Origin of the sequence: Otariodibacter oris, from assembly GCF_009684715.1 — a bacterium.
GTDB classification, from domain to species: domain Bacteria; phylum Pseudomonadota; class Gammaproteobacteria; order Enterobacterales; family Pasteurellaceae; genus Otariodibacter; species Otariodibacter oris.
This window is the reverse complement of sequence record NZ_CP016604.1, coordinates 461,371-519,041: the sequence shown is the minus strand read 5'-3', so window position 1 is coordinate 519,041 and position 57,671 is coordinate 461,371. Positions and strand designations below refer to the sequence as shown.

51 protein-coding genes, 2 tRNA genes and 1 other annotated feature (2 of these 54 only partly in view) are annotated in these 57,671 nt (G+C 36.4%); of the genes, 21 read left to right on the top strand and 32 right to left on the bottom strand.

Annotated elements, in window-relative coordinates; translation table 11 throughout:
- The 3 genes in view from rsxG to lpxM are tightly spaced (at most 3 nt apart) and all read left to right on the top strand, a layout consistent with a single transcriptional unit that may run on beyond the window.
- On the top strand, positions 1-608 hold the 3' portion of the coding sequence (gene rsxG, locus A6A10_RS02445; protein WP_121123492.1) for an electron transport complex subunit RsxG. It extends 25 nt beyond the left edge of the window; only the last 608 of its 633 coding nucleotides appear in the window; its start codon lies beyond the left edge, outside the window; it ends in the stop codon at positions 606-608.
- A 3-nt stretch (positions 609-611) separates the two neighbouring features.
- On the top strand, positions 612-1,319 hold the full coding sequence (locus A6A10_RS02440; RefSeq protein ID WP_121123490.1) for an electron transport complex subunit E: 708 nt from the start codon (positions 612-614) through the stop codon (positions 1,317-1,319).
- On the top strand, positions 1,316-2,272 hold the full coding sequence (gene lpxM, locus A6A10_RS02435; RefSeq protein ID WP_121123488.1) for a lauroyl-Kdo(2)-lipid IV(A) myristoyltransferase: 957 nt from the start codon (positions 1,316-1,318) through the stop codon (positions 2,270-2,272). Before A6A10_RS02440 ends, lpxM begins: the two co-directional genes overlap by 4 nt.
- A 41-nt stretch (positions 2,273-2,313) precedes the next feature.
- Here lpxM and A6A10_RS02430 read toward each other — a convergent pair whose 3' ends face one another.
- Positions 2,314-3,222 (bottom strand): LysO family transporter, encoded by a 909-nt coding sequence (locus A6A10_RS02430; protein WP_121123486.1) that lies wholly within the window; start codon positions 3,220-3,222, stop codon positions 2,314-2,316.
- Between the two features lie 116 nt (positions 3,223-3,338).
- Between A6A10_RS02430 and dinB the strand changes: the two genes are divergently transcribed.
- Complete coding sequence (gene dinB, locus A6A10_RS02425; protein ID WP_121123484.1) at positions 3,339-4,409, top strand: DNA polymerase IV; 1,071 nt, start codon at positions 3,339-3,341, stop codon at positions 4,407-4,409.
- Between the two features lie 92 nt (positions 4,410-4,501).
- The gene (gene htpX / locus A6A10_RS02420) at positions 4,502-5,356 is read left to right on the top strand and encodes a protease HtpX (protein ID WP_195759406.1); all 855 of its coding nucleotides are present in this window, start codon (positions 4,502-4,504) and stop codon (positions 5,354-5,356) included.
- Positions 5,357-5,409: 53 nt separating this feature from the next.
- Here htpX and A6A10_RS02415 read toward each other — a convergent pair whose 3' ends face one another.
- The 5 genes from A6A10_RS02415 to A6A10_RS02395 all read right to left on the bottom strand — a co-directional run bounded on the left by A6A10_RS02415 (position 5,410) and on the right by A6A10_RS02395 (position 11,067).
- Positions 5,410-6,393, bottom strand: coding sequence for a glutathione S-transferase family protein (locus tag A6A10_RS02415; RefSeq protein WP_121123480.1), 984 nt, complete (start codon positions 6,391-6,393; stop codon positions 5,410-5,412).
- Positions 6,394-6,511: 118 nt separating this feature from the next.
- Positions 6,512-7,495: a glutathione S-transferase family protein gene (locus A6A10_RS02410; protein ID WP_121123478.1), complete on the bottom strand. Its 984-nt coding sequence runs from the start codon at positions 7,493-7,495 to the stop codon at positions 6,512-6,514.
- 136 nt (positions 7,496-7,631) lie between these two features.
- A complete protein-coding gene (locus tag A6A10_RS02405) occupies positions 7,632-8,696 on the bottom strand; it encodes an AI-2E family transporter (protein ID WP_121123476.1) in 1,065 nt (354 codons plus the stop codon).
- 176 nt (positions 8,697-8,872) lie between these two features.
- On the bottom strand, positions 8,873-10,090 hold the full coding sequence (gene fabB / locus A6A10_RS02400) for a beta-ketoacyl-ACP synthase I (protein WP_121123474.1): 1,218 nt from the start codon (positions 10,088-10,090) through the stop codon (positions 8,873-8,875).
- Between the two features lie 296 nt (positions 10,091-10,386).
- Entirely contained in the window at positions 10,387-11,067 is a 681-nt protein-coding gene (locus A6A10_RS02395; RefSeq protein ID WP_121123472.1) for a metal-dependent hydrolase, read from the bottom strand.
- 652 nt (positions 11,068-11,719) lie between these two features.
- Between A6A10_RS02395 and A6A10_RS02390 the strand changes: the two genes are divergently transcribed.
- Positions 11,720-13,177: an aldehyde dehydrogenase family protein gene (locus tag A6A10_RS02390; protein WP_121123470.1), complete on the top strand. Its 1,458-nt coding sequence runs from the start codon at positions 11,720-11,722 to the stop codon at positions 13,175-13,177.
- A 125-nt stretch (positions 13,178-13,302) separates the two neighbouring features.
- On the opposite strand, the gene A6A10_RS02385 is transcribed toward A6A10_RS02390, so the two are convergent.
- From A6A10_RS02385 to hflK, 3 genes are all read right to left on the bottom strand, one after another.
- On the bottom strand, positions 13,303-14,601 hold the full coding sequence (locus A6A10_RS02385; RefSeq protein WP_121123468.1) for an adenylosuccinate synthase: 1,299 nt from the start codon (positions 14,599-14,601) through the stop codon (positions 13,303-13,305).
- A gap of 132 nt (positions 14,602-14,733) precedes the next feature.
- On the bottom strand, positions 14,734-15,621 hold the full coding sequence (hflC, locus tag A6A10_RS02380) for a protease modulator HflC (protein WP_121123466.1): 888 nt from the start codon (positions 15,619-15,621) through the stop codon (positions 14,734-14,736).
- Between the two features lie 2 nt (positions 15,622-15,623).
- On the bottom strand, positions 15,624-16,880 hold the full coding sequence (gene hflK, locus A6A10_RS02375; protein ID WP_121123464.1) for an FtsH protease activity modulator HflK: 1,257 nt from the start codon (positions 16,878-16,880) through the stop codon (positions 15,624-15,626).
- A 236-nt stretch (positions 16,881-17,116) separates the two neighbouring features.
- Here hflK and A6A10_RS02370 point away from each other — a divergent pair, with 236 nt between their 5' ends.
- Complete coding sequence (locus A6A10_RS02370) at positions 17,117-18,421, top strand: nucleobase:cation symporter-2 family protein (protein ID WP_121123462.1); 1,305 nt, start codon at positions 17,117-17,119, stop codon at positions 18,419-18,421.
- A gap of 114 nt (positions 18,422-18,535) precedes the next feature.
- Positions 18,536-18,850 (top strand): thioredoxin, encoded by a 315-nt coding sequence (gene trxA, locus A6A10_RS02365; RefSeq protein WP_121123460.1) that lies wholly within the window; start codon positions 18,536-18,538, stop codon positions 18,848-18,850.
- Between the two features lie 67 nt (positions 18,851-18,917).
- On the opposite strand, the gene dusA is transcribed toward trxA, so the two are convergent.
- The 4 genes from dusA to zipA form a co-directional block, all read right to left on the bottom strand.
- Positions 18,918-19,892: a tRNA dihydrouridine(20/20a) synthase DusA gene (gene dusA / locus A6A10_RS02360; RefSeq protein ID WP_121123458.1), complete on the bottom strand. Its 975-nt coding sequence runs from the start codon at positions 19,890-19,892 to the stop codon at positions 18,918-18,920.
- Positions 19,893-19,986: 94 nt separating this feature from the next.
- Positions 19,987-20,493 (bottom strand): DUF2301 domain-containing membrane protein, encoded by a 507-nt coding sequence (locus A6A10_RS02355; protein WP_121123456.1) that lies wholly within the window; start codon positions 20,491-20,493, stop codon positions 19,987-19,989.
- 2 nt (positions 20,494-20,495) lie between these two features.
- The gene (gene ligA, locus A6A10_RS02350; protein WP_121123454.1) at positions 20,496-22,520 is read right to left on the bottom strand and encodes an NAD-dependent DNA ligase LigA; all 2,025 of its coding nucleotides are present in this window, start codon (positions 22,518-22,520) and stop codon (positions 20,496-20,498) included.
- A gap of 64 nt (positions 22,521-22,584) precedes the next feature.
- Positions 22,585-23,517: a cell division protein ZipA gene (zipA, locus tag A6A10_RS02345; protein ID WP_121123452.1), complete on the bottom strand. Its 933-nt coding sequence runs from the start codon at positions 23,515-23,517 to the stop codon at positions 22,585-22,587.
- Between the two features lie 119 nt (positions 23,518-23,636).
- Between zipA and cysZ the strand changes: the two genes are divergently transcribed.
- Complete coding sequence (cysZ, locus tag A6A10_RS02340) at positions 23,637-24,482, top strand: sulfate transporter CysZ (protein ID WP_121123450.1); 846 nt, start codon at positions 23,637-23,639, stop codon at positions 24,480-24,482.
- Between the two features lie 89 nt (positions 24,483-24,571).
- Here the strand turns inward: cysZ and A6A10_RS02335 are convergent, their stop codons facing one another.
- From A6A10_RS02335 to A6A10_RS02295, 9 genes are all read right to left on the bottom strand, one after another.
- Positions 24,572-26,731, bottom strand: a complete 2,160-nt coding sequence (locus A6A10_RS02335; protein ID WP_121123448.1) for a TonB-dependent hemoglobin/transferrin/lactoferrin family receptor — start codon at positions 26,729-26,731, stop codon at positions 24,572-24,574.
- Between the two features lie 245 nt (positions 26,732-26,976).
- Positions 26,977-28,431, bottom strand: coding sequence for a decarboxylating NADP(+)-dependent phosphogluconate dehydrogenase (gene gnd, locus A6A10_RS02330; protein ID WP_121123445.1), 1,455 nt, complete (start codon positions 28,429-28,431; stop codon positions 26,977-26,979).
- Between the two features lie 29 nt (positions 28,432-28,460).
- Positions 28,461-28,874 carry a hypothetical protein gene (locus A6A10_RS02325; protein ID WP_121123443.1) on the bottom strand — a complete coding sequence of 138 codons (414 nt, stop codon included), beginning with the start codon at positions 28,872-28,874 and terminating at the stop codon, positions 28,461-28,463.
- Positions 28,875-28,912: 38 nt separating this feature from the next.
- Positions 28,913-29,614, bottom strand: a complete 702-nt coding sequence (pgl, locus tag A6A10_RS02320; protein WP_121123441.1) for a 6-phosphogluconolactonase — start codon at positions 29,612-29,614, stop codon at positions 28,913-28,915.
- 60 nt (positions 29,615-29,674) lie between these two features.
- A complete protein-coding gene (gene zwf, locus A6A10_RS02315) occupies positions 29,675-31,159 on the bottom strand; it encodes a glucose-6-phosphate dehydrogenase (protein ID WP_121123439.1) in 1,485 nt (494 codons plus the stop codon).
- 72 nt (positions 31,160-31,231) lie between these two features.
- The gene (gene cysQ / locus A6A10_RS02310; protein WP_121123437.1) at positions 31,232-32,053 is read right to left on the bottom strand and encodes a 3'(2'),5'-bisphosphate nucleotidase CysQ; all 822 of its coding nucleotides are present in this window, start codon (positions 32,051-32,053) and stop codon (positions 31,232-31,234) included.
- Positions 32,054-32,130: 77 nt separating this feature from the next.
- Positions 32,131-32,508, bottom strand: a complete 378-nt coding sequence (locus tag A6A10_RS02305) for a hypothetical protein (RefSeq protein WP_121123435.1) — start codon at positions 32,506-32,508, stop codon at positions 32,131-32,133.
- The gene (gene nudE / locus A6A10_RS02300; RefSeq protein WP_121123433.1) at positions 32,492-33,043 is read right to left on the bottom strand and encodes an ADP compounds hydrolase NudE; all 552 of its coding nucleotides are present in this window, start codon (positions 33,041-33,043) and stop codon (positions 32,492-32,494) included. Before nudE ends, A6A10_RS02305 begins: the two co-directional genes overlap by 17 nt.
- Positions 33,044-33,083: 40 nt before the next feature.
- Positions 33,084-33,578 (bottom strand): YqaA family protein, encoded by a 495-nt coding sequence (locus A6A10_RS02295; RefSeq protein WP_121123431.1) that lies wholly within the window; start codon positions 33,576-33,578, stop codon positions 33,084-33,086.
- Between the two features lie 180 nt (positions 33,579-33,758).
- On the opposite strand from A6A10_RS02295, the gene focA reads away from it, so the two are divergent.
- The 4 genes from focA to pflA all read left to right on the top strand — a co-directional run bounded on the left by focA (position 33,759) and on the right by pflA (position 39,880).
- A complete protein-coding gene (focA, locus tag A6A10_RS02290) occupies positions 33,759-34,583 on the top strand; it encodes a formate transporter FocA (RefSeq protein ID WP_121123429.1) in 825 nt (274 codons plus the stop codon).
- Positions 34,584-34,677: 94 nt separating this feature from the next.
- On the top strand, positions 34,678-36,990 hold the full coding sequence (pflB, locus tag A6A10_RS02285; RefSeq protein WP_121123427.1) for a formate C-acetyltransferase: 2,313 nt from the start codon (positions 34,678-34,680) through the stop codon (positions 36,988-36,990).
- 980 nt (positions 36,991-37,970) lie between these two features.
- Complete coding sequence (locus tag A6A10_RS02280) at positions 37,971-39,083, top strand: adenosylhomocysteinase (protein WP_121123423.1); 1,113 nt, start codon at positions 37,971-37,973, stop codon at positions 39,081-39,083.
- A gap of 59 nt (positions 39,084-39,142) precedes the next feature.
- Complete coding sequence (gene pflA / locus A6A10_RS02275) at positions 39,143-39,880, top strand: pyruvate formate lyase 1-activating protein (protein WP_121123420.1); 738 nt, start codon at positions 39,143-39,145, stop codon at positions 39,878-39,880.
- Positions 39,881-39,957: 77 nt separating this feature from the next.
- Here the strand turns inward: pflA and dolP are convergent, their stop codons facing one another.
- The 4 genes from dolP to A6A10_RS02255 are packed head-to-tail and all read right to left on the bottom strand — an operon-like array spanning position 39,958 to position 43,253.
- The gene (dolP, locus tag A6A10_RS02270; RefSeq protein ID WP_121123418.1) at positions 39,958-40,548 is read right to left on the bottom strand and encodes a division/outer membrane stress-associated lipid-binding lipoprotein; all 591 of its coding nucleotides are present in this window, start codon (positions 40,546-40,548) and stop codon (positions 39,958-39,960) included.
- A 9-nt stretch (positions 40,549-40,557) separates the two neighbouring features.
- Positions 40,558-41,151 carry a D-sedoheptulose-7-phosphate isomerase gene (locus A6A10_RS02265; RefSeq protein ID WP_121123416.1) on the bottom strand — a complete coding sequence of 198 codons (594 nt, stop codon included), beginning with the start codon at positions 41,149-41,151 and terminating at the stop codon, positions 40,558-40,560.
- Position 41,152: 1 nt separating this feature from the next.
- Positions 41,153-41,524 (bottom strand): YraN family protein, encoded by a 372-nt coding sequence (locus A6A10_RS02260; protein WP_121123414.1) that lies wholly within the window; start codon positions 41,522-41,524, stop codon positions 41,153-41,155.
- Positions 41,499-43,253 (bottom strand): penicillin-binding protein activator, encoded by a 1,755-nt coding sequence (locus A6A10_RS02255; protein WP_121123412.1) that lies wholly within the window; start codon positions 43,251-43,253, stop codon positions 41,499-41,501. The genes A6A10_RS02260 and A6A10_RS02255 overlap by 26 nt, the downstream gene beginning before the upstream one ends.
- A gap of 91 nt (positions 43,254-43,344) precedes the next feature.
- On the opposite strand from A6A10_RS02255, the gene rsmI reads away from it, so the two are divergent.
- The 3 genes from rsmI to A6A10_RS02240 all read left to right on the top strand — a co-directional run bounded on the left by rsmI (position 43,345) and on the right by A6A10_RS02240 (position 46,702).
- Positions 43,345-44,211 carry a 16S rRNA (cytidine(1402)-2'-O)-methyltransferase gene (gene rsmI, locus A6A10_RS02250; RefSeq protein WP_121123410.1) on the top strand — a complete coding sequence of 289 codons (867 nt, stop codon included), beginning with the start codon at positions 43,345-43,347 and terminating at the stop codon, positions 44,209-44,211.
- A 28-nt stretch (positions 44,212-44,239) separates the two neighbouring features.
- Positions 44,240-46,045: a monovalent cation:proton antiporter-2 (CPA2) family protein gene (locus tag A6A10_RS02245; RefSeq protein WP_121123408.1), complete on the top strand. Its 1,806-nt coding sequence runs from the start codon at positions 44,240-44,242 to the stop codon at positions 46,043-46,045.
- 174 nt (positions 46,046-46,219) lie between these two features.
- Positions 46,220-46,702 carry a Dps family protein gene (locus A6A10_RS02240; RefSeq protein WP_121123406.1) on the top strand — a complete coding sequence of 161 codons (483 nt, stop codon included), beginning with the start codon at positions 46,220-46,222 and terminating at the stop codon, positions 46,700-46,702.
- 21 nt (positions 46,703-46,723) lie between these two features.
- Here the strand turns inward: A6A10_RS02240 and A6A10_RS02235 are convergent, their stop codons facing one another.
- From A6A10_RS02235 to mpl, 6 genes are all read right to left on the bottom strand, one after another.
- The gene (locus A6A10_RS02235; RefSeq protein ID WP_154399690.1) at positions 46,724-46,873 is read right to left on the bottom strand and encodes a hypothetical protein; all 150 of its coding nucleotides are present in this window, start codon (positions 46,871-46,873) and stop codon (positions 46,724-46,726) included.
- 38 nt (positions 46,874-46,911) lie between these two features.
- Positions 46,912-46,998: transfer RNA gene (locus tag A6A10_RS02230), tRNA-Leu, on the bottom strand.
- Positions 46,999-47,010: 12 nt separating this feature from the next.
- Positions 47,011-47,086: transfer RNA gene (locus tag A6A10_RS02225), tRNA-Gly, on the bottom strand.
- Between the two features lie 161 nt (positions 47,087-47,247).
- The gene (gene mfd, locus A6A10_RS02220) at positions 47,248-50,703 is read right to left on the bottom strand and encodes a transcription-repair coupling factor (protein ID WP_121123404.1); all 3,456 of its coding nucleotides are present in this window, start codon (positions 50,701-50,703) and stop codon (positions 47,248-47,250) included.
- A gap of 107 nt (positions 50,704-50,810) precedes the next feature.
- Entirely contained in the window at positions 50,811-51,329 is a 519-nt protein-coding gene (locus A6A10_RS02215; RefSeq protein WP_121123402.1) for a rhodanese family protein, read from the bottom strand.
- A 27-nt stretch (positions 51,330-51,356) separates the two neighbouring features.
- Positions 51,357-52,721 carry a UDP-N-acetylmuramate:L-alanyl-gamma-D-glutamyl-meso-diaminopimelate ligase gene (gene mpl / locus A6A10_RS02210; RefSeq protein ID WP_121123400.1) on the bottom strand — a complete coding sequence of 455 codons (1,365 nt, stop codon included), beginning with the start codon at positions 52,719-52,721 and terminating at the stop codon, positions 51,357-51,359.
- 121 nt (positions 52,722-52,842) lie between these two features.
- On the opposite strand from mpl, the gene fbp reads away from it, so the two are divergent.
- The 5 genes from fbp to hisB form a co-directional block, all read left to right on the top strand.
- Entirely contained in the window at positions 52,843-53,850 is a 1,008-nt protein-coding gene (gene fbp, locus A6A10_RS02205) for a class 1 fructose-bisphosphatase (RefSeq protein ID WP_121123398.1), read from the top strand.
- Positions 53,851-53,964: 114 nt separating this feature from the next.
- Positions 53,965-54,093: a sequence feature (His leader region), on the top strand.
- A 30-nt stretch (positions 54,094-54,123) separates the two neighbouring features.
- Complete coding sequence (gene hisG, locus A6A10_RS02200; protein ID WP_418789099.1) at positions 54,124-55,020, top strand: ATP phosphoribosyltransferase; 897 nt, start codon at positions 54,124-54,126, stop codon at positions 55,018-55,020.
- A gap of 83 nt (positions 55,021-55,103) precedes the next feature.
- Complete coding sequence (gene hisD, locus A6A10_RS02195; protein ID WP_121123394.1) at positions 55,104-56,393, top strand: histidinol dehydrogenase; 1,290 nt, start codon at positions 55,104-55,106, stop codon at positions 56,391-56,393.
- 9 nt (positions 56,394-56,402) lie between these two features.
- Positions 56,403-57,470 carry a histidinol-phosphate transaminase gene (hisC, locus tag A6A10_RS02190; RefSeq protein ID WP_121123392.1) on the top strand — a complete coding sequence of 356 codons (1,068 nt, stop codon included), beginning with the start codon at positions 56,403-56,405 and terminating at the stop codon, positions 57,468-57,470.
- 12 nt (positions 57,471-57,482) lie between these two features.
- A protein-coding gene (hisB, locus tag A6A10_RS02185; protein WP_121123390.1) for a bifunctional histidinol-phosphatase/imidazoleglycerol-phosphate dehydratase HisB crosses the window boundary here: on the top strand, positions 57,483-57,671 show its 5' end (the start). It continues 897 nt past the right edge of the window; only the first 189 of its 1,086 coding nucleotides appear in the window; it begins with the start codon at positions 57,483-57,485; its stop codon lies beyond the right edge, outside the window.

The window sequence follows — 57,671 nt, the reverse complement described above, 5'->3', positions numbered from 1 at the left end:
GCTATGCTTTGATTTTAGGTGCAATCGCTTTAATTTGTACTGCAATTTTAGTGGGCGTGTATTTATTAACAAGAGGAACGATCAATGATGTGGTAGAAAAACAACAACGATCCTTATTGTTAGAAGTGGTTCCTCAAGCACATTTTGATAATGATTTTTTAGCAACGTGCAAAATTATTGATCTACCAGAAGCGCCTTTTTTAAATAAAATTTATATTGCAAAAAAAGCCGATAATCTTACCGCTTACGCAATTCAAGCGACCGCGCCTGATGGTTATTCAGGCAATATTGTATTGCTTATTGGTATTACGCCAGTAGGTACAATATTGGGGGTTCGAACTCTTGAGCATCAAGAAACGCCAGGCCTGGGCGATAAAATTGAAATACGTATTTCAGACTGGGTAACCCAATTTACTGGTATACTATTCAACGAAGAAACTGAATCAAGTTGGAAAGTGAAGAAAGACGGTGGGCAATTTGACCAATTTACAGGCGCAACCATTACACCACGAGCCGTTGTCAATAATGTTCGTCAAAGTGCAAAGTGGACAGTCACCGAACTTAAACAACATCCTGAAATAATCAACAGTTTTGTTAATTGTGGGTAAGAAATGACAAAAGAAAATCAAATTCCAATTAAACAAATTGAAATAGAACCAGTAAAAATAGTGGAACCTTCTATTTGGAAAACACTATTTACACAAGGAGTCTGGTCAAACAATGGTGCATTAGTCCAATTGTTAGGATTGTGTCCATTACTTGCTGTATCGAATAATGTCACTAATGCATTAGGCTTAGGTATAGCAACCTTGTTTGTCCTGATCACAACAAATACAGTGGTATCTTCATTTCGTAAAGTTATCCCTCACGATATTCGGATTCCAATTTATGTGATGATTATTGCTACCGCTGTAACGGCGATCCAATTATTGATGAATGCTTTTGCTTATTCTGTTTATCAGTCTTTAGGTATTTTCATCCCCTTAATTGTGACAAACTGTATCGTGATTGGAAGATCCGAAGCCTTTGCTTCCAGAAATAGCGTATTACATTCGGCGTTTGATGGATTTGCTACCGGTTTGGGTATGCTATTCAGCCTAGTCATACTTGGAGCATTGCGTGAAATCCTTGGTAATGGTACATTATTTGATGGATTAGATTTATTATTTGGAGAATGGGCAAAATCTTGGCGAATTGACCTATTACATTTAGATTCCGGACTACTCTTTGCTATTTTACCTCCTGGCGCTTTTATTGGACTAGGATTTGTTTTAGCAATAAAAAATGGCATTGACTATCGAAAGAAGAAAAAATTATGACTGACGACAGATTTACCCAACAAGTGAATTACCGACATCACTTTTCTAAAGAATTTTTATACCCTAAATATTGGGGTGTATGGATTGGTGTTTTAATATTAGCTATTCTTGCTTATGTTCCCTTTCGTTTACGAGATAAACTTGGTGTAGGAATTGGCAAACTTGTTACCAAGTATATGAAAGCAAAAAATAAAAAACAGTATCGCCGTTCAGATATCAATTTACGCTATTGCTTTCCAGACTGGTCTCAAGAAAAACGTGAAGAAGTGATTGAAAATATGTTCATCACCGTTTCTCAAACAATGTTGGGGATTGGCGAGATTGCGTTACGTTCTGTAAAGCATATTCAGAAACGCAGTGAATTTTCAGATCTCAATTTATTGAGAGAAGCAAGAGAAAAGGGTAAAAATATAATATTACTCGTGCCTCATACTTGGTCTATTGATGCTTCTGGTATTGTATTACATACCTATAATATTCCGATGGTTTCTATGTATAACCCTCATGCTAATCGCTTAGTTGATTGGTTGTGGAATACAACGAGAGAACGATTTGGTGGGAAAATGCATACCCGTCAAAATGGAATTAAGCCATTTTTAATTGATGTGCGTAAAGGGAATATGGGTTATTTCTTGCCTGATGAAGATTATGGTGAGGAATTAAGTATCTATTCTCCTTTTTTTGCGACAGAAAAAGCAACATTACCGGGATTAGATAAAATGGCAAAGATCACAAATTCAGTCGTGATCCCGATGTTCCCAATTTATAATGCTGAAAAAGGTGTATATCAAATTGAGATGCTACCACAAATTGAATTTGATGGTACGTTAGAGCAGTCTGCTCGAGAAATGAATCGTGTCATTGAGTATTTTGTAGAGAAAAATCCTGAACAATATGTTTGGATCCTTCGGTTATTAAAAACTCAACGAGATGGAAAAGACATCTATCAATAGTAAAAAAACCTGAATGACGAAAGTGATTCAGGTTTTTCTTTTTAAGCCAACCCAATAAAAAAAGCTAGCAATAATGGAGCGACTAAATTAACAATAAATCCAAAGCTAATCGCCAAAGGAACAACTTGCATTCCGCCTGATTTCTGAATAACTGGCAACATACAATCTAATGATGTTGCGCCGCCTAAACCAACCGCCGTAGATGGAAATAATCGCATAAAGAAAGGGATGCTAAATAAGCAAAAAATTTCCCGAGATAAATCATTAAAAAAAGCAATACTGCCGTAAAAAGGTCCCCAAGCATCATTAAGCAATACGCTAGAGAGTGAATACCAACCAAAGCCTGAAGCTAATGCAAGAGCGTGAGCCATAGGTAGATTCAATATATAAGCCGCAATAACCCCGCCAAATAATCCACTCAGCATAAAAATGACTGAAGTAAATAACCCTCTCTTATTGAAAAAGACTTCTCGTAGAGGAATGCCACTATTTCTCAATTGCACCCCAACACAAAAAATCATCACAACCAGTGCATAGGTACTCATATTAGATGGGAATGTAATAAAAGTTTTGGATAAAAAGCCAATCACTCCGCCAATTAATACCATCCCTAATAATAAAAGAGATTCCCCTATTTGTTGCCATCGAGAAGAGATGACTTGTGCAGAAAAAGAGGCTCTTTTCATTGGATAGAATTTATCAAAAATGATTAAGCTACCAATGTTACATAAATGAAAGATAACACTTAACCCTAAAGCAATGACACCAATTTTAGGTAATATTTCGCCCAAATCGTCTAATTGTCCTAACACGACTCCCATTGCCAGTAGAATAAGGTAAAGGCTATACATCATCAGCTTATTTACTATATTCATTATCCTACTTGATCTAACTTTAAATAGGTACCCAATAAAAAGCGGTACAAACGCAATTAATAATCCATAAATCATATTTATTCCTCACTCCTATTTAAGAATTCTAACGGGAAATAAAAACAATTAAACTGGTTTTATATACAGCATTTTGTTATATTAACAAGCGGTCAGATTCTTACATAATTTTGCAGATGAGTTTATTACGAAAAATTATTCATGTTGATATGGATTGTTTCTATGCAGCAATTGAAATTCGTGAAAATCCTCAATTACAGGGAAAAGCCGTTGCAGTAGGTGGAAGTGCCGAGCGACGAGGTGTCCTCACTACCTGCAATTATGAAGCCAGAAAATTTGGGTTACATAGTGCAATGTCCAGTGCGCAGGCAATGAAGCGTTGCCCTAATTTGATTTTACTTCCTGTTAATATGCCCCTATATCGACAAGTTTCACAACAAATTCATCAAATATTTAGACGTTATACAGATATTATTGAGCCTATTTCATTAGATGAAGCCTATCTTGATGTTACTCACTGCAAACAACATTCTGGATCTGCCACTTGGATTGCACAAGCGATTAGGCAAGCCATTTATGAAGAATTAAAACTGACTGCATCGGCAGGCATCGCTCCACTCAAATTCCTTGCTAAAATCGCCTCAGATCAGAATAAACCCAATGGGCAATTTATTATTGCTCCAGAACAAGTCGATCAATTTATTTTGAATTTACCATTGAAAAAGATTCCCGGTGTTGGGCGAGTTACCAATGAAAAATTAAACCATTTAGGACTAAAAACCTGTGCCGATATTCAAAAAAGTGATCTGCCATTCCTTGTTTTTCATTTTGGTAAATTTGGACAACGATTGTGGGATTTAAGTCATGGGATCGACCCAAGACCCGTTGAACCTAATCGTATTAGAAAATCATTAGCCGTTGAAAATACCTTGTTAAAAGATATTGATTCATTAGCCGAAGCAGAAAAAATCATTAGCGATTTATTTCATAAACTGGTTTATCGCATTCAACGTAATTATGAAGATAAGCCATTACACGAATTTAAGAAATTAGGTATTAAATTAAAATTTGATGATTTCACACAAACGACATTAGAACAATCGACTGATGGGCTCTCATTTGAATGGTTTATTCAATTATTGCATAAAATATGGCAAAGAAGAGAAGGAAGAAAAGTACGACTTATTGGATTAAGTATTCATCTTCCTGAGAAAAATCGTATTCAGCAGTTAAACTTATGGGAATAATTACAGTCCTACCCTTGAATTTTGATAAAGTACCACTATTTCAGTATCTTACTTTATTCTTTTAATGAAATTTATTATCTGGAGAACTACCTATTATGATGCGAATCGTACTTTTTCTTGCCACTAACTTTGCAGTGATGATTGTACTTGGCATAATTTTAAGCGTTACAGGTATTGCGGGGAACAGTACTGGTGGCATTCTAATTATGGCATTGCTGTTTGGTTTTGCAGGATCGTTAATTTCTTTATTTCTATCAAAAACAATGGCATTGCGTTCTGTTGGTGCTGAAGTTATCACTAACCCAACAAATAATGCGGAAAGATGGCTAGTCAATACAGTACAACATCAAGCCCAACAAGCAGGGATACCTATGCCTGATGTTGCGATCTATCATTCTCACGATGTGAATGCATTCGCAACAGGAGCAACCAAAAATAACTCTCTTGTTGCGGTAAGCACTGGATTACTTAATACAATGACCCAAGATGAAGCCGAAGCCGTAATTGCTCACGAAGTTTCACATATTGCCAATGGCGATATGGTAACTATGACCTTATTACAAGGCGTACTAAATACTTTTGTGATTTTCTTATCTCGAATGATTGCAAGTGCGGTTTCTAACTCTCGTAATGATGATGGTTCAGAAAGCCACAGTTCTGGAATTTATTTTCTGGTATCAATGGTGCTAGAAATCGTATTTGGCGTTTTAGCCAGTATCATTGCAATGTGGTTCTCTCGCTATCGTGAATTCAGAGCGGATGCAGGATCGGCAAGCTTAGTAGGCAAAGAAAAAATGATAGCTGCATTACAACGTTTACAATCTATCCACGAACCACAAGAAATGACCGGATCTTTAAATGCCTTTATGATTAATGGTAAACGCAGTGAACTCTTTATGAGCCATCCACCATTAGAAAAACGCATTGAAGCATTGCGTAATAACTAATAAAAATAAAGCCCATAGATTATTAACTCTATGGGCTTTTTAGTTATCTTATATTATGCAGAAAGTTTTTCTCGACCATGTGGTGTCGTAAAATCAATATCTGGTCCAATTGGCACAACACCAGTTGGATTTACTGCCTTATGACTTCGATAATAGTGTTCTTTTATATGTTTCATATTAACAGTTTCCGCAATACCTGGAACTTGGTATAAATCTCTCAGGTATCCCCAAAGATTTGGATAATCAATAATGCGTCTAACGTTACATTTAAAATGCCCAAAATAAACGGGATCAAAACGAACTAAGGTGGTAAATAAACGCCAATCGGCTTCGGTAATTTGATTGCCGGTTAAATAACGACGAGTCGATAAACGTTCTTCTAATTTATCTAATGCCTCAAAAACGCCAGTTACCGCTTCTTCATAGCCTTCTTGTATCGTAGCAAAACCCGAACGATATACCCCATTGTTAATATTTGGGTAAATATAGGCATTAAGTTCATCAATTTCTGCAACTAATTCAGTGGGTAAGAAATTAACAGGATTTGCACCAATACCATCAAATGCAGAATTGAACATTCGGATAATTTCTGAAGATTCGTTGCTCACGATCGTATGGGTCTTCTTATCCCATAAAACTGGCACGCTTGCTCTGCCTGTATAATTTGCGTTTGCGGCAATATAGACTTGATGGATATATTTCACATTCAAAATAGGATCAGGAATCACCCCCTCATCATCTTCAAAAGTCCAACCATATTCGCCCATAAAAGGATTCACGACAGAAACTGAAATCATATCTTCTAACCCTTTGAGCTTACGATATATCAACGTTCTATGCGCCCATGGACAAGCTAAAGATACATATAAATGATAACGATTAGGTTCAGCTTTAAATCCACCTATACCGATTGGTCCTGCTTCACCATCAGCAGTGATCCAATTTCTAAATTGGGTTGTTGCTCTCTCATATCGTCCATTTACAATTGCTGGATTCACCGTTGTATCGTGCCATTTCCCATCAATTACAATTCCCATACTCGCTCCTTATTAAATTCATTCTTATATTACTCAACTAACTAACATAAAAATAAGCCCACAGCAAGTTACATCTGTGGGCTTTTTGGTACTAATTAGTATATTAACGTACTAATTATTATGCAGATAATTTTTCACGACCATGTGATGTAGTAAAGTCAATATCTGGACCAACTGGTACAACACCAGTAGGGTTGATCGTATCGTGACTTTGATAATAGTGTTTCTTAATATGATCCATATTTACAGTATCAGCAACACCTGGTACTTGATATAAGTCACGTAAATATCCCCAAAGATTTGGATAATCAACAATACGTTTAATGTTACATTTGAAATGTCCTACATATACAGGATCGAAACGTACTAAGGTTGTAAATAAACGCCAGTCTGCTTCAGTAATTTGGCTACCTGTTAAGTAACGGCGAGTAGATAAACGCTCTTCAATTTTATCTAATGCATTGAATAACTGAACTACAGCTTCTTCGTATGCTTCTTGTGTTGTAGCAAAACCTGAACGATATACCCCATTGTTAATATTTGGATAGATAAATTCATTTAATTCATCAACTTCTTTCACTAATTCTGCAGGTAAGAAATTAACAGGATTTGCACCGATACCATCAAATGCAGAATTGAACATACGAATAATTTCAGATGATTCATTACTCACGATTGTGTTTGTTTTCTTATCCCATAAAACAGGAACTGTAACACGTCCACTATAATCTGATTTTGCGGCCGTATAGATTTCGTGTAAATATTTTGCATTAAAAATTGGATCAGCAACAACACCTTCACCATCATCAAAAGTCCAACCATGGCTAGCCATATAAGGATTAACCACAGAAACAGAAATCATATCTTCGAGGCCTTTTAATTTACGATAAATTAATGTGCGATGGGCCCAAGGACAAGCTAAAGAAACATATAAATGATAACGGTTAGGTTCTGCTTTAAAACCACCTACACCACTTGGACCAGCACTACCATCAGCAGTTACCCAATTTCTGAATCTTGAAATATCTCTTTGAAAGCGTCCACCTGTTGCAGATGTGTCATACCACTTATCTTCCCATTTACCATCAACTAATAATCCCATTCTATTCTCCCTAGCTTTTACTTAAAAAATTGAGTTTATAATGTTAACTCTTTATACTTAAATAATAAATATCAATTTTATAAAAAGATTATTCTCTTTAGAGAAACAATATAACTATTTACCACATATACCTGTGCTAAGATTTATCATGCAATGTCAGCCTTTCTTCTGAAACATCTCCTAGTAATAATGCATAACGTACTGTGGTTGTGCTTGATTCTAAAGCAATTTTTAATGCCATTGTGAGAGGAACAGACAATAACATTCCGACTGTCCCCAAAATCCATCCCCAAAATAATAATGATAAAAATACAACTAACGTTGACAGCCCAAGTTTTCGTCCCATCATTTTAGGCTCTAATACATTTCCTATAACCATATTAATAAGGATAATCCCAATTGCCACGCCAAATCCAATAGAAAATCCATTCAATAAAAGAGCTTGTACAATAATGGGTACACCCGCAAGAATTGAGCCTATATTAGGAATATAATTTAAAAGAAAACTCAGTGTTGCCCATAGCACTGCGTATTGGACATCAAGAAGTACCAACATAACCCAAATACAAGCTGCGGTTAATAAGCTTACTATTGTTTTTACACCAAGATAGCTAATCACACCTTCTAATACTCTATTGATATTATTTTCTTTTAACTCAGTATCTTCATTACCACTTAATGCAACGGCTAATCGGTGCTTAGCGGTCGGTGCTTCAAATAACATAAAGACAACAACAAGTAATAAAACAAAAATATCAGTAACCACTCCAGAAAAACTCAGTAATAAACGACTGACAAAATTCATAATTCTGCTTGGATCAAGTTCATTCATAATGGAATCTTCTGATATATCAATAGGTATATTCCATTGCTTTGCAAAATCCAACAATAATGAAATACGCTCAGACAATAAAATCTTATAAGAAGGAATAGAGGCGGTAAATTCCTTGATCGTACTGTTAATGAGCCCTGACAAGAATGTAAAACCTATGGCAAACAAGACAAAAAGTAATGCAATCGCAAGCCAAAGAGGGATTTTTCTATCTGTCATTGATTTCACAATCGGAGAACAAATAATGGCAATAAATAAGGAAAGTAAAAAAGGAATAACAATTTCAGTAGCCATTTTTATTCCCGCAAGAATAATCACAATGGCAGCTATTGTTAATAAAATACGAAAAGTAGAACTTGATGTTTGCATAGTATCTCACAAAAAAGCAACTGATTATTCCCTTAATTTTACAAAAAATAAGGAACAACTCACCGCTTATAAAATATACTTAATTTAAAATTACCAAATAGATCACTAAAATAATTTTATACATAAAATAAAACGTGGAAAAATCCACGTTTTATTCTCTATAAGCCCAAAAGTAATTATCCCGTATATTTTTGGAAGACTAAAGATGCATTTGTTCCACCAAATCCAAAACTATTAGACATCACTGTTTTTAATGGTTTATCTTGACGCTCAGTCACAATATTCATCCCTTGTGCTTTTTCATCTAGGGTCTCAATATTAATACTTGGTGCAATAAAGCCATTATCTAACATTAGTAATGAATAAATTGCTTCTTGAGCCCCAGCAGCCCCCAAAGAGTGGCCTGTCATAGATTTTGTTGATGAAATTGCCGGTGTTTCATCAGGGAATACTTCACGAATTGCCTCTAACTCTTTTACATCACCAACTGGAGTGGATGTACCATGTACGTTAATATATTCAATCTCACCATCAACACTTGCAAGAGCTTGTCTCATACAACGCACCGCACCTTCACCACTCGGTGCAACCATATCATACCCATCTGATGTAGCACCATAGCCAACAATTTCTGCATAAATTTTTGCACCACGTGCTAATGCATGTCCTAATTCTTCAACAACAACTACTGCACCACCACCCGCAATTACGAAACCATCACGGTTTGCATCATAAGCACGTGAAGCTTTTTCTGGCGTATCATTATATTTTGTTGAAACAGCCCCCATACCATCAAATTCTGTTGCACATTCCCAAGAAAGTTCTTCTGCTCCACCAGCAAAAACAATATCTTGTTTGCCTAATTGAATAAGTTCCATCGCATGACCAATACAATGCGCAGATGTTGCACAAGCAGAACTAATACTATAATTCACACCACGAATTTTATAAGGAGTTGCCAAACATGCTGAAACACTTGATGCCATAGTTTTTGTTACAGCATAAGGTCCAATAGCTTTAACACCTCGTGGCCCACGAACAGCATCACAAGCTACCAGTTGACTATGAGCAGATCCTGTTCCCGCACCAATTACTAATCCAGTACGATCATTCGACACTTGATCTTCTGTCAATCCAGAATCTTCAATTGCTTCTTTCATTGAAAGATAAGCATAAGCTGCAGCATCTCCCATGAAACGATAAATTTTACGCTCTATAAGCTCTGCTGGATTTAATTTAATTGTGCCGGCTATCTGGCTACGCATTCCAATTTCTTGGAAAGATGGGACAAACTCTATACCTGATTTTCCATTACGTAAGGAATCTAAAACTTCCTCTTTATTATTACCAATACTGGAAATAACCCCTAATCCTGTAATAACAACTCTCTTCATTCTGTTCCTCTTAAATTATTAATGTTATATAGTCAACACATTTTACACTATTTCCAGTAGAGCTTAAGCATTAAATATCAATCATAGATCAGATCCGAGCTGTTTTTAATCGCTATGACACTCTCGTAAGATAAAATGTTGAAAATAATGTTACAAAAACTATTAGTTGGTGAAGTTCTTTTTCATTATGTTAATAGAATTACCCCTTCAAACTTCCATAAATAAAAGTTTCTGATCAATTAGTGAAGCTGTATCTCTGCTTTGTAATAACTATACTAAAAATAATTACCTCACTATTAAAACTGAATTTCTTCTCCTACTTTTGGTAAAATGAGTTCAATATCATTTGCAGCAAAAACTTCTTTTGCTTCTTGATGATTGATTGCTATTGGCGGAAATGTATCAAAATGACAAGCAATGACTTTTTGGGTTTTTATTAACTTTTTGGCTGCAAAACTTGCTAAGTTAGCATCTAATGTATAATGCCCACCAATTGGCAATATTGCTGTTGTAATTTCTCCAAAGATAGGCGTTAAGTATTCCATATCTTTATTTAATCCAGTATCTCCCGCTAAATATAAATTTTTATTCGGGAACTGAAATACATAACCTGCCGGTACACCACCATATCTACCATCAGGAAAAGAACTTGTATGGGTTGCACTGACCATTGCGATTTTTAAATCACCAATTTGATAAGAACCACCTATGTTTAAATCGACTTGCTTCACATGATTAAAATAGCCACAAACTTCGGGCTGACCTATGATTGTAGCATCCGGATGAACCTGTAAAACTTCTTCTACATCTGTGATATGGTCTTCGTGAGCGTGAGTAATCAATACATAATCAACTTTCTGAGCATTGATATCAAAACCTGATTTATCCTTTTGAAAGTTATAAAAAGGGTCTGATAAAATTAATTTATTGTTATAGTTAAATAAAAAACAGTTTTGTCCTAAAAATCTAATTTTCATACATACCTTACTTGTTGTGAGTTTAATAATAAGTCTTTGATATCTATTTTTAAGAGTAGTTCATCTAGCTCTTACCAGTTACCAGTCTATTCTGCTTTTATCAAAAAACGTGTTTGCAATTTTAAGCTACAGGAATGCGTGGTAATAATACTGCACAGCTTATTCTACACAACTTCTAGTAAGGCTTAAATGTTAAATCTTCATTACAAAATTGTATTAAAATTTTCAAATAATGATTCCAATTATCAAAATTTAATACCTTTTTATAGAACATTTTATCTACAATGATGATTAAACCACATTCTATAAATATACTCATAGGAAATTTATAATTTACTAATAATTAATAAATATTTATTTTTAAAAATAATTATTTAAAAAATTGACTTAATAGTGCTTAAAAAGTTATCCTATCAAGCATATATGAAGCCTTAGACTAGGTCTGTGATATGAAATCCAATTTAGGAACCCAAATATCATAGGAACTTTCCCATAGTGAGATGGTCTAGGTGGTATATTAAATAAAGTTTGATTTTATGAAAATATTTTGTTAAATTTTTGTAAAATCAAGTTTTATTTAACAGAGTATTGGTAAGTATTAAATGTGATAAATACCAGTAAAATCAGATAAATTAAATCGGAGAATAAAAAGATGGCATCACAAAATCATGCACAACATTGGATTAACGGTGAATGGGTTAATACAGGCAAAACTCGTGAAACAACTAACCCTTCTACAGGTGAAGTACTTGGTACCTACGTTAAAGGTGGTAAAGAAGAAGCAGAATTAGCAATTAAAGCAGCACAAGAAGCATTTGCTAATACAGATTGGAAAACCAATCGTGAACTACGCCATCAAGTTTTATTAGAAATGGCAGAAGCTTTTGAAGCACGTAAAAAAGACTTAGCGACAATGATCGCTACAGAGAATGGTAAGTTGTTTGCAGAAGCAAGTTTTGAAACAGAATTCGTAAAACCTGGTTTATATTTTTCTGCTGCAACAATCTATACAGATTATGGACGTGCTGCAGAATGGGGAGCAGGTAAATACTCTATGTTAGTTAAAGAGCCTGTTGGTGTAGTTGGTATCAGTACACCTTGGAACTCACCACTTGCATTATTAATTCGTTCATTAGCACCTGCTTTAGCAGCTGGTTGTACAACTGTATTAAAAATGCCAGATCAAACTGCTTTAACTAATGGTTTAATCGCTGAAATTCTAGCTAGTGTAAAATCATTACCAAAAGGCGTAATTAATATGGTAACAGGTGGTCATGAAGTTTTAGAACCTTTAGTTACTCACCCTGAGGTTCCTGTTATCAGCTTCACAGGAAGCACTAGTACTGGACGTGCATTACAAAAAGAAAGTGCTCCATATCTCAAACGCCTTAGCTTAGAACTTGGCGGAAAAACACCATTAATCGTATTTGATGATGCGGATATTGATGCGTTAATTCCTAAAGCGGTGAAAGCATTAACTGTATTCTCAGGCCAATTCTGTATGACAGGTAGCCGTATTTTAGTACAAAAAGGTGTTGCGGACGAAGTGCGTAAACGCTTATCAGAAGAGTTAGCTAAAGTAAAAGTTGGCCCTGCAATGGATCCTCAATATGACATGGGGGCTTTAATTGACATGCGAAGCGTTGAACGTGTTAATGGTATGGTAGAAGATGCGATTGCAAAAGGTGCAAAAGCATTAGTTCGTGGAGGTCCTTACACTGAAGGCGAATTAACTAAAGGTGCATTCTATCGTCCTACATTATTAGAAGTTAACGATAGCCAAGCAGATATAGTTCAATCAGAAGTTTTTGGTCCTGTATTAGTGCTAGAAGAATTTGAAACAGAACGTGAAGCTGTTGAAAAAGCGAATGCAACTGAATACGGTTTAGCTGCAAGTATTTGGACAAGAGATGTTGATCGTCCATTACGTGTTGCTCGTGAAATTGAAGCTGGTACAATCTGGATTAATGATTGGGTTGTTATGCGTGATGAATTTGAAGAAGGTGGCTACAAACAAAGTGGAGTAGGCCGTCAACGCGGTATGACAAGTATCAATGAATATCTAGAAGTGAAACACATTGTGTTACAACCAGGTGTTATCAATCAATAATCACCTTTAGGTTAATATAAAAAACCGCCAATCTTGGCGGTTTTTTATTGGAGTAAGTTATCAAAACTGTTTAAAAATTAGGATGAAATTACTTTCGCCCTTTAAACTGTTTCAACTTACTGTTACTACTCAGCAAATGGATCGCTTAAAATCATTGTTTCAACACGATCTGGACCAGTTGAAAGAATATCAACTGGAACACCTAACACTTCTTCAATGCGTTTAATATAGTTAATCGCATTTTGTGGTAAATCATCCAGTGAAGTTACGCGGAAAGTATTTTCAGACCAACCAGGTAATGTTTCATAAATTGGCTCAACACCTTCCCAATCTGCTGCAGCCATTGGTGCATATTCAACAATTTCACCATTTGGCATTTTATAAGCAACACAGATTTTTAGCTCATCAAACCCATCTAATACATCTAACTTCGTCATACAGAAACCTGAAATAGAGTTAATTTGGATTGCACGACGAACTGCAACAGCATCAAACCATCCACAACGACGAGGTCGTCCTGTTACTGCACCAAATTCATTCCCTTTACGTGCAATTTCTGTACCTATATCATCGAATAATTCGGTCGTAAATGGACCCGATCCAACACGAGTACAATAGGCTTTAATGATACCCAATACGTAATCTAAATTACGAGGACCAAAACCTGAACCTGTCGCAACACCACCAGCAGTAGTATTTGAGCTAGTAACGAACGGATAAGTACCATGGTCAATATCTAACATTGTACCTTGAGCACCTTCAAATAGAATATTGTCACCGTTTTCACGAGCTTTATGTAGAAGAGTCGTAATATCAGCAACCATACCTGTGATGATATCTGCAATCGCAAAAATTTCATCTAATGTTTTTTGATAATCAACAGGCTCAACTTTGTAGTAGTGAACAAGTTGGAAATTGTAATACTCTAGAATTTTTTTAAGTTTTTCTGCAAACACTTCACGATTAAATAAATCGCTAACACGTAATCCACGGCGAGCGACTTTATCTTCGTAAGCTGGACCGATACCACGACCAGTCGTACCGATTTTATTCTTACCTAATGCAGATTCGCGAGCGTGATCCATAGCAACGTGGTAAGGTAAAATTAACGGACACGCCTCAGAAATTTTTAAGCGATCACGTACGTTAATACCGCGAGACTCTAACTCTCCCATTTCTTGCATTAATGCCGTTGGTGAAAGTACAACACCATTACCAATCAAGCAAGTCACATTATCACGTAAAATACCGGATGGAATTAAACGTAAAACTGTTTTTTCCCCATTAATAATTAGAGTATGACCTGCATTATGGCCACCCTGATAACGAACCACATATTTAGCACGATCCGTTAATAAATCTACAATTTTACCTTTGCCCTCATCGCCCCACTGAGCGCCAAGTACAGCAACACTTTTACCCATAATAAATGCCTCTTGAGTTAGTTGTTAGTTAATTCTATTAGACTATAATTTGTTAATCTTTTACTTAAAGTGACCGCTTGATCACAACCACAAAATGTAAAAGACCCGATTACTCGGGTCTTTCGCATATACCTATTCTGTAGGTGCTTTCATAAAGCGGAAGAATCCGCTATCTGGTTTTAATATCATTAAGTTATTCTTACCTTCGGCAAAGCTTGCCTCATAAGCTTTTAAGCTACGCACAAAACTATAAAACTCTGGTTCTTGATTAAATGCATCCGCATAAATTTTAGCAGCCTCTGCATCACCAGCCCCACGAAGTTCATCGGAAGTTTTATTTGCTGTTGCAAGAATTAATGTAACTTTTTTATCAACCTCAGCTCGAATAAACTCAGCTTTTTCTTCACCTTGTGAACGGTGTTCACGAGCAACTGCAGCACGTTCAGCTTGCATACGTTGGTAAATAGATGAAGAAACTTCGTTTGGTAAATTAATTTGTTTAACACGAACATCTACCACTTCAATACCTAAACGTTCAGCACCATCTTCACCTGTATTTAATGATTTCTGTGCGCCTGCCATCAATTCACCACGCGAACCTGAAACAATATCTTTAATCGTGCGAGAACCGATTTCTGAACGCAAGCGGTCATTCACCTTACGACGAAGAAGGTCAGATGCTTTTAAGTAATCGCCACCTGTTGAGGTATAAAATTGTCCAAAATCGCTGATTTTCCATTTTACGTAAGAATCAACTAATAAGTCTTTCTTCTCAACAGTAACAAAGCGATCTTCTTGTCCATCTAATGTTTGGATACGAGCATCTAATACTTTTAACTGTTCCACAAAAGGAATTTTAAAGTGCAAACCTGGCTCATATACTACAACTTTATTGTCAGCATCACGTTGTACTTTATTAAATCGTAACATGATCCCACGTTGCCCTTCCTGTACAACAATAATTAATTGAAACAGAATAAATGCAACCACAATGATAATAGGTAATAAAAATCTACGCATCGTTAAAATCTCCCTTTACGTACAGGTTCAACTTCTTGAACAGGTCTAGGTGGTACAGGCTCTGTTCGTACAGGAGTACTTCTTTGGGCAGGCATCGGCTGTGGCACAGATTGCTGTGATTGTGCAGACGCGTCTGATTCCCCATTACCTGATGATTGTTGCATCAATTTATCAATCGGTAATACCGTAAGATTATTACTACTTGCGCCATCCATCATCAATTTAGGCGTATTCTTCATTACGTTTTCTATCGCTTGAATATACAAACGTTCTTTTAGAATTTCTGGCGATGCCTTATATTCTGGGAGTAATTGAATAAATCGATTTACTTCCCCTTCGGCATTCAATACAACTTGCTCTTTGTATGCACTAGCTTGTTCAAGAATGCGTTGAGCACGTCCACGAGCAATAGGCTCTTGACCTCGAGCATAAGCTTCTGCTTCTCGAATTAAACGTTGTTCATCTTCTTGTGCTTTAATTGCATCATCAAAGGCAGCTTTCACTTCTTCTGGCGGTCGTGCATATTGGAAGTTCACGTCTGTAACAAGTAAACCCATATCATACGTTTTAATAATATTATTTAACTCAGTCCAAGTTCTTTCTCTTACAACTGCACGTCCTGTTGTTAATACATCATCCATTGTCATATGACCAATAACATAGCGTAAAGCACTATCTGTTGCTTGTTTTAAACTGTCATCTGGATTATTAACACTAAATAAATATTTAGCAGGATCATCGACTCTATACTGTACTGTCATTTCAACAAGTACCATATTTTCATCTTGGGTTAACATTGAACCATTCGTTTTTAATTCCATAACTCGTTCAATATTCACTGGGATCACTTTATCTACAAAAGTAGGTTTCCAGTTTAAACCTGGTAAAACGATCTCATTGAGCTTACCAAAACGAGTAACAACACCTCTTTCAGCCTCTTGGATAGTATAAAAACCCGATCCAGCCCAAATAACTGCACCAATCACAACAGCTATTGGCAAAATTTTTCCAAATGATAAAAATTGTGAAGGACCTTGATTACCACGATTGTTACCGTTCGAACCATTGCCTCCATTACGACCTAATTTTTTTAATAAATTATTAAACACTTCTTCTAAATCAGGTGGTTGTTGTCCAGTTTGCTTTCCTTTTGGCTCTTGCTCTGGTTGCTGATCCGAGCCTTTGTTTTCCTGTTCAGGCTTTTTCTGCCCTGGTTTACCCCAAGGATCTTGCTGATTGCCTGATTCATTCCACGACATAGTTCTCTCCAAGAAAAAAATGAATTTACATTTTTAAAAGATAAAAATGCAAGCGTTTGATTGTACCTATTTACGTTACTTTTGGCTAGATTCAATCTTTAATTATTTTGTTAGTAAAAAAATATTGCAAATAATTCAATGATTATTTGGGCAAACGATTGCCTAATACGTAAAAAACTCTATAATTCGCCCCCTTCTCTCATTTTAATTTTCAATCAAATAAACATTAAAAAATTATGCAAAAACTTCTTTATTCCATTAATGATAAACCACCTTTTGGGCTTACATTACTGTTAGCAGCTCAACATCTTCTTGCCGCTTTAGGTGGAATTATTGCCGTACCACTTGTCATTGGGAATGTATTAAAACTCCCTGCGGAAGACACTATCGTATTAGTTAATGCAGCATTATTGGTCTCTGGTGTGGTGACCATTATTCAAAGCCGAGGTATTGGTATTATCGGTTTACGCTTACCTAGCGTAATGGGAACAAGTTTTACTTTCGTAGCTGCTGCTTTGGCCATTGGTTTCAATGAAGGTGTATCGGGTATTTTAGGTGCTTCTCTTGTCGGCTCTTTAGTGATGATTATCGGTAGTTTCTTCATGCCGTATGTTCGAAAATTATTCCCACCTGTTGTGACGGGTGTGGTTGTGATGATCATTGGTTTAAGTTTAATTCCTGTTGCTGTGGATTGGTTCGCAGGTGGACAAAAAACAGATCCGAATTATGCTGATCCTGCTAATCTTGCTATGGCAACCTTTGTGCTTGTTATCGTCGTTGTGCTTGTACAATGGGGAAAAGGGATTTTCGCAGCCGCAGCTATCGTTATTGGTATCATGGTCGGTTACGTTGTTGCTTTAGCACTTGGTTGGATCGATTTTTCTAATGTGGAAAATGCGAATTTATTTGCTCTACCTCAACCGTTCCATTTCGGCTTAAGTTTCCCTATTTCCGGCATCATTGGTATGAGTATTGCTTACTTAGTAACGATTGTTGAATCTAGCGGAAACTTTCTCGCACTCGGCAATGCAACTAATACAGAGATCACAGGTAAACATTTAAGAGGTGGGGTGTTATGTGATGGTTTAGGTTCAGCTTTTGCGGCGATTATGTCCACGACACCATTCTCTTCATTCTCACAAAATATCGGTGTAATTTCACTTACTGGCGTAGCAAGCCGTTATGTTGTGACAACAATGGGAGTATTGCTTGTTCTTGCAGGATTATTCCCAGTACTAGGAGCATTAGTTGTTTCAATTCCAATGCCAGTGTTGGGTGGTGCAGGGTTAATGATGTTTGCTATGATCATCACAGCCGGAATTCAAATGTTAGATAAAGTAGAACGTAGCAAACGTAATGGATTAATTATGGCTATTTCTATTGGTTGTGGCTTAGCGGTAACCACTCGCCCTGAATTACTTCATAAACTCCCTGAGTTTTTACAAGAAATTTTAGGTTCAGGAATTACGGTAGGTTCATTACTTGCATTAATCTTAAATTTAGTTTTACCTCACGAAAAAGCGGAAGTAAAAGAAAAATAATCAAACTTATAGATATTTCCTACTTGAAAAGTCGGATATAAATCACTATCTTGTAGGAATCTTATTAACAAGTCTTTATTGGATTTGTTTTATATCTATTAAAAAGGAAAAATTATGAGTAATGTAATTCACACAACTGATGCAAACTTTGAGCAAGACGTATTAAAATCGGACGTTCCAGTGTTACTAGACTTCTGGGCACCTTGGTGTGGTCCTTGTCGTGCAATCGGTCCAGTATTAGATGAGTTATCTGCACAGGTTGGCGATAAAGCACGTATCGTAAAAATGAATGTTGATGAAAACCAACAAATCCCAGCACAATTTGGCGTGCGTAGTATCCCATTCTTACTCATTTTCAAAAATGGTGAAGTGGTTGCTCAACAAGTTGGCGCTCAAAACTTAGCTGCATTTTTACAAAATTTAGCATAAGTTTAGATTTAAACAAAAAAGGTGAATTGCTTAATCAATTCACCTTTTTTCTTATAACGCTAACAAACTAATTAGCTTCAACAAAGCTCAATGCTTTTTCGATTACTTCAATTCCAGCACCTTGCTTATAAGCATTTTCACTTAAATAGCGACGCCACTGTCTAGCCCCTTTACATTGCTGAAATGATCCAATCATATGACGAACAATATGATTTAAGTGAACATCTTTTGACAATTCTTGTTCAATATAAGGAAACATTTTCTCAATCGCTTGTTTAGCAGTAATAATAGGTGAATTTTCATCAAATAACGCTTGGTCAATTTCCCCTAATAGTGATGGATTTTGATAGGCTTCTCGTCCCACCATTACGCCATCAACAAATTGTAAGTGGTGTTTAATTTCATCAATGGTTTTAATTCCGCCATTGATCGAAATATTTAAGTGAGGGAAATCACGTTTTAATTGATAAACACGTTCATAATCTAAAGGTGGAATTTCACGATTTTGCTTAGGACTTAAACCAGAAAGCCAAGCTTTGCGTGCGTGAACAATAAAATCACGGCAATAAGGTTGAATTTTCTCAATAAAATTACATAAAAACTCATAACTATCCAAATCATCAATGCCAATACGGTGTTTGACTGTAACAGGGATAGATACCTCATTCACCATTGCTTCAACACAGCGAGCGACTAAATCGGCATTACCCATTAAACACGCACCAAACATCCCATTCTGAACACGATCAGATGGACAACCTACGTTTAGGTTAATTTCTGCATAACCACGTTGTTCGACTAATTTTGCACAAGTTGCCAATTGCTCAGGATCGCTGCCACCTAATTGTAAAGCAACAGGGTTTTCCGCTGGATCATAAGCTAATAAATCATATTTGGCGTGCAAAATCGCAGGGGCGGTAATCATTTCACTATACAGCAAAGAATGTTGAGTGAATTGACGATGAAAATAGCGACAGTGTCGAGTCGTCCAATCAAGCATTGGGGCAACTGAAAATCGCCCTCGATAATAGGTATTTTCCATTCAATATTCCAATAAATAAGCGGTCACTTACTTATATTAATTTGCAAATTATTAATACAATGTCACCGCTTGTTTGTGATATAAAATCAATAAATTAGATTTGATATTTGGTTTTATCGCCAATATCAAAATGTAATGGCATACGCCATTTTTGTACGGATAAAACTAATAATAGTAAGGCACTAATTGCACTTAATACGATAACCGCTATTTGCCATTCTAAAACAATGGCAAACCATAAAATCGCCAATAGTACAGGTTGAAAATTTAATCCGATGACTTTAAAGCAAAAATATTCTTTGTAACATAATCCGCCAAGGGTAAAAAACACAGCACCTAACGCTAATTCAGGCAGATTAAAGATTTGGCAAAGTAGACCGACCCATAATGCAAACTGAAAGAGGAAACGGAAACTTTTCATATAGAGATGCAATGAGGATGCCATCATTACGCCACCAACTAAAAGTCCATATTGTGCGATATCCGCTTTGTATGGAATAAGTGCAACCATAATAGTTGAAAGCACAAAGCCCATACGATATAAAATAACAGTCAGGTAATCCCAGCTGTCCATTGGTGATTTAATATGTGGATCTGCCATCTTTATAACCCCGCTAGTTGAATAAAATCTTGTTCAGTTAAAATTTTGATACCTAATTCTTGCGCTTTAGTCAGTTTTGATCCCGCTTTTTCGCCTGCAATAAGGTAATCGGTTTTGCTTGATACACTGCCTACGACTTTGCATCCAAGCTGTTGCAACATTGCTTTTGCTTGATCTCGCGTAAGTTCGGTCAATGTTCCCGTTAGTACGACTGTTTTATCTTTTAATGGATTATCGGCAATTTCTTGTTTAACCACATCTTGCCAATGTACGCCTTGCGCAATTAAATCTTCCACCACTTCCACATTGTGAGGTTCTTGCCAGAATTGGAAAAGACGATTAGCAACCACCTCCCCCACATCTTGCACATTTTTTAATTGCTCAATATCTGCTTGGCGAATCGCTTCTAATGTACCAAAATGATTTGCTAAATTTTGTGCTGTGGTTTCCCCGACATCACGGATCCCCAAGGCAAAAAGAAAACGTGCTAGCGTGGTATTTTTTGATTTATCGATACTCTCTAATGCATTATTCGCTGATTTCTCACCCATACGTTCTAATCGAACTAAGGTTGCGTGATCTAATTTGAATAAATCCGCAGGCGTATGAATCAACTCTTTTTCCATTAATTGTTCAATTAATTTTTCACCTACCCCATCAATATCCATTGCTTTGCGTGAAACAAAATGTTTTAACGCTTCTTTACGTTGTGCTGCACAAATTAAGCCACCTGTACAACGAGCAACAGCTTCACCATCAACTCGTACCACCGCAGAACCACACACAGGACAAGCGGTTGGAAATTTGATTTTTTCTGCATTTTTTGGACGTCGCTCCAATACAACACCAGTAATTTGAGGGATAACATCACCCGCACGGCGAATAATAACGGTATCGCCTAGCACAACACCCAAGCGCTCAATTTCATCGCCATTATGTAAGGTTGCATTACTTACTGTCACACCTGCCACAAAAACAGGTTCTAATTTAGCGACTGGTGTGATTGCTCCCGTTCTTCCCACTTGAAATTCAACGCTATTTAAAATTGTCATTTCTTCTTGAGCGGGGAATTTATAGGCAATCGCCCAACGTGGTGCTTTAGAAATAAAGCCTAATCTTTCTTGTAGATCGATATCGTTTACTTTTAATACTGTACCATCAATATCGTAACCAAGCGAGCTACGTTTTTCTTGGATACTCTGATAAAAAGCTAATAATTCATCTCGCCCCTTAGCTAAAATAATTTCATTATTGACCGGAATACCGAGTGTTTTTAACCATTGCAAGCGATCAAAATGAGTATGCGGTAATTCATCATCACTTTCATAAATACCAATTCCATACGCATTTAACATTAACGGACGCTGACGAGTGATTTTCGGATCCAATTGACGTAACGATCCTGCTGCCGCATTTCTCGGATTAGCAAAGGTTTTTTCACCTTTCGCTAAGGCTTTTTCATTTAATGCGTCAAAGCCTTGTTGTGGCATAAATACTTCGCCACGCACTTCTAAACGAGCGGGCGGATTATCGCTATGTAATTTAAGCGGAATATTTCGGATGGTACGAATATTGGCGGTAATATCTTCCCCTGTACTGCCATCACCGCGAGTGGCTGCTTGCGTTAAAACGCCATTTACATAAAGAATACTCACAGCTAACCCATCAAGCTTAGGCTCACAGCAAAATTCAATGGTTGAACTATCAATGATCACACGATCTTCAATACGGCGTAAAAATCCATCCAATTCCTCATTAGAGAATGCATTATCCAAAGAAAGCATTGGGATTTCGTGCTTGATTTGTGCAAAGCCATCTAAAGGTTTTGCACCCACTCGTTGAGTCGGCGAATCATTGGTAATTAATTCAGGATGTTGCCATTCAATATTTTTTAATTCATTCATGACCCGATCGTATTCTGAGTCGGTCACTAATGGATTATCTAATACGTGATAATGGTATTCATATTTTCTTAATAACGTTTTTATTTCTTCTAGTTTTTGTTTAACGTTGTCTAACTTTGGCATAGTAAATTTCTCGATAAAAAAGACCGCTTACAAGCGGTCAGATTTTAATTATATTTTGTAATAATTAGTTTGGCATCTTGACTCGTAATAGATAATCTTCTCTAGCATTTTCATCAAAGAGTTGTCGATTCTCATCTAGGATAAAGCCATCCATTGATTCTGCAAAACGTTCAACGGTACGAATCATTAAACGCAAGTTTACTAAATCATTACCTGCAGATGGTAAATACATAAAGAACACAAGCCCTACGGTACTGAATTGATCCATGGTATTTAAGTCGAATACCCCTGGTTGCATCATATTCGCTACACTGAATAACACGGGGCTTGTCATATTATCTAAATGACGATGGAAAATTTGATATTCACCATAATGGAAGCCAAGGGCTTCTAAAGACTGGACGATGTCATTCCCTTGGAATTGCTGTCCTTCTGCAGCCACAACATATAAGCTAATGATATTGGAATTATCTGACTCATTTTCATTTTGCTGAGTAACTTCATCATAAGGCTCTGAGGTAGCTTGCTCATTTTGTATGTACCCATCTACTTGAGGTTGTGCGACATAATCCTGCTCTACTGGTTGTAGTTGTTCCATGTAGGCATTTTCCATATAATTTTGAGTATTATTTTGTTCAAAAAAACTTGTTTGTGATTGTTCTGCAAAGGGAGAGGTAGCTCTAGCATTAGGTGCCATATCTTCTTCTGGTAAACTGATTCGAATATTTTTAATGCTATTTTCTACTTCTTGCTGAGTTTGGGTAAAATCTCCAGTAATTGGATGTGCTGAATTCTGAACAGAATCATTCCCTTGTTGTCGATTAAAATTTGGTATATCTACGTCTAAATTAGTGTTAATTGGTGTAGATGGCGGACGGGTTGAAAATGTATTTGAAAAAACACGTGATTTTTCACGGCGAGCAGACCATAGACTATAGCCGACTAAAATTGCAATGAGTAATCCTGCTAAAATAAAGAAAAGAATATGCGTTTCCATTTTGTCCTCTTTGCTAAAATAATTGGCGAAATTGATCTTTCACCCTTTACGAAAACTTGCTCTATAGCTTACCATATTATCAAATTTTGAGTAACACCATTAAATCTAAAAGGTAAATTATGTCTTATCCACAATTTTCAAAACCCGAAAATCAAATCAGCGCTGGCTTCCATTATTTTGTATATGGTTGGCGCCTATTATTACAAAAAAAGCTCCTACCTTTTGTCTTATTTCCCATTTTAATTAACGCCATTGTTATGGGAGGGCTTGTCTGGCTATTTTTTGCTAATGTAGGTCAATTGCTAGATACAGCTTTACCAAGTTGGTTAGAATGGCTAAGTTTTATTCTAATTCCTCTCATGTTCCTGATGATACTAGTGGTGTTCTATTTTACTTTCACCACATTAGCCAATTTTATTGCAGCCCCCTTTAATGCTCTACTTTCGGAACGAGTAGAACAACAGCTGACTGGTGAAAATTTAACAGATATGAGTATGGCTGATATGCTTAAAGATGTCCCAAGAATGCTAAAACGGGAGTGGCAAAAAATGTGGTATAGCATTCCTCGTATTATTGCATTATTTCTACTTGGGTTTGTCCCTGCCTTAGGACAAAGTGTTATCCCTTTAGTGACTTTTATCTTTGGTGCATGGCTCATCGCTATTCAATATTGCGACTATCCATTTGATAATCATAAAATCAGTTTTCAGCGTATGCGTAATGCCCTTTTAGAAAAAAGAATGATGAATTTTACTTTTGGGATTTTAGTCAGTTTATTTACCATGATTCCATTCTTAAACCTAGTCGCTATGCCTGTTGCAGTATGCGGTGCATCAGCTATGTGGGTAAGTGAATATCGTCATTTCTTTGTTGGCAATTCTTCTAGCGAATTTAAAGATTTTGAGATTACTTCTAACTCTACTGGAAAATCTGTCAGTACCCGAAATAATAATATTGTTAAGTAATATTTATCATATAAAAAAATAACCTGATAGAACATCTATCAGGTTATTTTATATCAGTCTATGAATATCCAATAAAATTGATATTGTACTTAGAAATTATAGGCAAGACTCACTTTAACATTTCTACCTACACCGTCCATGAAGCTAAATGCAGGTCTATATTTCTTATCAAAGAGATTTTCAATAGCAAAGTCAACACGGAGATCTTTTAACATCCCATTTTGAGGGGCATAAGTTGCAGTAAGATCCGTTAGAGTATAGCTACCATAAGTCAGAGCATAATTCTCAGGTACTCTCTTTTGTTTCGCATAATGAGTAACTCTTGAACCTACCGTTAATTGATCTGGTAACAATTCATAATTCACAGCAAGCGATACTTTATCTGCGCCTATATTTTGTAATGCTTCACCAGTATTTTTATCTTTACCACGAGTTAAACCATAGCTAGCAATTACCGCTAAACGATCTGTTTGATAACTACCTTCTACTTCAACCCCTCTCAAACGAGCATTATTGATATTTTTATATTGTGAACGACTTGGAATAGTTTCTCTTGGTGTGGCTTTAAATACATCTAAGTTAATGAAATTTTTCACATCATTTTGGAAGTAAGTCACATCAAACACAACTTTATCATTTTGGATAAGGACATTATCAAAATGAACATTTGCATTCACTTCTTTATTTTTTGCTGTTTCAGGTTTCAAGTTTGGATTCACAACAAATATATTGTTTGTAGCTCGTTGCCCTTCCCCCATTCCAAAGTGAGAACCACTAATAAATCGTTCTTGCATAGATGGAGCTCTAAATGCCTCAGTATAGCGAGCAGTTAAATCTAACCAGTTTGTTGGTTTCCATGTTAATGCTGTAGCTGGAGACCAACGATGGTCACTGTATTTACTATATTCACCGTCCGTTGTTCCTTTCGTTTTAAAATAATCATAACGAATGCTTGGTGATAAAATCACAGTATCATTTAATAATGGAATATGTGTGAGTAAATAAACACCAACATTATTTGATTTTGCATCATAAGGATTTGGACGATATCTTCCATCATTACTTGTATTATTTTTCTCACGTTGAGTTGTGACCTTATCTCTACTGAAATCAACACCATAAGTCATACTCAACCAACCAAGATCAGAACTATTACGAAGATTTACACCTGAAGAAGTTGCTTTAGTCTTGTCATTTAAACCATTTACCAGTCTTTCTTCTTTTTCTTCCGTTCTATTATGGAAAGCGGTAATTTGTGAATCAATATAAGCATTATCCGCAGGATTAAAATAATAATTCAGTGTGGTATTTTGATCAGTGATCTTTTGTTTTGATAAAAAGTTTACACTACCAAAAGTACTCGTTAATCCGCCATAAAATGCTAACATTCTCGGCATATACGTTGGATCATTTCTATCCCATGGATTTGCACTATGCCACGCACGAATTCTACTTGTAATATCATCATAAGTGAATTCACGCTCAGTCTCATTATTACTTGGTGCAATCTGTTTAAGAATACTCGAGCGATGTGACAATTCTAAGCGGTTTGCATCATCAATTTGCCAGCCAAATTTTGCAAAACCACCTTTTTGAGTATAACCACTATCGGGTAATCTATCGCCTTTACCTAAACGAAGGTTATTACCATCGTAGTAGTAACCACTTACTAAGAAATCAAATTTATCATTGGCAGCAAAAGCAGAAAGTTCACTTTCAGATAAGTCATTGGCAGATTGATAACCTTGACGAGCTTTAACACCAAAGCTTCTACCCGGTTTTAACAAATCTAATGCACTAGGAGTTTTCATTGCAACCACACCACCTAAAGCACCACTCCCCCATAATGTACTTGTTGGTCCCTTAATTACCTCAATTTCTTGTACAAGGGAAAGGGGAATAAAATAAGAACCTCTATGTTCTAAATTAAACGTCTGCTTAACACCATCAATAACTTGAGCAACTCGAACATCACTTAAACCACGAATTCTTGGTTTTTGTGCAATAGCTCTTGCACCATCCTGAATATCAACATTGGCGATATTTTTTAATGTATCCGCGACACTAGCTGCTTGTTGTGAACGAATTTGATCAGCGGTCACTTTAACTATTTTATTTGCTGATTCTGCATAAACACTCGGATCACGTGATGCAACTACATCTATTTGACTAAGTTGATCCATATCTTCTGCAAATGCAATGACTGGAGCCACTGTAAACAGTGCAATATAAATTTTTGATAATTTCATATATGATTCTCTTTAACAACTTGAAATGTTTACAATATGTAAAATTTGGTAAAATTTTGTGAATAAATAATACTAAATAAAATAATTTTTTCAATAGCATTGAGAACTATTTTCATTACAAATGCGATTATTTCTGATAATAAAATGTTATTAAATAGAACAAAAGGCAATAAAAAAAGCCAAGCTATTTAGAAATAATAGCTCAGCTTTTCATCAGTTATCTAAATTAGATAATTAGGTAAGGCTTAAACATCATAAGTTGTTGATGCAGTATTACCACCACGACCAGTCCAGTTTGTGTGGAAGAATTCACCACGAGGTTTATCTGTACGTTCGTAAGTGTGGGCACCAAAGTAGTCACGTTGTGCTTGTAGTAAGTTTGCAGGTACTCTCTCAGATGTATAACCATCTAAGAATGTAATTGCAGATGCCATACAAGGCATAGGAATACCCACTTCAATAGATTTAGCTACCACTTTACGCCAGTCACCTAAGGCGCTCTCCAAAATATTTTTGAAGTATGGATCTGAACCTAAGAAAATAAGGTCAGGATTAGTTTCGTACGCATCACGGATATTACCTAAGAAACGGCTACGAATGATACAACCTTCACGCCATAACAATGCTGTTGCACCATAGTTAATATCCCAACCAAAGTTTTCTGATGCTTCACGAATTAACATAAAGCCTTGTGCGTAAGAAATAATTTTAGATGCAAGTAATGCTTTACGCACTGCTTCAATCCAAACTTTTTTATCGCCTTCAACTTTACCAATCGTTTTGTTGAATAATTTTGAAGCATCAACACGTTGTTCTTTGAATGAAGATACACAACGTGCAAATACAGATTCAGTGATTAATGTTAATGGAATACCAAAATCTAATGCATTGATACCAGTCCATTTACCAGTCCCTTTTTGGCCTGCTGTATCAAGGATTTTCTCCACTAATGGCTGACCATCTTCGTCTTTGTAGCCTAAAATATCTGTTGTGATATCAATTAAATAGCTATCTAATTCTGTTTTCTTCCATTCTTCGAAAGTGCTTTGCATTTCTTCATAGCTTAAACCTAAGCCATCTTTTAAGAATTGGTAAGCTTCACAGATAAGTTGCATATCTCCATATTCGATACCATTGTGTACCATTTTAACAAAGTGACCTGCACCTTCTTTACCGACCCAATCACAACATGCTTCGCCTTTATCTGTTTTCGCTGCAATGCCTTGTAAAATAGGTTTTACATATGGCCACGCTTCAGCATTCCCACCAGGCATAATTGAAGGTCCATGTCTTGCTCCTTCTTCACCACCAGAAACACCAGAACCGACAAAACGGATTCCTTTTTCTGCTAATGCTTTTACACGACGGTTTGTATCAGGATAGTTTGAGTTACCACCATCAATAATAATATCGCCTTCTTCTAAATGTGGAAGTAGTGCTTCAATAAATTGATCAACAACATCCCCTGCACGTACCATTAACATCACTTTACGAGGTTTTTCTAATTTACTTGCTAAATCTTCAAGTGAATAAGCCCCGATAATATTTGTTCCTTTTGCTGCGCCTTGTAAAAAGTCATCGACTTTTGATGTTGTACGGTTATATGCAACCACTTTAAATCCGTGATCATTCATATTAAGAATGAGGTTTTGACCCATTACCGCTAATCCGATAACACCGATATCGCCTTTTTGTGACATTTTTTTCTCCTATTGAGTTTTAAATTCGATTAAATTAAAGAATAATGTAATGCTATATTTTTTTGACTTGCTGATTTTTCTAGCTCTGCTTTATCTGTTTCACTACTACCAGCCATATATAAATGAACATTTTGACCTATTTTTTCAGCATGCTCTAAGGCATAGATTACCGTTACCTTATTTAGTGCTTGGCTCTTTCCAAAAATTCCAACAGCCATATTATCAACAGCAACAAGTTCAACTAACTGTTTTGTTACAGCAGATCCTGAAACTTTAACTGCCGCAAGCAAAATGCCATCAGAGACCAGACTTGACGTCGATACCACCTCTAATCCTATAGCAACTTGCCCTTTGGGCATATCTCGGGAAGCCTGATTCAAAGTAACGCCTGAGCTACAAGCAACTAAAACAAAAGCGAATAGCGTAACAAATAATTTTTTCATGGTATATCCCCAATACTATTATTAGTAGAAAACTATAATTATTCAGTTATTAACTCAGCTGCATCCCTATCCAAATACCATTCCGTAATGCCATTCTTAGATTGGATCTTAGCGGCTGGATATGGTAGATCTTTTGCATCCTTTGTTGCAATTTCTTGCAAGATATTAGCTTTACTTGCACCGGTAACGAGATAAGTAACACGTTTAGCTTGCTCAATTAATTTTGCCGTTTTAGAGATACGAATTTGTCCTGTTTCTGGATGTTTCGCAATTACAGCTAAATTCGGATCATTAAAATCGGTTTGATGAGGGAATAATGATGCTGTATGTCCATCACCGCCCATCCCTAAAATGATCCAGTCAAATTGATGGTTAGGCACAAGATCCAGTTCTTTGGTAAAACGAACTAACTCATCTTCAACGTTCGCCTCACCACGAATACGATGAATGTTTTCCTCTGGAATTTGAATATGATCGAACAATAATTTTTGCACTTCACCATAGTTACTTTCTGGATCACTTGGAGGAACTATGCGATCATCTCCCCACCAAAAATGTAAATTTTCCCATTTAACCGCTGTATTGAATGGTGATTGAGCTAATGTTTTAAACAGTAACTTAGGCGTACTTCCACCAGAAAGAGAAATATGGACAGGGCGATCTTGCTTGCTATATTCCACAAATTCTTGTGCAATTTTTTCAACAGCAAGCTGTGCAGTTTCAAATATAACCTTATTCATTTTAATTCCTTAATTTATTTAAATTGATCCCCTCAGTAAAGAGGGGATGAAAGGAAGTGATTACACTTTTTTCTTCATTGCACCACTAGGTTTACGCCATACCTTGCCACTTTTAGCAATTAATTTATCGGCTTCAGCGGGTCCCCAAGTACCTGATTCATATTCATAAATACGACCATTCGCATTTTTGTAATCCAAAATAGGTTGTACAAACTTCCAACAAGCATGAACTGCATCAGTACGAGCAAATAAGGTTGCATCACCTTTCATTGCATCAAGTAATAAACGCTCATAAGCCGTTAATAAACTTGGTGATGCTAAATCAGCATAGCGGAAATCCATTGAAACTTCTTTTGATTCAAAGCCTGCACCCGGTTTTTTCAAGCCAAAACGCATTGAGATACCTTCATCAGGCTGAATACGAATAATTAATTTATTATCTGGTGCATTTTGACTGAATACTGGATGTGGTGTCGTTTTAAAATGAATAACGACTTCGGTTACACGAGTTGGTAAACGTTTACCTGTACGCACATAGAATGGTACACCCGCCCAACGCCAGTTATCAATCTCACAACGCAATGCCATAAAGGTTTCAGTATTAGATTCACTTGGCACGCCTTTTTCTTCAAGGTAGCCTTTCACTTCTTCGCCATCTACAGTGCCACGGGAATACTGTCCTAATACTAAATTATTTTTCACATCTTCACTGCTTAATGGATGTAAGCAATATAACACTTTAGCAACCTCATCACGCATTGAATCTGCATTGATAATTGCCGGAGGCTCCATTGCAACCATAGCTAACACTTGTAGCAAGTGGTTTTGGAACATATCACGCATTGCACCAGAACCATCATAATAACCACCACGTTCTTCAACACCAATAGATTCAGCACCAGTAATTTCGATATAGTCTATGAAATTACGATTCCAAAGTGGTTCAAATAATCCATTAGAAAAACGTAGTACAAGTAAATTCTGAACGGTTTCTTTACCTAAATAATGGTCAATACGATAGATTTGATGTTCATCGAAGAAACGGTGAATTTGGGTATCTAATTCTTTAGCTGTTTTCATATCATAACCAAATGGTTTTTCAACGATGATACGTTTCCAACCAAATTCTTCAGTATTTAATCCATGAGCAGCTAAACATTCTGGGATAACAGGATAAAGGCTTGGCGGAGTAGAAAGGTAGTATAGTGTGTTTCCGCCAGTATGATATTTATTATGTAATTCATCTAAGCGAGGAACAAGCTTACCATAATCTAACGCATCAGATGTATTAACAGCTTGATAATACAAGTGATCGCAAAATTTATCTAAAACATCACCACTTGCTTTTTCATATTTAACAAGTGCTTCACGCATTTTAGCACGGAATGCTTCATCATCCATTTCAGTACGAGCCACACCCAATACCGAGAAATCGTCACCTAGACGATCAATTTTAAAAAGATTATAAAGTGCAGGGATTAACTTACGAAAAGTCAAATCACCTGATGCACCAAAAATAACAATACAATTATTCTCTGTGTTCATTATATTTTCCTATATTTGTACAGCTTGTTAATTTATTTAACCATTTTGCAATATTTTTATCAAAGTGGCTAATTAATAAAATTCATCAAAAGAAAAAATCTGCTTCCAATCAAGATCTTTGTTCGACACCATCATAAAATAAGGGTTTACAAAAGTTTCTCTCTGATTGTAGCTAAGTGGTTCAAAATTAAGGTTAAAAATTTCTCCACCAGACTCATTAAGTAATATTTCGGCTGCTGCCGTATCCCATTCTCCCGTATCACCAAAACGGATATAACAATCTGCTTTACCTTCTGCAACTAACCCTGCTTTTAAACTACTTGAACCATATTTAATAAATTCAACATCATAATGTGCTCTTACTGCTTTTTTAACCTGTGGACATTGTGATGTCCCAATTGTGACGTGTAAGCGGTTAGTTTCAGACAATGATTTACCATGGTTTGATAAACGCAAAGTTTGCTCATTTTCAATCAGAAAAGCCCCATGTTGATCATACGCATAATAGGTTTTATCGAAAATAGGCGCATGAATAACACCAAGGACAGGAACATTTTTTTGGACTAACGCGATGACAACAGAAAATTGATCGGTACGATTAATGAATTGTTGAGTGCCATCTAATGGATCAATAATCCAGTATTCTTCCCAATCTTTCCTTTCTGACAAGGGTATTTTGCAACATTCTTCTGAAAGAATAGGAATATTTGGCGTTAATTCTTGTAAGGCTTGGGACACAAATTTACTCACAAAAATGTCGGCATCTGTCACTGGAGTATTATCGGCTTTAATATGAATTTCCACAGAATTAGCATAAAAGGATTTAATATGCTCACCTGCTTGGTAAGCAATCTTCAACACATTTTCTACCAATTGTTGATCGAGCTTGAGCATAAATTATCATCCTTGTCATCAGTGAAATTACCTAAAATATCATACCGCCAAATAGATTAAAGCAAAAGTAACAGATTCTATTTTTTTGGTAAAAATAAACGCAATATTATCAATGCATAAACACTACTCGGCAGTGCAAACATTAAGGCATATAAAATGATCGCCAATGAGTTTCCCCATCCTGAAATTGCCTCATCAGCATACACAGAAATAGTGATAATTGAATATAAAAACATCACCATTCCAGAAAAAAAAGCAATTTGTACTAAATTACGCTGATGATACTTCTGTACGACACATACAATAGCAAATAAGAATGCAGGTATTGTTGCTAATACAAATACATCAAACATCCCATCAGCATTAATCCCCCCAAAAAAAGGTAAAAAGAGGGAAATAATAATCTGTGTCAGTAATGGAAAAACCAATAAAATTAACTTAGGATTTTTTAGCATTGAGATACTCTCTGAGTAAAAATAAAGTGGATAAATTTCTCGACTCTGCAAAATTAGGATCGGCCAACATATCATCTATGGCTGATAATGGATAATATACAACATCCAAAGGCTCTGGCTCATCACCTTCTAATTTTGAAGGATAAAGATCTTGAGCAATAAATACATGCATAAGTCCATATCCATGGCTTGGCCCACTGTATAATGTCCGTAAAGATTCAATCTTATTAGCACCAAATCCAATTTCTTCTTGCAATTCACGATTCGCACTGACAATAGGTTCTTCACCTAAATCAACTAATCCCTTAGGAAACGTTAATTCATAACGCTCTGAACCAACAGCATATTCTTTAATCATCACAAGTTGATCATGATGAATAGGCACGATCATCACTGAGGCTCGACGTTGTGGCGTCATTCGTTCATAGACTCTTTCTTCACCATTAGAAAAACGTAAATCAACGGATTGAACCTCAAAGATACGTGTTTTAGCGATAGTTGAAACAGATAAAATTTCTGGAAGTTTTTTTGTCATTATTTTATTTCCTTTCGGTTTATCGTATAAAAGTTAGCCATTATAATATTCCGGGAGTGAAAGTATAAACACCCCAAAGAAGGATAGCATATCGACATCCTTTAGCGACAAAAATAAGTAGTAAACTATATAGCACATTAAAGCGCAACCACCCTGCTAATCCACAAAAAATATCACCAAGAATAGGAAGCCAACTAAACAATAATACCCATATACCATATTTCTGAGTATAAAGTAATGCATTCCTTGTAGATGAATTATGCGACGATTGAAGTTTAGGAAGAGGAACAAACCGAGCAATATAGTAAGTTGTCATACTACCTAAGGTATTCCCCAGTGTTGCCCAAACTAACAAACTAACAATAAAAGATGAACTATCCCCCATAATCAAATACTGAGATAAAAAAATACTAAAGATAATTTCTGAATTTCCTGGTAAAACTGTTGCACTCAAAAACGCGCTGACAAACATCAAAAACAATTGATTTTCTGATCTAAAAAATAATGCGAAAAATGAAATAAAGTAATCGTACATTGAGTATTTACCGAGTAATAATAACCCCTAATCTAAAGTAAAAAGATCAAATTTGACATGGATCAACAAACCATTCTACTTTATTTATTTTATTTATGAAATTTATTTAAGTAAAAAGCGAACAGGGCTATAATTCTCAAAAAATTTTATAAATTTTGAAACTTTAGTTTAAGGATAACCATGTTTTCACCCGCTGAAATGGCTAAAATTGCTGAAGATGGTGCAGTATATAAAGCCACTAAAAAACAATTTTACTCCTTTATCTCCGCTATTACCGCAGGTGCTTATATTTCAATTGCTTTCGTATTTTATGCAACCACTCAAGTTGGAGCAGAAACACTCCCTTGGGGAGTCTCTAAGCTAATCGGTGGTACCGTTTTCTCTCTTGGGATCATTATGTGTGTTGTATTTGGTGCGGAGTTATTTACTTCATCAACGATGACTGCTGTTGCAAAAGCCAGTAAACGAATTACCTTACTACAAATGCTAAGAAACTGGTTTGTTGTCTATAGTGGTAATTTTGTTGGCGCAATTTTTATTGTTCTATTGGTGTGGCTAAGTGGTCAAATAATGACAGCTGATGGAAAATGGGGCTTGACTATTTTACAAACAGCCCAACATAAAGTACATCACACTTGGATTGAAGCATTCAGCTTAGGTATTTTCTGTAATTTAATGGTTTGTATCGCAGTATGGATGGCGTACGCCGGTAAAAGCTTAACAGATAAAGCTTTTATCATGATTTTACCGATTGCGATGTTTGTTGCATCAGGTTTTGAACACTGCGTGGCAAATATGTTTATGATACCGATGGGAATTTTAATCCATTCTGGTGCGAGTCCTGAGTTCTGGACAGCTATTGGTATTGACCCTGTACAATATGCAGATTTAACCATTGCTAATTTTGTTGTAAAAAATTTAATTCCAGTAACTTTAGGCAACATTGTCGGGGGTGCATTCTTTATTGGTTTAGTGCAGTGGTTCTTGCATTTAAGAAAGCACTAGAAAGAATTTTGTAAGCGGTAAGATTATTGCAAAATTTTGCACAGATTCGACCGCTTGTAATCTCATTTTACTTATTAACTAACGAGGTTTTACAATGACTCAACTAACAGAAGCTCAAATGAAAGCATGGGAAGGTTTTACCCCAGGTGAGTGGCAAACAGAAGTAAACGTACGTGATTTTATTCAAAAAAACTACACACCTTATGAAGGTGATGAATCATTTTTAGCTGAAGTAACTCCTGCAACAAAAACATTGTGGGACGATGTGATGGAAAAAATCAAAGTGGAAAACAAAACCCACGAACCGTATGATATTGATACAGATATTCCATCAACAATTACTTCACACGCTCCAGGTTACATTAACAAAGATTTAGAAAAAATTGTTGGTCTTCAAACAGATGCTCCATTAAAACGTGCAATCATGCCATTTGGTGGTATCAAAATGGTGAAAGGTTCTTGCCAAGTTTATCGTCGTGAACTTAATCCAGAAGTAGAAAAAATCTTCACAGAATATCGTAAAACTCATAACCAAGGTGTATTCGATGTTTATACTCCAGATATCTTACGTTGCCGTAAATCAGGGGTAATCACAGGTTTACCAGATGCTTATGGTCGTGGTCGTATCATTGGTGACTATCGTCGTATGGCACTTTATGGTGTTGATTTCTTAATGAAAGATAAATTAAATCAATTTACTTCTTTACAAAAGAAATTAGAAAATGGTGAAGATATCCAAGCAACCATTCAATTACGTGAAGAAATCGCTGACCAACACCGTGCATTAGCTCAAATTAAAGAAATGGCTGCATCTTATGGTTATGATATTTCTAACCCAGCAACTAACGCACAAGAAGCAGTACAATGGACATACTTCGCTTACTTAGCTGCAGTTAAATCACAAAATGGTGCAGCAATGTCTTTCGGTCGTGTTTCAACATTCTTAGATGTGTATATTGAACGTGACTTAAAAGCAGGCAAAATCACAGAACAAGAAGCTCAAGAATTAATTGACCACTTAGTAATGAAACTTCGCATGGTTCGTTTCTTACGTACACCAGAATACGATCAATTATTCTCTGGTGACCCAATGTGGGCAACAGAAACTCTTGGTGGTATGGGACTTGATGGTCGTACATTAGTAACTAAAAACAGCTTCCGTATTTTACATACTCTATACACAATGGGCCCATCACCAGAACCAAACTTAACTATTCTTTGGTCTGAAAGCTTACCAGAAAACTTTAAACGTTTCTGTGCGAAAGTCTCTATTGATACTTCTTCAGTACAGTACGAAAACGATGACTTAATGCGTCCAGATTTCGACAGTGATGACTACGCTATTGCTTGTTGTGTAAGCCCAATGGTTGTGGGTAAACAAATGCAATTCTTCGGTGCGCGTGCAAACTTAGCGAAAACTATGCTATATGCAATCAACGGTGGTATTGATGAAAAATCAGGTATGCAAGTTGGTCCTAAATCTGAGCCAATCTTAGACGAAGTATTAGACTTTGATAAAGTAATGACTCGTATGGATTCATTCATGGATTGGTTAGCAACACAATACGTGACAGCACTAAATATCATCCACTTTATGCACGATAAATATGCATACGAAGCGGCATTAATGGCATTACACGATCGTGATGTATATCGCACAATGGCTTGTGGTATCGCAGGACTTTCAGTTGCAGCAGACTCACTTGCAGCAATTAAATATGCAAAAGTTAAACCAATTCGTGGTGATATTAAAGATAAAGATGGTAACGTAGTGGCATCAAACGTTGCTCTGGATTTCGAAATTGAAGGTGAATACCCACAATTTGGTAACAATGATGACCGTGTTGATGAAATCGCATGCGACTTAGTTGAACGTTTCATGAAGAAAATTCAAACACACAAAACTTACCGCAATGCTGTACCTACACAATCTGTACTTACAATCACTTCTAACGTGGTATATGGTAAGAAAACAGGTAACACTCCAGATGGTCGTCGCTCAGGTGCACCATTCGGACCAGGTGCAAACCCAATGCACGGACGTGACCAAAAAGGTGCGGTAGCATCATTAACATCTGTGGCTAAATTACCGTTTGCTTTTGCGAAAGATGGTATCTCTTATACCTTCTCTATCGTACCAAATGCATTAGGTAAAGATTACGATGCACAAAAACGTAACTTAGCAGGTTTAATGGATGGTTACTTCCACCACGAAGCTGCGGTAGAAGGTGGACAACACTTAAATGTAAACGTAATGAACCGTGAAATGTTATTGGATGCAATGGAAAATCCAGAAAAATATCCACAATTAACAATCCGTGTATCTGGTTATGCAGTACGTTTTAACTCTTTAACTAAAGAGCAACAACAAGACGTTATCACTCGTACCTTTACAAAAACAATGTAAAAGCTATTAAAATTTAATTAGAAATCAAACCTCATTTCTGAATCAGAAGAAGTGAGGTTTTTCTAATGGCTTAGTTTTATGATCAAATATTATACTATAATTACGATACTATTTTTGTCTTATACAATAAATATAAATATTTTCGAATTTTTCCTTATTGGAATATTATTCTTAACTTTATTTTTACATAATTTTGAATTAATAAAAGAAACGTTATTATCTTTTAAGAAATATATAGAGGCAGAAGAGAACAAATATTACTTCTATATTATTTCCATAATATTATCTCAACTAATATATTATCTAAATATATATAATATAAATCACTTAAATTCTTATAAAGATTTTATATCTATACTATTTCTATCAATACCAACATTAACGGTTTATTACTATATAATATTAAATTTTTACAATAAAAAATTTTTCAATTATTTTATAAAAGGTAATTATATACTAGATATCATAGTACTAGCTACTGGATATTACTTTTTAAAATTATTGTCTGAAGATATTGTTTTTATTTTTGGTTATGGATATCAACAATTTAATGAGTTTTACTTAATTATTTTTTCTTTGATATTTGGATTCTGTTTTATAATTTTACTTATAAATGCATTTACACCAATAATTATTAGTTACCCTTTTTTTTTACAAAAAACAAGCAATCACCCGAGTTGGTTTATTTATATTTTAAGTGCAATAATTTTAATATTTATTGTATGCAATATAATTAACTCTTTATATTTTATTGACAAAATAAATAACAATGATACTTATAACATGATTATAAAAAACTCCATCTCTGATATATTTTACACAGATTCCCCAAAACGATGCACTGAATATTATAATACTGAAGATAAGATATATTTTATTTCATCAAATGAAATATCTGTAGCACACTATGAAAATGGTATATATCAGTTTAAAATAGATAAATGTGATAAGAGTTATAATTAATATATTGAGGAGTGATTGTGTACGATAATTTTTCAGCTGAACTTGATTGGGCAACATTACATATGACAAGAACCCGTGCAGCAGTAGAGGCATTACCTGACCTTTCTCATGTACGATTGGCGTGTAATATGCACCTTGATCTAAAAATGGCTCCCCTTGTAAAAGGCTTATTAGATAAAGGGGCTAAAGTCTTCTTAACAACTTGTAATCCAACGACTGTTCAAGATGATGTGGTCGCTTACTTAATGAACCATGGTGCAGAAGCAAAAGCATGGCGAAATATGGAATATGCTGATTGGCAAGAAAGTTTTAGAGAAGCACTCGCTTGGAATCCTACTCATTTATGCGAAATGGGATCGGATATTACTGCACTTATTCATAATGAAAATATTAAAACTAACGTCAAAGCAGGCTTAGAGGCAACGGGTTCGGGTATTAATCGCCTAAATGGTCTAACACCAAACTACCCTATTTTTAACTGGGATGATTTACCGGTAAAAGAAGGTCTGCATAATCGCCACATGGTCGGTTTAACCGCATGGCATACATTTTTTGAGACAACACACTTAACCCTTCACGAAAAAACAGTAGTCGTTATTGGTTATGGCTTAGTTGGGCAAGGTGTAGCAGCCGCAGCAAAAGCTTATGGTGGCAAAGTGATTGTAGCAGAAATTGATAAAGCTCGTGCTTTACAAGCTCAATACGATGGCTGGCAAGTGATGCCATTGGCTGAAGCAGTTAAAATTGCGGATGTAATTGCGACAGCAACAGGGGCTAAAAATGTCCTTTCAGGCGATTTATTACAACAAGTCAAATCAGGTGTATTCATTTTGAATGTGGGTCACGTTGCTGAAGAAATTGATGTCGATTTCTTAACAAACTACAAAATGAAAGAGCCAATGCCTTACATTAATGCGTATCATCTTGATGATAACGACGATAAAGTTATTTATCTATTAGCCAATGGATCAATGTTTAATTTAACCGCAGGTTATGGCGACAGTTTAAATGCCTTCGATGTAACCTTAGCAGTGATGGCAAGTGGTATCGGACATATTGTTGGAGAAGGTGAAAAAGCCGATAATGGTGTATATTTATTACCACAAAATGTTTGGCAAAAAGTACTCTAAAAGCGACTGCTTGCAAGCGGTCTGATCTCATTCAAATTTTACAATTTTAAGGAAATATAATGTCAGTAGCTCGTTACCACTCTTATGAATCTTGCGGAACTGTGGATGGTCCAGGAATCCGCTTTATCCTATTTTTACAGGGCTGCTTAATGCGTTGTAAATATTGTCATAATCGTGACACTTGGGATCTTCACGGTGGAAAAGAAATCTCAGTCGAAGAACTAATGAAAGAGGTCGTAACCTATAAACATTTTATGCGTGCAACAGGTGGCGGAGTGACTGCCTCAGGCGGAGAAGCTGTTCTGCAAGCAGAATTTGTAAAAGATTGGTTCAAAGCGTGTAAAGCAGAAGGCATTAACACTTGCTTAGATACCAATGGTTTTGTACGTCATTACGATCAGACTATTGATGAATTACTGGACAACACCGATCTTGTGTTACTCGATCTCAAAGAACTTAATGATGAAATTCATCAAAATTTAATCGGTGTCTCAAATAAACGTACTTTGGAATTTGCAAAATATCTGGAAAAACGTAACCAACTAACATGGATCCGCTACGTAGTTGTTCCCGGTTATACTGATGATGATGATTCTGTTCATCGTTTGGGTAAATTTATTGAGGGCATGAAGAATATCGAAAAAGTCGAATTACTGCCGTACCATAGACTAGGGGCTCACAAGTGGGAAACGTTAGGCTATAAATACGAATTAGAAGATGTGCAACCACCCACAAAAGAATCGTTAGAACACATCAAAACAGTTTTAGAAGGTTATGGTCACGAAGTAAAATATTAAAGAAAATGTTCAAAAAGACGAGTTAGCGATAAGTCGTGTACTCGTCTTTTTGATAGTAAAATATAAACCTTACCTTTCTACTTTTCTATGACAACTTTTACTACTTTTACCACTCCATTAACATATTTTGCAACATTAGCTGCTGCATTAGCTTGTGTAGGAGATAAATTTCCCATTAAGAAAACTTCCCCATTTTCAGTAATTACTTTCACATCTGTTGCTTTGACCTCTGCATTTAATAATAACTGAGATTTAACTTTAGTCGTAATCCAACTATCCTTACTGACTTGCCCAAGAGTTATTTTAGGAGCTACTCGAATTTCATTATAAACATTACGGACACCTTCAACACCACCAGAAACATTCTGAGCTATTTGTTTAGCTGATTCATTAGGAACCTGACCAATTAATAAAATTCGTCCATCATAAGCAACAACATTAATTCTTGCCTCTTCCTGAAGTTGAGCATCTCTATTTAGATTATAAGCTACCCTTTCTTCTAGAGTCTCATCATCAATTTGACGCCCTGCAGTTCTTGGATCAGTTGCTACTTTTGTTGCTACTGCAGCTGTTCCAACAACAGCTGTCGTAATACACCCCTGCAATAAAAATATAGTTGAGGTAAGTGCAATAATTCCAAATTTTTTACTTTTTATTTTCAGTAACATAATAACCCCTTAATAGTTTGAAGTTGGATTAAATAGTAAGTTATCAACCAATTCACAAATTAAATTAATACAGAATAAATGCCCTTCAATAACTCTCATTTCATTATTTGACGGAATCGATATTTCAACATCACCATCTCCTAATAATCCTTGAGTATGATCATTTCGACTACTTGTAAATGCAAGAATTGTTAAATCTTCACTATTTGCATAGCTTATAGCATTGAGTACACAAGTTTCATCTCCGATAGGTAAAAATGCAACAAAAATATCGTCTTTATTTGCGACAACCTGTAATTGTTTTTTATAAATATACTGTACATTATTTTCTTGACTTAATTGACTCGCTAATACACCATCAAAATGTAATAAATGAGCAGATAAACTTGGTCTTTCTAAATCATAACGATGTAATAAATGGCTAACAAGTAATTGTGCATTAATGTAAGAGCGCCCATGACCACACACAATAACTTTATGACCAGTAAGCAAACAATTTACAATCTTATTGGCAGCCGTATTTATTGATTGAGGTAATACATCTGCTGTTGCAATTTGAATTTGTATGCTCTCAGCAAAGCGGTCTTGAATCTTATCTAACATATTATCCTAAAAAATTTTTTATCCAAGTAAGCTGATTACTCCCTTCAAAAGCAATTACATCAAAGCGACAATCTGCGGTATCTAAACTTTGACCTCGAGCTGATAGCCAAAGATTGGCTGACTTCAACCATTTTACCTGTTTTTTCAAATCAATACTTTCAGCAGCAGATCCAAAATAATTACTTTTACGCTGACGAACCTCAACAAATACGAAAGTTTTTCCTTCTCGCATAATCAAGTCCAATTCACCACATCGGAAAAATTGATTTTGTGCAATAAAAGCTAGACCTTTTTCTTCTAGAAAAGACCTAGCTTTTTGTTCAAAATACAGTCCTTGCTCTCTACGGTTAGTTCGTTGGGGCAATTGAGCCATTCCTATATTCTAACCAAGTCATATCACGCTCAATAGTACAATTAGTCCCTGCACTTAACACACCAGTCAAACCAGAAATTTTATATCCTGGAATTTGGCGAAATTCATTAAACTTATTCGCTATAGCCCAAGAATCAGCCCCCATAGCATAAAGTCTCATCATAGAAAAATCACTTCCTGCTAAGGTATCAGCTTGTCTATATAGATCTGAACTTGAATCAGATAAAAGAGGAATTTCACTAAATTTAACACCTTCCATCATTAATCTAAAATCAGGACCATTATTTGGTGAATTGCTACGAGATGATGTATAGAGAGCCAATTGGCTAGAAAGACCTACATTATCTAAACCTTGTTTTAATTCAATTAATTGTCCTGCATTTCCTAACAAATAAACACCACTTCTCTGAGCTACTCCATTATTTCTTAATGCATCAATTGCTTCCAATGGCTGTCTATAATACCGGATATTAGTATCTTTATTCGTTAATTGTCTCCAACGTTGAGCAAAAGCATCGGCAGAACGAATACCAAAGTCATCCTGAGGTGCTATTACGATCGCGGTAGACACTCGATCAGTTAAAAAACGATCAGCTGCAGATCTCGCTTCAGCTTCTGGAGCTAATCCATAGTAACAAACTTGAGCAATGGCCTTAGAATTAGGAGTTGCATTTAGAGCCAATATATTAATATCTTGCGTCTCTGGATTAGATAAGATTTCATCGACTCTATATTTTAGTAATGGTCCAACAATAGTTTGAATGCCTTGTTGTCTAGTTTGATTCAGCACATCTTGGATAGGTGAGGTATTCGTATCATAAACTTGAACATAAGTTGTTGTATTACCCTTCGCTTCATCAAATCCTTTCTTAATGATATCACCTAATACTTTTGTATCTCCACTTAACGGTAACAATAGAGCAACACTATTTAATTGAGTTTGTTGAAATGTTGCAATATTTTGTAGCTCTGTTGGTAATAACTGAGCAGCACTATGATTTGGGTATTGGCGTTTCCAATTCTCAATAACTTGTGGTAGTTGACTTGGATTCACCATACTTTGATTATAAGCTACAATTAAAGATAGCCAGCCAGCTAATCCAATTTCACCAGGATTAACTGTTGCATGCTCTAACATTCCTCTATTTGCATTACGTAATGTAGCCCAAATCTTATTATTATTATCTTGTCGAACTCGATTATCCGTCAAATAATTATCCATTAATGATCTTGCTCGAACAGTTTCAATCACATCTTTTCTATTCTCTGCAATTTGAGCATAAGTTTCATAAAGACGTAAAGATTGAGATTGGCTCAGAGTATTCTTAGGCAGTTGTGAGAGTAACTGTAATGCTTGATCGTTCTTATTTTGCATAGCAAAAAGACGTGCAGAAAGTAAATTATATTCTAAACGTTGGAGTTCATTAAACTCTACAACACTCAACATTCCCATCGTATTTTGAGCTTCTACCACTTTATTTTCATCAAGTAATTTACGAATAGCTAAAAGACGATAAGTTTGTTGATCTTCTCTACTTGTGGAAGTATCAGCCTTATTTATATAAAATTCAGAACTAGAATATGCTGCATTTCTTAGTGACTCAGTCACTTCATTTTTAAAAAAATTAGTGCCAGTACAAGCTGATAGAAACAACGCTATTGCAGTAGGGACGAAAACTTGTTTGATTTTTTGGCTAAAAGTACGACTTTGTACTAGAATAGTAGACATTTTATTACTCCATCAGTTGGAAAATTAGAATATTGATTCTTGTGTAGAATTACCTAGTTCAAATCTTACTGATCAAACCAACGAAAATCAAATGAAAAACAGACATTGTATGGATCAATCAGGTATATTATATATTGTTGCTACTCCAATCGGTAATCTAGCAGATATTACCCAACGAGCACTAAATATATTCAAAAGTATCGATCTAATCGCTGCTGAAGATACTCGTCATAGTGGATTATTATTAAGCCATTATGGCATAAAAAAACCTTTTTTTGCTTTACATGATCATAATGAACAACAAAAAGTAAATACGCTTGTCGAAAAATTACAAGATGGTTTAAATATCGCATTGATTTCTGATGCGGGTACACCTCTTATCAGTGATCCTGGATTTCATCTCGTACGCCATTGCAGACAAGAAGGTATCAAGGTGGTTCCTATACCTGGTCCTTGTGCAGCAATTACAGCTCTTTGTAGTTCAGGTATTGCTTCTGATAGGTTTTGTTTTGAGGGCTTTTTACCTGCTAAAACAAAAGGACGTTGTGATAAATTAACTTCACTATTAGAAGAAACTCGCACAATGATTTTTTATGAATCAACTCATAGAATCTTAGATTCATTGATAGATATACAAAAAATATTTGGTACCAATCGATATATTGTCATGGCGAGAGAACTGACAAAAACGTGGGAAACAATACATGGCTCAGAAGTTGGAGAATTAATCGATTGGGTCAATGAAGATCTTAATCGTATAAAAGGTGAAATAGTCCTCATTATTGAGGGGGCATCGGTATCATCTAATAAGGATGACATTTCACCACAAGCAACAAAATTATTAGGAATACTCAGTAAAGAACTTCCCCTCAAAAAAGCAGCATCAATTGTTGCAGAAAGTTTTGGATACAAAAAAAATGAGCTATATCAATATGGATTAGCTCATTTTAAAGAATAAATTTTAATCTATTATTAGAGGAAAATATATGGCAGCAGAAGGAGCTAATCAACTTGTTGGAGTTGTAACATTATTAACCGCAGCAGTTGTTGCAGTACCACTTTTTAAACGCTTAGGGCTAGGATCGGTATTAGGCTACTTAGTAGCGGGTCTTGTTATTGGTCCCTTTGGTATCGGGTTATTTAGTGATTCAGAAAGTATAATACACATCGCAGAATTTGGGGTGGTCATGTTCTTATTCATTATTGGATTGGAAATGAAACCCTCTCATATTTGGGGATTACGTAAACATATTTTCTGTGTGGGAGCCTTTCAAATATTGATTGTAGGTTCAGCAGTTGTTTCTCTTGGAATCCTAGCGGGTTTTGCATGGGAAGTCGCCTTTATCGCTGGAGCAGGATTTACACTGACATCTACAGCAATTGTGATGCAAGAACTCAGTGATCGTGGTGACATGACCTCTCAACGAAGTCAAAAAATAGTCTCTATTCTTCTCTTTGAAGATTTAATGATTGTACCTCTTTTAGCGTTTGTCGCTTTCTTATCCCCTTATCATATTTCATCTGATGAACCAGTATGGATGACACTTGGTATTGCAGGTGTATCTATCGCATTACTTGTTGTAGCAGGGTTATGGTTACTTAACCCTCTATTTAAAATGCTCGCCAAAACAAAAATTCGAGAAATAATGACAGCCGCAGCACTTCTTGTGGTACTTGGTTCTGCTTTATTAATGGAATTAGGTGGATTATCAATGGCGATGGGGGCATTTTTAGCGGGGGTTCTTCTTTCAGAGTCAAGCTTTAGACATCAACTTGAAGCAGATATAGAACCATTCCGTGGCTTATTGTTAGGGCTATTCTTCCTCAGTGTGGGAATGTCATTAGATCTCTCCGTTGTATTTAATAACTGGATATTGGTACTTTTAGGCGTACCAACATTTATGTTTACTAAATCATTCTGTGTGTATGTCGTTGCTCGATTAACTCGAAATAGTCATGCTATTGCAGTAGATAGAGCATTTATTATGTGTCAGGGTGGTGAGTTTGGTTTTGTTCTTTTCTCGACTGCTGCGGCACAGGGCTTAATTGACGAAAATATGCAAGCAAGTATGACAGCGATTGTCGTGCTATCAATGGCACTTACACCATTATGTTTAGCTGCATATAAAAAATATGTTATTCCAAAAGTTGCACGAGTTGCAAAAGCACCTGAGGCAGATCATATTGATGAACAACATCCAACAATTATCATCGGATTAGGTAGATTCGGACAAGTTGTGAACCATTTACTCATGATGACTGGTTACCACCCAACCGTTATTGATAAAAATGCGGCATTGGTTGCTGGAATGAAAAAACGAGGCATTAAAAGTTACTATGGAGATGCAAGTCGCCCAGAATTATTACATGCAGCAGGTATAGAGGGTGCTGAATTATTAATTGTCGCTATTGATGATAAAAAACAAGCATTGCAAATTGTAGAACTTGCACGAAAACTGAATCCACAATTAAAGATTATTGCAAGAGCCTACGATCGACTTCATGTATTTGATCTCTTCAAAGTAGGAGCAGATGTTCAAGTACGTGAAACCTTTGACTCTGCACTAAGAACAGGTAAAAAGGCCCTTGAGGCAATGGGTATGGATAAAGAAATTGTAGATGAAGTAGGTAGAGCTTACTTCTATAGCGATCGCCACAGCGTAAAACTCATGGCCGAAGTCTATAACCCTAATATTGATCAATTTAACAATGATGCTTTCTTAAAAATTGCATTGGAAAATGATCAAGAAACTATGTTAGAAATTCAACAAATTATTAATAAAGAGCATTGATTATAATTATCAAATAATTATTGAAAATCAATATCATCTTTTTAATAGCTGCAATCTATTAAAGAATGAATTATATTCATTTCACATATTGTTTTTTTTTGCTTAAACTTGTTAACGGTAGCATGAACTTAGAATACTATTCATTCATGCAAATTAATAATAGGAGAATATATTATGAATAACCCAATCGGATTAGATGTCACATCATCAAAAAAATTAGCAACAGATTTAAATAAATTACTAGCAACTTATCAAGTGTTTTACACAAATGTACGTGGCTATCACTGGAACATCAAAGGTGTAAGTTTCTTCGAATTACACGCAAAATTTGAAGAAATTTATGATAATTTAATTATCAAAATTGATGAGGTTGCAGAACGTATCTTAACTTTAGATGAAGTTCCAGCAAATGGCTTCAGCCAATACTTAAAAGAATCTCTTATCAAAGAAGATATCGGTGTTAGCTCAGCTCAACAATGTTTATCTGGTACTTTAGAAGGTTTCCAAACATTGCTTAAACTTCAACGTGAAATTTTAGCAGTGGCTAACGAAGTAGAAGATGAAGGTACAGCTTCACAAATGAGTGATTACATCAAAGAACAAGAAAAACTTGTATGGATGTTCTCAGCAGCTGCAACTTGTGCAACTTGCCGATAATCATTGTAATACTCTATTCTATTACATCTCTAAAGCTGACCGATGGTCGGCTTTTTTATTAAGAGCCACGCCCACTTTTTTCACATCACCCATCAATATCACAACACATCTATTGATATAACATGAAAAAGTAAAACGAATATTTATAACTGAAACAAGAATTTTAGACATAAAAAAAGCACCTTTAGGTGCTATCTTTTATTTTAGAATGGTGCCCGAGGCCAGACTTGAACTGGCACGCCCCGAAAGGCGAGGGATTTTAAATCCCTTGCGTCTACCGATTCCGCCACTCGGGCTAAACGCTAAAATGGAGCGGGAAACGAGGCTCGAACTCGCGACCCCGACCTTGGCAAGGTCGTGCTCTACCAACTGAGCTATTCCCGCTAAAAAACGCTACAGATTGCTGTAGCGTTTCAATGGTGCGTATTCTAGCGAATTGAACGCTTGTGTCAAATAGAAATTATCAAAAAAATTTTATTCGACTAAATTTCAGTCTTTTTTATCTTTTTGCAAAAAACAGTGGTGAACCTACCGCTTATTTTTGCTTAATTTGTGAGAGTTTCTATCAACTCAGCTACGAATTTTAAACGTTCCTCACCAGATTCCATTGGCTTAGTAAAACGGAATTTATGTGGTCCATCAAATTTAAAGGTATTTTTATCAGATTGAATCAACTGTAAAAACTTCATTGGATCAGGCTGTGCTGTTGGTTTAAATTCTAAGTAACCGCCATTGATTCCCGCATCGATTTTTTTCAATTCCAACGCTTTGGCTAAATAGCGTAATTGGGTAATGTGGAATAAATTTTTAGTCGCCTCTGGCAATAACCCAAAGCGGTCAATCAATTCAATTTTGAGATCCTTTAATTCATTATCATTTTCTGCACTGGCAATGCGTTTATAGAACGAAAGTCGCATATTCACATCTGGCACATAATCGTCTGGCAGAAGTGCAGGGATACGCAATTCAATCTCAACTTGTTGCTGTGTGATTTCATCTAACGTTGGTTCTCGTCCTTCTTGTAAGGCTTTTACCGCACTTTCCAATAAATCCATATAAAGAGAGAATCCAATCGACTCAATTTGCCCACTTTGTTCGCTACCAAGCAGTTCACCTGCTCCACGAATTTCTAAATCGTGAGTCGCTAACACAAAGCCCGCTCCGAGATTATCAATGGTGCTAATCGCCTCTAAACGCTGTTGAGCATCTTTGGTTAAAGTTTTTGGTGGCGGAGTGAGCATATAAGCATAGGCTTGATGATGAGAGCGTCCCACACGACCTCTTAATTGATGTAATTGTGCTAAACCGAATTTATCTGCTCGCTCAATAATAATCGTATTGGCAGTTGGAACATCAATTCCTGTTTCAATAATGGTTGAACACACAAGTAAATTAAAGCGTTGATGATAAAAATCTGCCATTACACGCTCTAACTCACGTTCTCGCATTTGACCGTGCCCGATCACAATTCTGGCCTCTGGCACAAGTTCAGCCAGTTGTTGAGCGGTATTTTCAATGGTCGCCACATCATTATGTAGATAATAAACCTGTCCTCCACGTAAAATTTCACGCAGAATTGCTTCTCTAATCACGGTATCATCACTTTGGCGAACAAAGGTTTTAATGGATAAACGTCTTGCTGGCGGACTTGCAATAATGGATAAATCCCGCATTCCATTTAACGCCATATTGAGCGTTCTTGGAATTGGTGTTGCTGTTAGCGTTAGAATATCCACATTGGCTCGTAACTGTTTAATTCGTTCTTTTTGCCGCACCCCAAAGCGATGCTCTTCATCAATAATCAATAAACCTAAATCACGGAATTTTACATCGTCCTGTAACAATTTATGTGTACCGACTAGGATATCAACTTTGCCCTCAATAGTTCGTTGTAAAATATCTTTCTGCTCTTTAGCCGTTTTAAAACGAGAAAGCACCTCCACTTGTACCGGCTGGTTAGCAAAACGATCTTTAAAATTTTCATAATGCTGTTGAGCTAATAAGGTAGTCGGGGCAAGAATCGCCACTTGTTTTTGGTTCATTACCGCTAAGAATGTTGCCCTAATAGCGACTTCCGTTTTACCAAAGCCAACATCACCACAGACCAATCTGTCCATTGCTTTTGGTTGGCACATATCACTGATAACAGCATTAATTGCCATTTGTTGATCGTCTGTTTCTTGATAAGGGAAGGTAGCACTAAATTGCTTAAAGGCTTCTTTATCATACTCAAAGGCAAAACCTTTTTGTGATTCTCGTTTCGCATAAACGTCAAGTAATTCGGCTGCCACATCACGAATTTTCTCAGCGGCTTTTTGACGAGATTTCGCCCAAGCTTCACTGCCTAATTTATGCAATGGCGCATTTTCATCTGAGCCACCAATATAGCGACTAATTAAATGTAACGATGCCACTGGCACATATAATTTCGCATCATTCGCGTAGTTAAGGACTAAATATTCTGCTTTAACCCCGCCTGCATCAAGGGTTGTCAGTCCAGCATAGCGCCCTACACCATTCTCTAAATGCACTACCGCTTGCCCGATTTTTAACTCAGCTAAATTACGGATAAGCGTATCAGGATTGACGGTTTTACGATTTTTATCGCGTTGGCTTTTTTGTTGAATTTTTTCGCCAAGTAGATCTGTTTCGCAAATAATTGCCAGTAACTCACCGCTTGTCTCTTCGATAATAAAGCCTTTATCGAGATTACCGATCATCAATGAAAATGGCGTACTAATTTCATCAAAACTTTCAACTTGTGTCGGCTTAATATTCAGTGGTGAAAGTAAATCAAGTAAGGTTTCTCTTCGCCCTTCGGTTTCTACAGAAAAGAGGATTCTGCCTTCAAAAGTTTGTTGGAATGCTAAAAATTGAGAAAAAGGCTCTTTCAGTTGCGACTGTACAGCCACTTCGGGCAAAGGCAAAATATTGGCGTTTTTCTTAGCCGCTGAAATGGACACACTTTCATTCAATAAACTCAAACGAGGATAATGTTTAAGGTGCTGATACACATAATCAACGCTAAACCATAATTTATCGGGCGATAATAATGGACGCATTGGATCCACTCGACGATTTTCATAACGTTGTTCAGTATCTTTTAAAAAGTATTCCGCTTTTTCTTGAATATGATCGAATGTGATAAATAAGGTTTGCTCTGAAAGATAATCAAACAAACTTGCCATTTCCTCAAAAAAGAGTGGTTGCCAATATTCAATCCCCGCATTTAGCACACCTTTACTCACTTGCTGATAGATATGTTCAGGCTCTCTGCGAATTTCACCAAATTGTTCTCTAAATTGCCCTCGGAAAAATTCAATGCCTTTGTTATCCGTTGGAAATTCGTGGGCAGGTAACAGATCGATGGCTTGAATTTCCGCAATAGTGCGTTGGCTATCAATATCAAAAGTTCGGATCGAGTCAATTTCATCATCAAAAAAATCTAAACGATAAGGCAATTCTGACCCCATTGGGTATAAATCAAGTAACGCCCCCCTTACCGCATATTCGCCATACTCTAACACTTGTTCTACCGCACGATAGCCTGCATTTTCTAGTTGTAAACGTAATTTTTCGATAGAAAACGTATCGCCTTTTTTAATCAATAACACGTTATTGGCTAAATAGTTTGGCGGGCAAACTTTTTGTAATAAAGTAGTTATTGGTAATAAAAAGATCTGTTTTTTACCTTGCTGTAGATGAAACAATGCAGATAAACGTGCAGAAATTATATCTTGGTGCGGAGAAAAATTATCGTAAGGTAATGTTTCCCAATCAGGGAAAAGTTGTACCTCTAACGACGTAAATTGTGGCAAGCTTTTTTCTAAGCGTAATGCGGTTCGTGTGTCGGGTGTAACAACAATGGTTAGCCCGTTAAATTGTTGGCTTGCTTGTGCAATCGCAAGGGTATCGGAATGTCCGATTAAGTTACCTAAAATTTGATGATCTTGATGAGATTGATTGATCTTCGGTAGGCTAAATTGAAGTTTATATGACATAACAAGCGGTCTGATTTGAGTTAAATTTTGCAAATAAAGCTAGTTTACTCGCTAAACTCTTATTCTGCAAAATATCCGCTGAATCTGACCGCTTGTAGAGAGATAAGTTATTGTTTATTCCAAGGCATAAAAGACAAGAGTTTTGCCATACCACAGAATCCTGTTGCTCCAGAGGTAATTAATCCTGCTCCTACAAATGCACAGATTAAATAAAATGCAGGGGAAACAGAATAGCCTAAAATTGCTCCAAGTAATACTAATGAGCCTGCGCTTAAATGCACTTGACGCATCATCTCAAGCGGTTGTTTGCGATCAAAATTTGTTGAAAAACCTGCTTTTTTCCAACCTTCGATCCCACCTTCTAAAATGTAAAAATCACGCCCATTGGCTAATTTCTCAAAAGTAGGAATGGCATTTTTAGTACGAATGCCTGATTTACAATGAAAAATCAGTGTGGAATCGGCGAGATCCGTCGGTAAGCCTAGTGTCAAATGCTCTAATGGCATAGAACGAGCTTCCGTAATATTTTCTCTACGATATTCATCTGCTGCACGAATATCAACAAGTACCGCGCCAGACTCTAATTTTTGTTTAACCTCTTGGGCTGAAATGATATTAACTGTCATAGTTCTTTATCCTATTATTTACCTTTGTTATTTGTTTGTAAGTTTATCTAATAATTTTTGATGAATACCGCCAAAGGCACCGTTACTCATCACTAAAATATGGTCACTCGGTTGAGCAGATTCAATGACCCAATTTACTAATTCATCAATATTATCTGACCATTTAGATGGCTGATTTAATGCATCAGTAATTGTACTCACTTTCCACGGAATTGTATCAGGTTGAAAAATAAAAACTTCATCCGCATCTTGCAATGATGGGGCAATTTCATCTTTATGTACGCCCATTTTCATCGTATTAGAACGAGGTTCTAACACCGCTAAAATGCGTTGTTCTTGACCAACTTTGCCTCTTAATGCTTCAATTGTCGCTTTAATTGCTGTTGGGTGATGGGCAAAATCATCATAAACAGTAATCTGATTTACCGTCCCTTTCACTTCTAAGCGACGATTTGCATTAACGAAAGTAGCCAGTGCCTCACAAGCTTGTTTTATCTCTACTCCTGCGTGATGGGCTGCTGCAATTGCCATTAAGGCATTATGCATATTGTGTGCCCCTAAAATTTGCCAATGAACTTCGCCCTCTAATTTACCGTAATGATACACTGCAAAATTTTGGTAATCAGGAGTCAGAGGCTCCGCAAACCATTCATTCTCTTTACCGATAAATTTCAACTCACTGAAATTGCCCATGGCTAAGGTATCTTGGACATTTTGATCGGCTTTAGCTGATAAAATTTGTCCGTTTTGAGGCATGGCTCGAATAAGATGATGGAATTGACGTTGGATTGCCTTTAAATCATCAAAAATATCGGCATGGTCAAAATCAATATTATTCACAATTAAGGTTTTAGGATTGTAATGTACGAACTTTGATCGCTTATCAAAAAAAGCAGAATCATATTCATCGGCTTCAATCACAAAAAATTCGCTATTGCCCGCACGAGCAGAAAGTCCAAAATTGCCAGCTACGCCACCAATTAAAAAGCCTGTATCAATACCTGCTTGGTCTAAAATCCAAGCGAGCATTCCTGTTGTGGTCGTTTTACCGTGAGTGCCTGAAACAGCTAATACCCAACGATCTTTGAGTAAATGGTCATGTAACCATTGTGGACCTGAAGTGAAATTTAGGCGGTTATTTAATACGTATTCTACACAAGGATTCCCTCGGCTCATTGCATTACCGATAATCACCATATCGGGTGCGGGATCGAGTTGCGAAACGTCATAATGAGGAATGATTTCTATGCCACTTTTTTCCAAAAAAGTACTCATTGGCGGATACACATTCGTATCTGAACCTGTCACTTTATAGCCAAGTTCTCTTGCAATAATGGCTACGCCACCCATAAAGGTGCCACAAATGCCTAAAATGTGGATATGTTGTTTCATTGTATTCCTCAAAATGTAAATTATTGTGAACAATCTCACAAAATTAGAGTTTGTTTTAAACCCATGTAATTGCTAGGGCTATAATAAAACAAATGAGATTGAATAGCTAATAGGAGAAGGTATGAAAACACTCGGCGAATTTATTGTTGAAAAACAAGCTGAATATCCAGGGGCAACAGGGGAGTTGAGTGGGATTCTCTCTTCAATACGTTTATCTGCCAAAATTATTCATCGAGATATTAATAGAGCGGGATTGACTCAAGATATTTTAGGGGTATCGGGCGATGAAAATATCCAAGGTGAAACACAAATGAAGTTAGATGTGTTTGCCAATGAAACCATGAAAAAAGCCTTGATTGCTCGTGGAGAAGTAGCAGGGTTTGCTTCCGAAGAAGATGATACCTTTGTCGCTTTTGATACAGAACGAGGCCGTAATGCAAAATATGTGTTATTGACCGATCCTCTTGATGGTTCCTCTAATATTGATGTGAATGTCTCTGTGGGTACGATCTTTTCGATTTATAAACGTATTTCACCCGTTGGCACACCTGTTACGTTGGAAGATTTTTTACAACCAGGGCGTAAACAAGTTGCGGCAGGCTATGTAACTTACGGTTCATCAACCATGCTTGTTTATACAACAGGTAACGGGGTTAATGGCTTTACTTATGATCCTTCGTTGGGCTTATTTATTCTTTCCCATCCAAATATGAGCATGCCAAAAGACGGCAAATATTATTCAATCAATGAAGGACAATATGTGACGTTCCCTATGGGCGTGAAAAAATTCATTAAATATTGCCAAGAAGATGATCTAGCCACTAAACGTCCATATTCTTCACGTTATATTGGTTCATTAGTATCTGATTTCCATCGTAACTTACTCAAAGGTGGAATCTATATTTATCCGACTTCAACGGTTTATCCTAAGGGTAAATTACGTTTACTTTATGAAGGCAACCCAATGGCATTTTTAGCTGAACAAGCGGGTGGAATGGCAACGGACGGAGTAAATTCGGTGTTGGATATTATTCCAACAGAATTACATCAGCGTATTCCTTTCTTTGTCGGCTCGACTAATATGGTTGAAAAAGCAAAAGCATTTTTACTGGAAGAAACCAATTGTTAAATATAACGATTTAAGTTTAAATTTTTGTTGAAAAAATGTTGATTATTGAAAAATTTTACGTTAGATTTACAAACAATCATTAGGAGAACACAACATGAACATTATTCGCATTACTCATCATCACCATTTACCTGATTAATCTTTCAGGCATTTGGCGTTGCTTGGAAGATAAGTCTTCCGAGTATGTGCGAATAAAAAATTGCAATTACCCCCTCGGAAGGTCACTTTCGAGGGGTTTTTCTTTATTTAATATTTACAACAGGGACAAAAATTATGGAAAACAGCAGATTACGCATTGCGATGCAAAAATCAGGTCGATTAAGTCGAGAATCACAAGCTTTACTTAAACAATGTGGGATTAAAATCAATTGGCACGAGCAACGTTTAATTGCCTATGCAGAAAATATGCCTATTGAGATTTTACGTGTGCGTGATGATGATATCCCTGGGTTAGTGTTTGATGGTGTCGTCGATTTAGGCATCATTGGTGAAAATGTATTAGAAGAGGAAGAACTAGGTCGCCTTTCGGCAGGTGAAAATGTTAGCTATAAGATGTTAAAACGTTTAGATTTTGGAGGTTGCCGTTTATCACTAGCGATACCAAGAGATAACAATTACACTGATGTTACTGATCTCACTGATGCTCGTATTGCGACATCCTACCCTAATTTACTCAAACGCTATATGAATGAAAAAGGCGTACCTTTTAAAAACTGTTTACTGACAGGCTCTGTTGAAGTTGCCCCAACAGCGGGATTAGCAACTGCTATTTGCGATCTCGTTTCATCTGGTGCAACCCTTGAAGCCAATAATCTACGTGAAGTTGAAGTGATTTATGAATCCAAAGCGTGTTTAATTCAACGTTCTAGTGCTTTAACGCCTGAAAAACAAGCCTTAGTCGCTCGACTACTTACCCGAGTTCAAGGAATTCAACAAGCCAGTGAATCTAAATACATTATGTTACACGCACCAAAAGATAAACTCCCAGAAATTACAGCTTTATTACCTGGTGCTGAACACCCAACGATTCTACCGCTTGCCGAAGATAACAATAAAGTGGCTATGCACGTTGTTAGCCAAGAAAACTTATTCTGGGAAACAATGGAAAAATTAAAAGAAGCGGGCGCAAGTTCAATTTTAGTTTTACCGATTGAGAAAATGATGGAATAACGCATCGCAATAAATAAAAAATAACAAAATATTGAGATGATCTTACCGCTTACTCTCGACTTAATGTGGAATTGGAGACAAAAATGCAAACATTAATTTGGAATGATTTAACCGAAGAAGAAAAAAAACAGGCATTAACCCGCCCCGCCATTAGTGCATCCGCTGATATTAAAAAAGCCGTTGAAAATATTGCGGAGTTAGTGAAGTCAAAAGGCGATAGCGCACTATTTGAACTCACTGAAAAATTTGATCGTGTAACACGAGATAGCCTCGTTGTTTCACCACAAGAAATCAATGATGCCATAAACCGTATTCCAGAAGAATTAAAACAGGCAATACAACAAGCAAAACGCAATATAACCACTTTTCACGAAGCACAAAAACCACAAACCGTCGATGTAGCGACGCAAGAAGGCGTACGTTGCCAATTGCTTACTCGCCCAATTCAACGAGTCGGGTTATATATTCCGGGTGGTTCTGCACCACTTTTTTCAACGGTGTTAATGTTAGCCATTCCTGCAAAAATTGCAGGTTGCCAACAAATTATTCTCTGTTCACCTCCACCGATTGCCGATGAAATTCTTTACTCCGCCAATCTGTGTGGCGTAGAAAAAATTTATACTATCGGTGGCGCTCAAGCCGTTTTTGCGATGGCAAATGGAACAGAAACCGTGCCACAAGTTGATAAAATTTTTGGACCTGGTAATGCGTTTGTGACGGAAGCTAAACGTCAAGTTCAACAACAAGGGACCGCCATTGATATGCCGGCAGGCCCTTCCGAAGTGCTTGTGATTGCCGATGAATTTGCTGATCCTGATTTTGTTGCAAGCGATCTGCTCTCTCAAGCAGAACATGGAGCAGATAGTCAAGTGATTTTAGTGACACCAAGCATTGAACTGGCTCAAGCCACAGAAACAGCCATTGAGCAACAAATTGCAAAACTTCCTCGTGAACAGACCGCTTGGAAAGCCCTAGAAAATAGCCGTATTTTTATTGGCGAAGATTTGCGTGAATGTGTCAATGTCAGCAATCAATATGCTCCTGAGCATTTGGTCGTTCAAGTCGAAAATCCACGTAACTTACTGCCATTTTTAGATAACGCGGGATCGATTTTCCTTGGGGCTTACTCGCCTGAAAGTATGGGTGATTATGCCAGTGGCACAAACCACGTTTTGCCAACCTACGCCTACACAAAGACCCACTCTAGTTTAGGTTTAGCTGATTTCAGTAAACGTATGACAGTGCAAGAACTTTCGCCACAAGGCTTTCAACAACTAGCCCCAACGGTGATGAAAATGGCAGAGGCAGAAAAATTAGATGCACACAAACAAGCCGTGAGTATCCGTTTAGCTAAAATCAATGCAGGAATTTGAGGAACTATTATGACAATAACATCACTTTCTCGTAAAAATATACAAGCCCTTACCCCTTATCAATCCGCCAGACGTTTAGGCGGAAAAGGCGATATTTGGCTTAATGCTAATGAATATCCAACTTCACCGAAATTTGAACTCACTTTAGAAAAATTTAACCGCTACCCTGAACCTCAACCACAATCAGTGATTGAAGGTTACGCACGTTATGCCAATCTTAAACCTGAAAATGTGTTAGTCAGTCGGGGGGGAGATGAAAGTATCGAACTCATTATTCGTGCTTTTTGTGAACCAACAGACAGCATTCTTTATTGTCCGCCAACCTATGGTATGTATGCAGTCAGCGCGGAAACTTGTGATATTCCACAAATTACCGTGCCACTCACAGCAGATTTTCAATTAAATTTAGCGGAAATCGAAAAACAACTTGATAAAGTCAAAGTGATCTTCGTTTGTAGCCCAAATAACCCAACGGGGAACACGCTCAAGCGGTCAGATTTAATCAAACTTTTGCAAATCACTGAAGGTAAAGCAATTGTAGTTGTAGATGAGGCTTATATTGAATTTTGTCCTGAGTCCACAATGGTAACTGAATTAGTTAATTACTCTCACCTTGCGATTGTGAGAACGCTTTCTAAAGCCTTTGCACTTGCTGGGTTACGTTGTGGTTTTACCCTTGCTAATCCTGAGTTGATTAACGTCTTACAAAAAGTGATTGCCCCCTACCCGCTAGCAACCCCTGTTGCAGATATTGCTACACAAGCATTACAAGAAAAGGGCTTACAGCAAATGCAAAAGCGTGTTGAAGAAATCAAACAGAATCGACAAATTTTGCAAAATAGTTTGAGTAACTTACCGCTTGTTGAGCAGATTTATCCGAGTGATGCCAACTATCTTTTAGTTAAATTTAAAGACGGACAACAAGTATTCAATGCCCTTTGGGAGCAAGGGATTATTTTACGCAATCAACATAATGCCTTAGGATTAGCCAATTGCATTCGTATCACCATTGGTACACAAACAGAAAATCAACGCGTGATTGATGCCATTACCGCACTTCAATCAAGCACAAAATAAAAGGAAAACAGTATGCAACCAACACTTTTTATCGATCGTGACGGGACTTTAATTGATGAGCCAAAAACCGATTTTCAAATTGATAGTTTAGAAAAATTACAATTCGAGCCTAACGTGATTCCTGCTCTACTTGCTTTGAAACCTTACTATCGTTTTGTAATGGTCAGTAATCAAGACGGACTTGGTACAGACTCTTTTCCG

Bases quoted from the DNA above. Each gene is read 5' to 3' on its own strand.
- A6A10_RS02440 (WP_121123490.1), top strand. From the start codon at position 612: ATGACAAAAGAAAATCAAATTCCAATTAAACAAATTGAAATAGAACCA.
- lpxM (WP_121123488.1), top strand. From the start codon at position 1,316: ATGACTGACGACAGATTTACCCAACAAGTGAATTACCGACATCACTTT.
- A6A10_RS02430 (WP_121123486.1), bottom strand. From the start codon at position 3,222: ATGATTTATGGATTATTAATTGCGTTTGTACCGCTTTTTATTGGGTAC.
- dinB (WP_121123484.1), top strand. From the start codon at position 3,339: ATGAGTTTATTACGAAAAATTATTCATGTTGATATGGATTGTTTCTAT.
- A6A10_RS02415 (WP_121123480.1), bottom strand. From the start codon at position 6,393: ATGGGAATTGTAATTGATGGGAAATGGCACGATACAACGGTGAATCCA.
- A6A10_RS02410 (WP_121123478.1), bottom strand. From the start codon at position 7,495: ATGGGATTATTAGTTGATGGTAAATGGGAAGATAAGTGGTATGACACA.
- A6A10_RS02405 (WP_121123476.1), bottom strand. From the start codon at position 8,696: ATGCAAACATCAAGTTCTACTTTTCGTATTTTATTAACAATAGCTGCC.
- fabB (WP_121123474.1), bottom strand. From the start codon at position 10,090: ATGAAGAGAGTTGTTATTACAGGATTAGGGGTTATTTCCAGTATTGGT.
- A6A10_RS02395 (WP_121123472.1), bottom strand. From the start codon at position 11,067: ATGAAAATTAGATTTTTAGGACAAAACTGTTTTTTATTTAACTATAAC.
- A6A10_RS02390 (WP_121123470.1), top strand. From the start codon at position 11,720: ATGGCATCACAAAATCATGCACAACATTGGATTAACGGTGAATGGGTT.
- A6A10_RS02385 (WP_121123468.1), bottom strand. From the start codon at position 14,601: ATGGGTAAAAGTGTTGCTGTACTTGGCGCTCAGTGGGGCGATGAGGGC.
- hflC (WP_121123466.1), bottom strand. From the start codon at position 15,621: ATGCGTAGATTTTTATTACCTATTATCATTGTGGTTGCATTTATTCTG.
- hflK (WP_121123464.1), bottom strand. From the start codon at position 16,880: ATGTCGTGGAATGAATCAGGCAATCAGCAAGATCCTTGGGGTAAACCA.
- A6A10_RS02370 (WP_121123462.1), top strand. From the start codon at position 17,117: ATGCAAAAACTTCTTTATTCCATTAATGATAAACCACCTTTTGGGCTT.
- trxA (WP_121123460.1), top strand. From the start codon at position 18,536: ATGAGTAATGTAATTCACACAACTGATGCAAACTTTGAGCAAGACGTA.
- dusA (WP_121123458.1), bottom strand. From the start codon at position 19,892: ATGGAAAATACCTATTATCGAGGGCGATTTTCAGTTGCCCCAATGCTT.
- A6A10_RS02355 (WP_121123456.1), bottom strand. From the start codon at position 20,493: ATGGCAGATCCACATATTAAATCACCAATGGACAGCTGGGATTACCTG.
- ligA (WP_121123454.1), bottom strand. From the start codon at position 22,520: ATGCCAAAGTTAGACAACGTTAAACAAAAACTAGAAGAAATAAAAACG.
- zipA (WP_121123452.1), bottom strand. From the start codon at position 23,517: ATGGAAACGCATATTCTTTTCTTTATTTTAGCAGGATTACTCATTGCA.
- cysZ (WP_121123450.1), top strand. From the start codon at position 23,637: ATGTCTTATCCACAATTTTCAAAACCCGAAAATCAAATCAGCGCTGGC.
- A6A10_RS02335 (WP_121123448.1), bottom strand. From the start codon at position 26,731: ATGAAATTATCAAAAATTTATATTGCACTGTTTACAGTGGCTCCAGTC.
- gnd (WP_121123445.1), bottom strand. From the start codon at position 28,431: ATGTCACAAAAAGGCGATATCGGTGTTATCGGATTAGCGGTAATGGGT.
- A6A10_RS02325 (WP_121123443.1), bottom strand. From the start codon at position 28,874: ATGAAAAAATTATTTGTTACGCTATTCGCTTTTGTTTTAGTTGCTTGT.
- pgl (WP_121123441.1), bottom strand. From the start codon at position 29,614: ATGAATAAGGTTATATTTGAAACTGCACAGCTTGCTGTTGAAAAAATT.
- zwf (WP_121123439.1), bottom strand. From the start codon at position 31,159: ATGAACACAGAGAATAATTGTATTGTTATTTTTGGTGCATCAGGTGAT.
- cysQ (WP_121123437.1), bottom strand. From the start codon at position 32,053: ATGCTCAAGCTCGATCAACAATTGGTAGAAAATGTGTTGAAGATTGCT.
- A6A10_RS02305 (WP_121123435.1), bottom strand. From the start codon at position 32,508: ATGCTAAAAAATCCTAAGTTAATTTTATTGGTTTTTCCATTACTGACA.
- nudE (WP_121123433.1), bottom strand. From the start codon at position 33,043: ATGACAAAAAAACTTCCAGAAATTTTATCTGTTTCAACTATCGCTAAA.
- A6A10_RS02295 (WP_121123431.1), bottom strand. From the start codon at position 33,578: ATGTACGATTACTTTATTTCATTTTTCGCATTATTTTTTAGATCAGAA.
- focA (WP_121123429.1), top strand. From the start codon at position 33,759: ATGTTTTCACCCGCTGAAATGGCTAAAATTGCTGAAGATGGTGCAGTA.
- pflB (WP_121123427.1), top strand. From the start codon at position 34,678: ATGACTCAACTAACAGAAGCTCAAATGAAAGCATGGGAAGGTTTTACC.
- pflA (WP_121123420.1), top strand. From the start codon at position 39,143: ATGTCAGTAGCTCGTTACCACTCTTATGAATCTTGCGGAACTGTGGAT.
- dolP (WP_121123418.1), bottom strand. From the start codon at position 40,548: ATGTTACTGAAAATAAAAAGTAAAAAATTTGGAATTATTGCACTTACC.
- A6A10_RS02265 (WP_121123416.1), bottom strand. From the start codon at position 41,151: ATGTTAGATAAGATTCAAGACCGCTTTGCTGAGAGCATACAAATTCAA.
- A6A10_RS02260 (WP_121123414.1), bottom strand. From the start codon at position 41,524: ATGGCTCAATTGCCCCAACGAACTAACCGTAGAGAGCAAGGACTGTAT.
- A6A10_RS02255 (WP_121123412.1), bottom strand. From the start codon at position 43,253: ATGTCTACTATTCTAGTACAAAGTCGTACTTTTAGCCAAAAAATCAAA.
- rsmI (WP_121123410.1), top strand. From the start codon at position 43,345: ATGAAAAACAGACATTGTATGGATCAATCAGGTATATTATATATTGTT.
- A6A10_RS02245 (WP_121123408.1), top strand. From the start codon at position 44,240: ATGGCAGCAGAAGGAGCTAATCAACTTGTTGGAGTTGTAACATTATTA.
- A6A10_RS02240 (WP_121123406.1), top strand. From the start codon at position 46,220: ATGAATAACCCAATCGGATTAGATGTCACATCATCAAAAAAATTAGCA.
- A6A10_RS02235 (WP_154399690.1), bottom strand. From the start codon at position 46,873: ATGTCTAAAATTCTTGTTTCAGTTATAAATATTCGTTTTACTTTTTCA.
- mfd (WP_121123404.1), bottom strand. From the start codon at position 50,703: ATGTCATATAAACTTCAATTTAGCCTACCGAAGATCAATCAATCTCAT.
- A6A10_RS02215 (WP_121123402.1), bottom strand. From the start codon at position 51,329: ATGACAGTTAATATCATTTCAGCCCAAGAGGTTAAACAAAAATTAGAG.
- mpl (WP_121123400.1), bottom strand. From the start codon at position 52,721: ATGAAACAACATATCCACATTTTAGGCATTTGTGGCACCTTTATGGGT.
- fbp (WP_121123398.1), top strand. From the start codon at position 52,843: ATGAAAACACTCGGCGAATTTATTGTTGAAAAACAAGCTGAATATCCA.
- hisG (WP_418789099.1), top strand. From the start codon at position 54,124: ATGGAAAACAGCAGATTACGCATTGCGATGCAAAAATCAGGTCGATTA.
- hisD (WP_121123394.1), top strand. From the start codon at position 55,104: ATGCAAACATTAATTTGGAATGATTTAACCGAAGAAGAAAAAAAACAG.
- hisC (WP_121123392.1), top strand. From the start codon at position 56,403: ATGACAATAACATCACTTTCTCGTAAAAATATACAAGCCCTTACCCCT.